54 protein-coding genes, 14 tRNA genes and 11 pseudogenes are annotated in these 57201 nt (G+C 43.9%); 37 read left to right on the top strand and 42 right to left on the bottom strand.

The features are described from left to right. Positions 1–118: 118 nt before the first annotated feature. The 4 genes and pseudogenes from ACFE90_RS01910 to rpaB form a co-directional block, all read right to left on the bottom strand. Positions 119–256 carry a hypothetical protein gene (locus tag ACFE90_RS01910; RefSeq protein ID WP_375497209.1) on the bottom strand — a complete coding sequence of 46 codons (138 nt, stop codon included), beginning with the start codon at positions 254–256 and terminating at the stop codon, positions 119–121. Continuing rightward, positions 253–417: a glycosyltransferase gene (locus ACFE90_RS01905; RefSeq protein ID WP_375497207.1), complete on the bottom strand. Its 165-nt coding sequence runs from the start codon at positions 415–417 to the stop codon at positions 253–255. Before ACFE90_RS01905 ends, ACFE90_RS01910 begins: the two co-directional genes overlap by 4 nt. 389 nt (positions 418–806) lie before the next feature. Continuing rightward, entirely contained in the window at positions 807–1487 is a 681-nt protein-coding gene (locus tag ACFE90_RS01900) for an SDR family oxidoreductase (RefSeq protein ID WP_375497205.1), read from the bottom strand. Positions 1488–1496: 9 nt separating this feature from the next. After that, positions 1497–2274: pseudogene (gene rpaB / locus ACFE90_RS01895) on the bottom strand (response regulator transcription factor RpaB). 273 nt (positions 2275–2547) lie between these two features. On the opposite strand from rpaB, the gene ACFE90_RS01890 reads away from it, so the two are divergent. Both ACFE90_RS01890 and ACFE90_RS01885 read left to right on the top strand, forming a co-directional pair. Continuing rightward, the gene (locus tag ACFE90_RS01890) at positions 2548–2853 is read left to right on the top strand and encodes a type I restriction enzyme endonuclease domain-containing protein (RefSeq protein ID WP_375497247.1); all 306 of its coding nucleotides are present in this window, start codon (positions 2548–2550) and stop codon (positions 2851–2853) included. 447 nt (positions 2854–3300) lie between these two features. After that, positions 3301–3945 (top strand): annotated as a pseudogene (locus ACFE90_RS01885) (IS1 family transposase); the annotation flags it as partial. Between the two features lie 361 nt (positions 3946–4306). Here the strand turns inward: ACFE90_RS01885 and ACFE90_RS01880 are convergent. Continuing rightward, positions 4307–5140 (bottom strand): DUF4394 domain-containing protein, encoded by an 834-nt coding sequence (locus tag ACFE90_RS01880; RefSeq protein WP_375497203.1) that lies wholly within the window; start codon positions 5138–5140, stop codon positions 4307–4309. Between the two features lie 832 nt (positions 5141–5972). On the opposite strand from ACFE90_RS01880, the gene ACFE90_RS01875 reads away from it, so the two are divergent. From ACFE90_RS01875 to ACFE90_RS01865, 3 genes and pseudogenes are all read left to right on the top strand, one after another. Next, positions 5973–6215 (top strand): hypothetical protein, encoded by a 243-nt coding sequence (locus tag ACFE90_RS01875; RefSeq protein WP_375497201.1) that lies wholly within the window; start codon positions 5973–5975, stop codon positions 6213–6215. 174 nt (positions 6216–6389) lie between these two features. Next, a pseudogene (locus tag ACFE90_RS01870) lies at positions 6390–7853 on the top strand (ISLre2 family transposase). Positions 7854–8019: 166 nt separating this feature from the next. After that, on the top strand, positions 8020–8181 hold the full coding sequence (locus ACFE90_RS01865) for a hypothetical protein (protein ID WP_375497199.1): 162 nt from the start codon (positions 8020–8022) through the stop codon (positions 8179–8181). A 45-nt stretch (positions 8182–8226) separates the two neighbouring features. Here ACFE90_RS01865 and ACFE90_RS01860 read toward each other — a convergent pair whose 3' ends face one another. Further along, positions 8227–8865: a hypothetical protein gene (locus tag ACFE90_RS01860; RefSeq protein WP_375497197.1), complete on the bottom strand. Its 639-nt coding sequence runs from the start codon at positions 8863–8865 to the stop codon at positions 8227–8229. A 74-nt stretch (positions 8866–8939) separates the two neighbouring features. After that, positions 8940–9491, bottom strand: a pseudogene (locus tag ACFE90_RS01855) (ISAs1 family transposase); the annotation flags it as partial. A gap of 523 nt (positions 9492–10014) precedes the next feature. On the opposite strand from ACFE90_RS01855, the gene ACFE90_RS01850 reads away from it, so the two are divergent. Both ACFE90_RS01850 and ACFE90_RS01845 read left to right on the top strand, forming a co-directional pair. Next, the gene (locus ACFE90_RS01850) at positions 10015–10263 is read left to right on the top strand and encodes a hypothetical protein (RefSeq protein WP_375497195.1); all 249 of its coding nucleotides are present in this window, start codon (positions 10015–10017) and stop codon (positions 10261–10263) included. A gap of 305 nt (positions 10264–10568) precedes the next feature. Continuing rightward, positions 10569–10802, top strand: coding sequence for an EF-hand domain-containing protein (locus tag ACFE90_RS01845; protein ID WP_375497193.1), 234 nt, complete (start codon positions 10569–10571; stop codon positions 10800–10802). A gap of 82 nt (positions 10803–10884) precedes the next feature. Here the strand turns inward: ACFE90_RS01845 and ACFE90_RS01840 are convergent, their stop codons facing one another. The 3 genes and pseudogenes from ACFE90_RS01840 to ACFE90_RS01830 form a co-directional block, all read right to left on the bottom strand. Continuing rightward, positions 10885–11067, bottom strand: a complete 183-nt coding sequence (locus ACFE90_RS01840) for a hypothetical protein (RefSeq protein WP_375497191.1) — start codon at positions 11065–11067, stop codon at positions 10885–10887. 305 nt (positions 11068–11372) lie between these two features. Beyond that, positions 11373–11684 (bottom strand): annotated as a pseudogene (locus ACFE90_RS01835) (DUF4351 domain-containing protein); the annotation flags it as partial. 237 nt (positions 11685–11921) lie between these two features. After that, positions 11922–14849 (bottom strand): HEAT repeat domain-containing protein, encoded by a 2928-nt coding sequence (locus ACFE90_RS01830; protein WP_375497245.1) that lies wholly within the window; start codon positions 14847–14849, stop codon positions 11922–11924. Positions 14850–15060: 211 nt separating this feature from the next. On the opposite strand from ACFE90_RS01830, the gene ACFE90_RS01825 reads away from it, so the two are divergent. From ACFE90_RS01825 to ACFE90_RS01810, 4 genes are all read left to right on the top strand, one after another. Beyond that, positions 15061–15423 (top strand): alr0857 family protein, encoded by a 363-nt coding sequence (locus tag ACFE90_RS01825; protein WP_375497189.1) that lies wholly within the window; start codon positions 15061–15063, stop codon positions 15421–15423. Between the two features lie 346 nt (positions 15424–15769). Continuing rightward, entirely contained in the window at positions 15770–17221 is a 1452-nt protein-coding gene (locus ACFE90_RS01820; RefSeq protein WP_375497187.1) for a hypothetical protein, read from the top strand. A gap of 29 nt (positions 17222–17250) precedes the next feature. Further along, on the top strand, positions 17251–18435 hold the full coding sequence (locus tag ACFE90_RS01815; RefSeq protein WP_375497185.1) for a hypothetical protein: 1185 nt from the start codon (positions 17251–17253) through the stop codon (positions 18433–18435). Between the two features lie 100 nt (positions 18436–18535). Continuing rightward, complete coding sequence (locus ACFE90_RS01810; RefSeq protein WP_375497183.1) at positions 18536–18748, top strand: hypothetical protein; 213 nt, start codon at positions 18536–18538, stop codon at positions 18746–18748. A gap of 113 nt (positions 18749–18861) precedes the next feature. Here the strand turns inward: ACFE90_RS01810 and ACFE90_RS01805 are convergent. After that, positions 18862–19185: pseudogene (locus tag ACFE90_RS01805) on the bottom strand (transposase); the annotation flags it as partial. A 275-nt stretch (positions 19186–19460) separates the two neighbouring features. Between ACFE90_RS01805 and ACFE90_RS01800 the strand changes: the two are divergent. The 3 genes from ACFE90_RS01800 (at position 19461) to ACFE90_RS01790 (ending at position 22638) form a co-directional block, all read left to right on the top strand. Continuing rightward, a complete protein-coding gene (locus tag ACFE90_RS01800) occupies positions 19461–20807 on the top strand; it encodes a glutamate-cysteine ligase family protein (RefSeq protein WP_375497181.1) in 1347 nt (448 codons plus the stop codon). An 817-nt stretch (positions 20808–21624) separates the two neighbouring features. Beyond that, positions 21625–22035, top strand: a complete 411-nt coding sequence (locus tag ACFE90_RS01795) for a hypothetical protein (RefSeq protein WP_375497179.1) — start codon at positions 21625–21627, stop codon at positions 22033–22035. Positions 22036–22224: 189 nt separating this feature from the next. After that, positions 22225–22638: an AAA family ATPase gene (locus ACFE90_RS01790; protein WP_375497177.1), complete on the top strand. Its 414-nt coding sequence runs from the start codon at positions 22225–22227 to the stop codon at positions 22636–22638. A gap of 585 nt (positions 22639–23223) precedes the next feature. Here ACFE90_RS01790 and ACFE90_RS01785 read toward each other — a convergent pair. The 23 genes and pseudogenes from ACFE90_RS01785 to ACFE90_RS01675 form a co-directional block, all read right to left on the bottom strand. Then, a pseudogene (locus ACFE90_RS01785) lies at positions 23224–24060 on the bottom strand (ISAs1 family transposase); the annotation flags it as partial. Positions 24061–24135: 75 nt separating this feature from the next. Then, positions 24136–24387: a hypothetical protein gene (locus tag ACFE90_RS01780; protein WP_375497175.1), complete on the bottom strand. Its 252-nt coding sequence runs from the start codon at positions 24385–24387 to the stop codon at positions 24136–24138. Positions 24388–24393: 6 nt separating this feature from the next. Beyond that, positions 24394–24999: a catalase gene (locus ACFE90_RS01775; protein WP_375497173.1), complete on the bottom strand. Its 606-nt coding sequence runs from the start codon at positions 24997–24999 to the stop codon at positions 24394–24396. Then, the gene (locus ACFE90_RS01770) at positions 24957–25130 is read right to left on the bottom strand and encodes a hypothetical protein (RefSeq protein ID WP_375497171.1); all 174 of its coding nucleotides are present in this window, start codon (positions 25128–25130) and stop codon (positions 24957–24959) included. Before ACFE90_RS01770 ends, ACFE90_RS01775 begins: the two co-directional genes overlap by 43 nt. Positions 25131–25232: 102 nt before the next feature. Next, positions 25233–26270 (bottom strand): methyltransferase, encoded by a 1038-nt coding sequence (locus ACFE90_RS01765; protein ID WP_375497169.1) that lies wholly within the window; start codon positions 26268–26270, stop codon positions 25233–25235. Between the two features lie 83 nt (positions 26271–26353). Further along, positions 26354–27277: an NADP-dependent oxidoreductase gene (locus ACFE90_RS01760; RefSeq protein ID WP_375497167.1), complete on the bottom strand. Its 924-nt coding sequence runs from the start codon at positions 27275–27277 to the stop codon at positions 26354–26356. Positions 27278–27454: 177 nt separating this feature from the next. Continuing rightward, a complete protein-coding gene (locus ACFE90_RS01755; RefSeq protein ID WP_375497243.1) occupies positions 27455–27760 on the bottom strand; it encodes an SDR family NAD(P)-dependent oxidoreductase in 306 nt (101 codons plus the stop codon). Between the two features lie 52 nt (positions 27761–27812). After that, a complete protein-coding gene (locus ACFE90_RS01750; RefSeq protein ID WP_375497165.1) occupies positions 27813–28832 on the bottom strand; it encodes an alpha/beta fold hydrolase in 1020 nt (339 codons plus the stop codon). Between the two features lie 30 nt (positions 28833–28862). Next, a complete protein-coding gene (locus tag ACFE90_RS01745; RefSeq protein WP_375497163.1) occupies positions 28863–29090 on the bottom strand; it encodes a hypothetical protein in 228 nt (75 codons plus the stop codon). A gap of 121 nt (positions 29091–29211) precedes the next feature. Beyond that, positions 29212–29679, bottom strand: coding sequence for a nuclear transport factor 2 family protein (locus tag ACFE90_RS01740; RefSeq protein ID WP_375497161.1), 468 nt, complete (start codon positions 29677–29679; stop codon positions 29212–29214). 65 nt (positions 29680–29744) lie between these two features. Further along, complete coding sequence (locus ACFE90_RS01735) at positions 29745–30524, bottom strand: SDR family NAD(P)-dependent oxidoreductase (protein WP_375497159.1); 780 nt, start codon at positions 30522–30524, stop codon at positions 29745–29747. Between the two features lie 162 nt (positions 30525–30686). Then, positions 30687–32207, bottom strand: coding sequence for an aldehyde dehydrogenase family protein (locus ACFE90_RS01730; protein ID WP_375497157.1), 1521 nt, complete (start codon positions 32205–32207; stop codon positions 30687–30689). 282 nt (positions 32208–32489) lie between these two features. After that, a complete protein-coding gene (locus ACFE90_RS01725) occupies positions 32490–33557 on the bottom strand; it encodes an SDR family oxidoreductase (RefSeq protein WP_375497155.1) in 1068 nt (355 codons plus the stop codon). Between the two features lie 98 nt (positions 33558–33655). Then, complete coding sequence (locus ACFE90_RS01720; RefSeq protein WP_375497153.1) at positions 33656–34714, bottom strand: alpha/beta fold hydrolase; 1059 nt, start codon at positions 34712–34714, stop codon at positions 33656–33658. Positions 34715–34769: 55 nt separating this feature from the next. Then, on the bottom strand, positions 34770–35186 hold the full coding sequence (locus tag ACFE90_RS01715) for an aldehyde dehydrogenase family protein (RefSeq protein ID WP_375497151.1): 417 nt from the start codon (positions 35184–35186) through the stop codon (positions 34770–34772). Between the two features lie 909 nt (positions 35187–36095). Next, the gene (locus ACFE90_RS01710; protein WP_375497149.1) at positions 36096–36521 is read right to left on the bottom strand and encodes an ester cyclase; all 426 of its coding nucleotides are present in this window, start codon (positions 36519–36521) and stop codon (positions 36096–36098) included. A 250-nt stretch (positions 36522–36771) separates the two neighbouring features. Next, positions 36772–36879: an SDR family NAD(P)-dependent oxidoreductase gene (locus ACFE90_RS01705; protein ID WP_375497147.1), complete on the bottom strand. Its 108-nt coding sequence runs from the start codon at positions 36877–36879 to the stop codon at positions 36772–36774. 192 nt (positions 36880–37071) lie between these two features. Further along, positions 37072–37644: a Crp/Fnr family transcriptional regulator gene (locus ACFE90_RS01700; protein WP_375497145.1), complete on the bottom strand. Its 573-nt coding sequence runs from the start codon at positions 37642–37644 to the stop codon at positions 37072–37074. A 425-nt stretch (positions 37645–38069) separates the two neighbouring features. Continuing rightward, positions 38070–38339: pseudogene (locus ACFE90_RS01695) on the bottom strand (transposase); the annotation flags it as partial. An 87-nt stretch (positions 38340–38426) separates the two neighbouring features. Further along, positions 38427–38594, bottom strand: a complete 168-nt coding sequence (locus ACFE90_RS01690) for a hypothetical protein (RefSeq protein WP_375497143.1) — start codon at positions 38592–38594, stop codon at positions 38427–38429. Positions 38595–38620: 26 nt separating this feature from the next. Beyond that, positions 38621–38779, bottom strand: a complete 159-nt coding sequence (locus ACFE90_RS01685) for a hypothetical protein (RefSeq protein ID WP_375497141.1) — start codon at positions 38777–38779, stop codon at positions 38621–38623. 341 nt (positions 38780–39120) lie between these two features. Further along, on the bottom strand, positions 39121–39723 hold the full coding sequence (locus tag ACFE90_RS01680; protein ID WP_375497139.1) for a hypothetical protein: 603 nt from the start codon (positions 39721–39723) through the stop codon (positions 39121–39123). A gap of 111 nt (positions 39724–39834) precedes the next feature. Beyond that, on the bottom strand, positions 39835–40170 hold the full coding sequence (locus ACFE90_RS01675; RefSeq protein WP_375497137.1) for a helix-turn-helix domain-containing protein: 336 nt from the start codon (positions 40168–40170) through the stop codon (positions 39835–39837). Positions 40171–40406: 236 nt separating this feature from the next. On the opposite strand from ACFE90_RS01675, the gene ACFE90_RS01670 reads away from it, so the two are divergent. Both ACFE90_RS01670 and ACFE90_RS01665 read left to right on the top strand, forming a co-directional pair. Further along, on the top strand, positions 40407–41444 hold the full coding sequence (locus tag ACFE90_RS01670; RefSeq protein WP_375497135.1) for a hypothetical protein: 1038 nt from the start codon (positions 40407–40409) through the stop codon (positions 41442–41444). A 57-nt stretch (positions 41445–41501) separates the two neighbouring features. Beyond that, positions 41502–41984: a hypothetical protein gene (locus ACFE90_RS01665; RefSeq protein ID WP_375497133.1), complete on the top strand. Its 483-nt coding sequence runs from the start codon at positions 41502–41504 to the stop codon at positions 41982–41984. Positions 41985–42172: 188 nt separating this feature from the next. On the opposite strand, the gene ACFE90_RS01660 is transcribed toward ACFE90_RS01665, so the two are convergent. Then, positions 42173–42412, bottom strand: a complete 240-nt coding sequence (locus tag ACFE90_RS01660; protein ID WP_375497131.1) for a hypothetical protein — start codon at positions 42410–42412, stop codon at positions 42173–42175. A gap of 17 nt (positions 42413–42429) precedes the next feature. Here ACFE90_RS01660 and ACFE90_RS01655 point away from each other — a divergent pair. The 17 genes and pseudogenes from ACFE90_RS01655 to ACFE90_RS01575 all read left to right on the top strand — a co-directional run. Continuing rightward, positions 42430–42900: pseudogene (locus tag ACFE90_RS01655) on the top strand (MT-A70 family methyltransferase); the annotation flags it as partial. A gap of 57 nt (positions 42901–42957) precedes the next feature. Beyond that, a pseudogene (locus ACFE90_RS01650) lies at positions 42958–43165 on the top strand (hypothetical protein); the annotation flags it as partial. A gap of 199 nt (positions 43166–43364) precedes the next feature. Further along, a tRNA-Asp gene (locus tag ACFE90_RS01645) sits at positions 43365–43438 on the top strand. Between the two features lie 3 nt (positions 43439–43441). Next, positions 43442–43518, top strand: a tRNA-Glu gene (locus ACFE90_RS01640). A 5-nt stretch (positions 43519–43523) separates the two neighbouring features. Continuing rightward, positions 43524–43600, top strand: a tRNA-Ile gene (locus tag ACFE90_RS01635). Positions 43601–43700: 100 nt separating this feature from the next. Next, positions 43701–43768 (top strand) — tRNA-Lys (locus ACFE90_RS01630). A gap of 118 nt (positions 43769–43886) precedes the next feature. Then, positions 43887–43970: transfer RNA gene (locus tag ACFE90_RS01625), tRNA-OTHER, on the top strand. Positions 43971–43974: 4 nt separating this feature from the next. Continuing rightward, a tRNA-Ser gene (locus ACFE90_RS01620) sits at positions 43975–44059 on the top strand. A 6-nt stretch (positions 44060–44065) separates the two neighbouring features. Then, positions 44066–44139: transfer RNA gene (locus ACFE90_RS01615), tRNA-Arg, on the top strand. 129 nt (positions 44140–44268) lie between these two features. Continuing rightward, a tRNA-Leu gene (locus tag ACFE90_RS01610) sits at positions 44269–44342 on the top strand. 20 nt (positions 44343–44362) lie between these two features. Beyond that, positions 44363–44440, top strand: a tRNA-Leu gene (locus tag ACFE90_RS01605). A gap of 4 nt (positions 44441–44444) precedes the next feature. Continuing rightward, positions 44445–44516 (top strand) — tRNA-Lys (locus ACFE90_RS01600). Positions 44517–44525: 9 nt separating this feature from the next. Continuing rightward, a tRNA-Lys gene (locus ACFE90_RS01595) sits at positions 44526–44600 on the top strand. 6 nt (positions 44601–44606) lie between these two features. Next, a tRNA-Leu gene (locus ACFE90_RS01590) sits at positions 44607–44680 on the top strand. Positions 44681–44776: 96 nt separating this feature from the next. Next, positions 44777–44849, top strand: a tRNA-Thr gene (locus ACFE90_RS01585). An 8-nt stretch (positions 44850–44857) separates the two neighbouring features. Further along, positions 44858–44948, top strand: a tRNA-Gly gene (locus ACFE90_RS01580). 342 nt (positions 44949–45290) lie between these two features. After that, positions 45291–46244, top strand: coding sequence for a ParB/RepB/Spo0J family partition protein (locus ACFE90_RS01575; RefSeq protein WP_375497241.1), 954 nt, complete (start codon positions 45291–45293; stop codon positions 46242–46244). Between the two features lie 107 nt (positions 46245–46351). On the opposite strand, the gene ACFE90_RS01570 is transcribed toward ACFE90_RS01575, so the two are convergent. Further along, on the bottom strand, positions 46352–47155 hold the full coding sequence (locus tag ACFE90_RS01570; protein ID WP_375497129.1) for an aldo/keto reductase: 804 nt from the start codon (positions 47153–47155) through the stop codon (positions 46352–46354). Positions 47156–47381: 226 nt separating this feature from the next. Here ACFE90_RS01570 and ACFE90_RS01565 point away from each other — a divergent pair, with 226 nt between their 5' ends. From ACFE90_RS01565 to ACFE90_RS01555, 3 genes and pseudogenes are all read left to right on the top strand, one after another. Continuing rightward, the gene (locus tag ACFE90_RS01565) at positions 47382–48371 is read left to right on the top strand and encodes a pentapeptide repeat-containing protein (RefSeq protein ID WP_375497127.1); all 990 of its coding nucleotides are present in this window, start codon (positions 47382–47384) and stop codon (positions 48369–48371) included. 66 nt (positions 48372–48437) lie between these two features. After that, on the top strand, positions 48438–48695 hold the full coding sequence (locus ACFE90_RS01560) for a hypothetical protein (protein WP_375497125.1): 258 nt from the start codon (positions 48438–48440) through the stop codon (positions 48693–48695). Between the two features lie 203 nt (positions 48696–48898). Next, positions 48899–49300 (top strand): annotated as a pseudogene (locus ACFE90_RS01555) (transposase); the annotation flags it as partial. 131 nt (positions 49301–49431) lie between these two features. Here the strand turns inward: ACFE90_RS01555 and ACFE90_RS01550 are convergent. From ACFE90_RS01550 to ACFE90_RS01525, 6 genes are all read right to left on the bottom strand, one after another. Further along, complete coding sequence (locus tag ACFE90_RS01550) at positions 49432–49584, bottom strand: hypothetical protein (RefSeq protein ID WP_375497123.1); 153 nt, start codon at positions 49582–49584, stop codon at positions 49432–49434. Between the two features lie 42 nt (positions 49585–49626). Continuing rightward, entirely contained in the window at positions 49627–50610 is a 984-nt protein-coding gene (locus tag ACFE90_RS01545; RefSeq protein WP_375497121.1) for an aldo/keto reductase family protein, read from the bottom strand. 225 nt (positions 50611–50835) lie between these two features. Then, on the bottom strand, positions 50836–53604 hold the full coding sequence (locus ACFE90_RS01540) for a TIGR02921 family PEP-CTERM protein (RefSeq protein WP_375497119.1): 2769 nt from the start codon (positions 53602–53604) through the stop codon (positions 50836–50838). A gap of 427 nt (positions 53605–54031) precedes the next feature. Next, on the bottom strand, positions 54032–55357 hold the full coding sequence (gene gntT / locus ACFE90_RS01535; RefSeq protein WP_375497117.1) for a guanitoxin biosynthesis MATE family efflux transporter GntT: 1326 nt from the start codon (positions 55355–55357) through the stop codon (positions 54032–54034). Positions 55358–55478: 121 nt separating this feature from the next. Further along, positions 55479–56120 carry a glutathione S-transferase family protein gene (locus ACFE90_RS01530; protein ID WP_375497115.1) on the bottom strand — a complete coding sequence of 214 codons (642 nt, stop codon included), beginning with the start codon at positions 56118–56120 and terminating at the stop codon, positions 55479–55481. Positions 56121–56278: 158 nt separating this feature from the next. Then, complete coding sequence (locus ACFE90_RS01525) at positions 56279–56458, bottom strand: hypothetical protein (protein ID WP_375497113.1); 180 nt, start codon at positions 56456–56458, stop codon at positions 56279–56281. A 211-nt stretch (positions 56459–56669) separates the two neighbouring features. Between ACFE90_RS01525 and ACFE90_RS01520 the strand changes: the two genes are divergently transcribed. Beyond that, positions 56670–57149 (top strand): hypothetical protein, encoded by a 480-nt coding sequence (locus ACFE90_RS01520; protein ID WP_375497111.1) that lies wholly within the window; start codon positions 56670–56672, stop codon positions 57147–57149. Positions 57150–57201 lie beyond the last annotated feature (52 nt).

The following is a 57201-nucleotide window of genomic DNA, read 5'->3' as shown; positions in this document are numbered from 1 at the left end:
TAACGGCTGATGAAGGTTGATAGTGTTTCTTTCATCTTCCGTGACTGGGGTGCTTGTTCTTACAGGTATCCCTTTATTTTTTGCTCAGTCTCTCACTTCGCGATCGCTCACCTTTAGTCTAAAGTCCAGGTAAAAGCTTATCTCCTTCTTCTTTTTTCAACTTTTCTCCCGCAATCAATCGCTCAAGGAGTTTGGATTGCAAAAACTCTTGCATATTTCCAGCGATCGCTGCAAACTTTAAATCGAATTTCCTCACAAATGGTTCAAAGTTCTCATCAGGGCCAGCGTTACTTCATGCCCCGCACGTTTCAATCCAATAGCCAAAGCGCAGTATGGTTGCAAGTCTCCTCTTGAACCTACTGTTAGGATTGTAATCTTCAGTTTTCGGCTTGGTGCTATCGGTAGACTTTGGCTCAAATCTTTTTCCTGCTGAAAACGTAAGGATTAAAAAATTGTACTAATTTCTTGTGCCTCTGGGCGATAAGCTAATACAGTTGAGATCAGCCTGTTTTTTCGTAACTGTTCCCTTGCCTTCACAGAGGAACTTTCTTAACTCAACCACATTGAGCCAATTGCGTAGGCGCAGCCCGTCGTAGACATCGCTATTGCATTGGTTAATATACAGTCAAGAAAATGCAGATTGCGGAAGGCAGATTGAAGATTGACTGCACCTACGAGGGATGCAGCTTGAGGATTTGAGATTGTAGATTTGAGATTTATTCCGCTTAACACCGGGCAGGGCTTGTACCAAATTCAATCTGCAATCTCCAATCTTCTTAGTCAAAACAATTCACGCATGATCAATCTCATGAAATAGTTAAGGGAATTCCGTTATCTTTGGGTTTTAAATTGAGAATAAACGGAACAGCTTTCAATACCCAATCGGACACTGGTGTATAATTAGCAGCTTCTTCTCCAAAACTAATAGAAAGCATATCTGTATGAATAATACCTGGATTGAGGGGTATGGCTGCCATACCAGTTGGCAATTCTTGTGCCAAAGAACGAGTTAATCCTTCTATTGCCCACTTAGATGCACAATATGGTGCAACTTGGGCCCAAGTCGAACGTCCCCAGCCAGAACTAAAGTTAACAATAATACCCCGTTTGTTTTTCACCATTGCTGGTACGAAATGGCGAATTATATTCGCTACTCCTTTAATATTGATATCTATAAGATCCGAAAATTCTTCAGATGGTATTTCCCACAAAGGTGCTGGATAATTAGTAATTGCCGCATTATTAATTACTATATCTGGCGGTGAATATTTTTGAAGTACGTCTTGGGCCCATTTTTTTACAAGGTGTTCATTTGCTACATCTACGGATGTGAAGTCGTTGGGCGCACTAAATGAATGGCGTATTTTATCGATTGCATCTGATGAACGGGCGCAACCAATAACAGTATGCCCCTGTTGAATAAAACCCTTGGTCATCGCATAACCTAGACCTTTACTTATGCCTGTAATTAAGATGAGCTTACTCATATTTGTCTGCTATTCCTGTTCTGAATCAATAATTCGTGGGAAAAAATAACCACTACCTCTTGCTGTGATAATGAATTCTGGGTCGTTGGGGTCGGATTCTACCTTTGTCCGCAACCGTGAGATATGCACATCTACCACACGGGTGTCTGTATTCATCTCTGGTACAAAACCCCACAATTGCTGTAATATTTCAACCCTTGAAAAAATCTTTCCCGAATGATTAACTAACAACTCTAATAAGCTAAACTCCACACCTGTCAACCGAATACGCTGCTCATTTTTATGAATTTGCCGCTTACTTGTATCGATTTTCAGGTCGCCTGCATGAATTATAAGAGAGTTAGGAATAGTATTGATACTGGTTTTGTGGGAGCGCCGTTTTATTTAATACACAGGCAATTCGAGCTTCTAATTCCTTGGGTGAGAAAGGTTTTGTCATGTAGTCATCAGCACCGAGTTCCAGCCCAGTGATTCGGTCTGCTACATCTGCCAAGGCTGTTAGCATGATAATTGGTACGTCTGATTGTTTCCGTAATTCTTGACAGACACCGTAGCCATCTAGCTTTGGCATCATTACATCTAGAACTATCAAATCAGGGGTCAACAGGCGAAAAGCTGACAAAGCTTCTTCACCATCACTAGCTGTAACTACACTGTAGCCAATCATCTCAAGACGCGTCTGTAAAATTCGGCGGATGCTGGCTTCGTCATCTACTACTAAGATTGTGCCTTTATCACCTGATAAGTTTCTCAACGCTGTTCCTCCACAGCGAGAACTCTCAACCATCCATTATCTGCTTATTAGGAGTCATTTCCAATTCGCAATTCGCAATTAATAATATCCCACGCATAAATGCGTTCCGTTGAATATTGATACTACGTTTTGTTTCTTTTCATAATTGAAATTAGGGGCTTTGACTCCAAGGTGAATCAATTATCAATTACGTCCGCAATTGCGAATTGCGTTAGCGCAGCGTTAGCGACGTTCGCGTAGCGTCTCCGTCAGGAGAAGGAGCGTCACTGCGAATTGCGAATTGTTCGGTCATGAGGTAATGTCACGATTGACTGGACTGTAAAAGAGAGTGTCAAAGCGAATCTGCGGAGATTAGTCAAGCGCCTGCTGCGGAAATATGGGTATCCACCAGAAAAACAAGAGAAGGCGATGGTAACAGTGTTGCAACAAGCAGAATTGTTGTGTAGAGATTGGGCTGCACGAGGTTTGATGGCGATCGCGCTTTTGGTTGCTCCTTGCCAGATAGCCCTTAATGCAAATAAACCCAAGCTTTATTCCCGTCAACGGGAATCAGTATCTTCGCAGGAATGTTGTCGATCAAAGCCGTCTAAATTTCAGTATGAATTTTTATGAATTTCATTACATACTGAAATTAACGACTAGGGTATGTGTAAACAAGCATCTGTGTGGGTGTCCCCTAAAATCTGGGAAGTAAATGAGGCGCGGATGTTATTGGTTCAGAGTAATTGATCGTTAGGGCAATCACACTTGAGGTACTGGTAATCTTAGTTGAAAATTTGTTTAAATTAGAACTCCCAAAACGGAAGTCCTAACGAACAGTAGCAGCCAATGTTGCTGGCACTGTTTCCATTCAGTTTTAATATCCTCATTTTGAGGATTCTTGCATCATAGCAGAATAGAGTGAGATTTAGGTTTCACTCTCCTAACGGGGATTATGTGTGCAGTTTCATTTGCAATTATTGTGGATTATCAGTTCATTTGATTACTCATCAATTGTGTTCCATTTGATGCCAGAAAAGCGTTTGGAATTTACTTTGGTATATTTTTCCGTGTGGCGACATATGTGTCAACTGTAAACGCCAGTGAGAGCGAATCTTATGATCAAAAAGGATACACGGAAGATATTAAAAGTGAATGCCTAGAAATGTATGTCAATGGTTCTGGGTTCCGAGCGATAGAAAGAGTTAAAAAAGTACATCATACTACTGTTATCAATTGGGTGAGGCAAGTTGCTAGCACGTTACCAGATACACCTTATATAAGTTAAATACCGGAAGTAACGCTTATTTGATGAACCAGAAACTTTTCTTGGCTCAAAAAAAACAAAATTTGGCTTTGGACAGCTTTCAATCACAGCGTTCCGGGAATTATAGCTTGGGTTTTAGGCGACAGAAGTTCAGAAACATTTAAACATTTGTGGTTGATAATAAGATGTTGGCAGTCTTATTTTTATGTCACCGATGGTTATCCTGTTTATCCTTGTTTTATCAGCAATGAAGATCACATCGTTAGTAAAACATCCTCTGACAAGAGTGGAGGGGGAGAATAGTCATTTAAGACATTATCTTGCTCGACTACATCGTAAAAGTTTTTGTTACTCGTGCATCCGAGGAAATGCTTAAACATTCAATTCGTTTAGTAATATATTATTATCTCCAGTATGGTTCAGTGGCGCTGCGGGCGCTATGCGCCCGCTTTTCTTGAGGCGATCGCTTGATTCATATTTTGGTTCAGCAACGCCGTCAAAATTGAAACCACATTAAGGTTCTTGTCCAATTTTGGTGATCTGGGTTGGGGCAAGGCAGAAGGCAGAGGGCAGAGGGCAGAAGGCAGAGGGCAGAGGGCAGAAGGAAGAAAGAATGAAAATGCCTAAAATGATTACGGTACAAGGGTTACAAAACTCCTGCCTTCTGCCTTAAAACCCTTTTTTGTGTTGATCACCAAAATCTGACAAGAACCTTAATGTGGTTTCAAAATCGCCTTGTTTGTAGTTTGAAGCGTTTCTGTCTGCAGTTCCTTACATATACCTACCGCTTGACTACTGGTCAAGCGGTTCTATAAGTGACTAGCAAGTTGCACCTTTCGTTATTTTACTTTTCTTTATAAATCGGCCCTTAATGGCTGAACCAGTAAGTAAAATCCCTCCTGCCACTACACCTAGAACTGATCCAGGTTCCGGAACTGCGGTAGCTTCTGATGATGCTCCAACGATAGTACCAGTAAGACTCGTGACATTCCTGTCGAAAGTCCCTAATCCAGTGGTTTTATCGATGGTTATCTGTTTTCCGTCTGCAGTAAAACCATACAGCGTGTTGCCCTGCTCGATTAAGCCAAACACGTTTTTGAAGCCAATGTTCCCAATCTGGCTAGCTGTACCATTTAGAGCTATTGAGAATAAGGTGCTATCGGTAGGGGTAAATGATGTCGCAAAAAATGCATTAGTGCCAGGATCGAAGACAATGTCACCAGCAGTACTGAAGTTAGGTATGTTAGCTACTAATGTGGCAGCACCAGTAGAGGTATTAATGTTATAAAAACCCCCTGCAAAAGTAGTACCGTAAAGTTGATTGTTAGTGGGATTAAAATCTAGACCAGCCACATTTTGAACGCCTAAATTGCCTATTAGCGTTAAAGTGTTTGAATCTAAATTAACCCTGTATGACTGATCGGGGTCACCATTAATGTTAACGCTGTCTCCAAACAGCTCGTTGGTGTTAGAGAAACCTATATCACCCCAATTAACACCATTAGTGAACACAGGTGTAAAGCTGCCAGTTGAAGTATCAATGGTTCCAACTTTTCCATCGCCAGTAGCAAGAAAAGAAGCAGCTCTCGCATTACCTGATGTTACCAAGGTAACCACCGCTGCACCAATTATAGCTGTCACTAACTTTTTCATTGTGTAGCTCCTGTAATCTATGATTTTAGGTCAATATTTAAAGACATCAATCCTAAAGCCTTCTACAAAACAAATCCTATAGCAGAATGGTAACGATTCACATCTCCCCCTTTTGACAAGCCTCTTAAAAAGCAGCAGGGATGGGTGGCGGCGAAATACCCTTACTCCGGATTTCTCACAATATTTTAGAAAAAGGGGGTCAAAAACTGCCAAAATGTATGTTGCAAAACAATTCCAGCAGCTTTGTTGTATGACCCAAAATAAGAACCATTGTATACCAGAAGAGTTCGTATTTGACTGGAGTTTAGACTAAAGTAAGCAAAAATAGCTCAACATTTAAACCAATTGATTCCATGTTGAACAATGAAATGAAACCGGAGCAATCAAAGTAATTAAAAGCCGTTAAGCAGTATTTTTAGATACTTTCTTAAGCTTGGTAAAGGCTTTTTTCACAATGGGATAACGAGTCCGTGGCGCTCTGGGTCTACCAGAAGTCCAACCAGGGGACTTTCCTCGCTTGTTTGGGGCTAGGTGCAGGTGTTCCAATCCGAGCCAAAACGGCTGCAAAGGCTCAACGGGATGCAGACCAGCTGGGGCGACCAGATTGGAGCAGAAATTGAAGCCATACTTAACCAAAGGCGACAAGTTAAACCCAGCAGTGCCGGGGTGGATGATGGGGTTCCTAGTTGCTTGGGCTGAATGGCCATTGATGGATACTGGCGAGACAATATCAGTGCAGATCCCATTTATCCCGGAGTACGCCACCACCTCAATAAACGACGAGATTGTAACGACCTCTACGCTCGGTTAGTCTGCCCCCTCCAAGCAGCAGTTGCAATTAAGCGAGTCTGTTACCTCGCTAACCTTATCAGAACAGCTTAAACAGTCAAATGTAAAAGTAGACCTTTATATCTGCAACTCCTTCTTAAATGTTGGCAAAATAACTGAGGTTTGGCAAACCTGCTTTACTGTTGACTGGAACGGTGAAATTAAGTGCTACTTCTGGGAACGAGATGATCAAGTTATTGGTGAGTTAGCGATGGCTGCGCCCGCCGAAGGCATCGCTAAAAACTAGCTTCAGTATAATACAAATATTTATAACAATTAAAACGGTATTAACACTGATAAAATTTGATTTTTCTTCTCAGATATAAATATAATTTGTTGTTTTTGCCAAAAAAAAAGGTAGGATTCCCGAATAGTAAAGGTTTTGATATCTGACATCAAAACAGGGAGTGCCTACGCGCTTATGAAAAATTATATATATTCTACTTTCGATTTAAGCAAATCATTAAAAAACTTTCAAGAAAAAGTTACGAAACTTTTAGAACTAACAAATATCTCAGAATGGGATGGACGCGTTTTCAGAGAGCGTGAGAAAAAAATTAGAGAATCTGCTTTAATAATGGCTGGAGAATGTACAGCTTTGCTGCTCCACAATCTGTCAAAATCTCAAGAATTTTTGGATAAAGCAGAGCAGCAAACACGGGGATGGTGGCAAACAACTACACAAAAGCATGGTTGTAAAAAACGACAAATATTAACAGTTGGGAATATCGAAGTAAGTTTAAAACTCCCGTATGTGGTTGAACGTCAAACTCAATCAAAGAAAAATTAAAAATCTTTACATTAAGGATTTTGCCCATTTTTAAGATATTTGGGAATGTCTGAGGGTTTAACCCCTGGAGTTTTATCGACAATTGCCCAATATGGTGCAATTGCTGGCTCGTTTGAGGCAGCACGGACAACATTAATTGATTGGGGCATAAATCTCAGCTTAAAACGCATAGAACGGCTAACATATTACTTTGGTAAAATTGGTATAAATTTACGTGAATCGAAAATAACAAGTTTAGAGCTTGGTAGTTTACCTATGAGTAACATTCTTAAAGGCCAGCGTGTTGTTATTGCTGTAGATGGCGGTCGTACACGGATTCGGATTAATAAAAAAGGCAGGCGTAAGGCTAAGACTAATCGTGTAGGCTTTACAGGAGAATGGATTGAGCCAAAAGTATTAACAATTTATGTAGTGAATGAACAAAGTGAAAAAATCAGGAATGGAGAGGTTTCAATTACCAATGATGGAACTTATCAAGGATATCAAGGATTTTTGCAGATATTAGAGATGTACTTGGTTAATTTAGGTATTAGTCAGGCGAAACAGGTTTTATTAATTGCGGATAGAGCAGAATGGATCTGGATACATGTTCCCCCTTTACTCAAAAAGTTAAAATGCCCACCTGAAACTTATCAATTATTAGACTTTTTTCACGCTACATCACATTTACAAGATTTTGCTGATGCTGCTTTTAGCACAAATAATGAGCGTCAACAATGGTTTCAAAAAGCTCGTAAAAGTTTAAAAAAAGGTCAGGCACTAGATTTAATGAGAAATATGGGTGAAGTTATTTTTGAGGCAAACGGAGAGCGCCTTAAAATTTTGGTACGAGAACGAAATTATATTTTAAAAGTTTACAGACGCAGGCTTTTAAGATATAACGAAGTTGCATCCCGAAAATTACCTCTTGGTAGTGGTGCTGTTGAAAGTTTGATTTGTCAAGTCGTTAATTTACGTATGAAAGGTAATAGTAAGTTTTAGCTTCAAGATAACGCAGAAATTATGTTACATCAACGCTCGCAATGGATAGCTAAAAGTTGGGATAATTTTTCTGATGCTATCTTTAATTCGTTTATCAAACCCCAAACTGCCTGATAAATTTTATACTTTAATTAAGTATTTAATTAATTTTCTGCCATAATTGATACCAAGTCTTAAAGGCTTATTGCAGATATATTTGGAAATAATCGTCAAATAATTTACTAGTAATCTTTTTGAGATATCTCATCAAGATGATTTCTCGTGCAATTACGTGTATTAATTGCAAATAAAATTACCTCATACAGAAATGAAAGTTTTAGCGATCGCATTTTTTTACCCGACCTCACAAAATCGCGTTGCTCCCCTTGGAATTATCATCAGCTCCCTAAAGTTTTCGCTGGCAATGGCTGGGGAATTAAAGTTAGTACCGAATCCCAGTTAGACAAAGCATTACAAACAGCTCAACAAAACCGTGACCAACTTGCTTTTATTGAGGTTGTAATGGATAAAATGGACAGCCCAAAGGTTCTGTTATGACATCATCTGAATCATTTAAACCCGTAATCTTGTTATCAAGGTTATTAAGGAAAGTCACCGTATTCTTGATGCTTAGGCTAGTATCTGTGGAGCTGGCATCTAAGACATTAAAGCTGTCGGTGATACTAGTTTGTCCACTAAACAGGATATTGCCAACAGCTGGTCTTGCTCCAGAAGCTTTCAGGTTCTGCAAGTTTTCTAAGTTGAAGTTTTGCAGGATGACTTTGGTATCAGGCGCACCTTCATCAAAGTTTTCAAAGGTGATTTCCAGATTACTGCCATTCTGGGTTAGCAACAGATTTCGAGCAGAGAACAAGTCGTCATTGGACTCGAATTTTAGAGTGTCCACTTCGGCAATTACTGCGGAAGTCGGGTTTGTTCCTTTACCGACGCTACGAAAATCAGTGATGGTACCACTAACATTGCCATAATATATATAAACAAATACATCATTTCCCCCACCACCAGTCACGGAGTCGTCCCCCCCGTTCCCTGTGATGGTATCGTTACCTGCAAGACCCTTAATTGTATCCGCCTCGTAACTACCTACTAGCGTATCGTTCCCCTTGGTTCCAATTATATTTGCCATAACTTTTACCTACCTAAATTGATTTTTGGCGTTGCTGATTAAATGTATGAATCTGGGTGCAGAGACTAGCAATTACTAGTCTGCGTACCTATTGCATTAATTGTAATGATGCATCCTGCTAGATCGAGCAGTTCTAATAGAGCGGGAATTGCCGTAATTTCATTGGATTTATCAGCCACTTTGACTTGCCCCAAGACAAGACGATGCTCACTCGCCCATGCGCTGACTAAATGCAAGGCTGACTTGTTGTGTTCTCTGTCATAGGAACCTTTAAGCGTCTTGCCATCGATGGGAATAACTTGCGCCTCAACTGTTTCAACTATTGACTGTACCCACCTCTGAAAACAACGCTCAAATGCTTTGGGGTCAATACGTTCAAATACTCGTCTAAAAATATTCGGACAAGGAATGCCATTAGCTAGAGCTAAAAATTGTACTAACCAATCATATTTGCTCAAACCATAGTTTTCCATGTCCTCCCATCCCTTACCCCCTGCGATCGCTGATAAAATGCCGATAGCGCAGCGTTAGCGAGTCCGCCAGCGTCTGATTAAAATATCTGTTAACAGGTGGGCCCGGGTGCGTTGCGAGCGAGGGTCTTCTATTTCACTAAAATAGCTTTGCATCAGTTGTGTTAATTCCGTGACGCTGAGCACGTTAAACTTTGAATCAGTTTTATGCTTTGAACGAGCAGAGTTTAACCTTGATGACATGAGACAGCCCCCACTCATGATTGAACGCTTTGCTCATTAGCGTACTACCTAAACATTTCATGCTCAAATTAGATACATTGCCCTATACTTTAGCAAAATATTCTGTATCCTGAAGCACAAAACTAGATGCGCTTACCCTGTTGAAGCTGAAGGCGAACAAATATCAATAGTCGAAATTAAAGGCCCGATCAGTAGGTTAGAAAATGCCGAAAATTGCCTTGATGTTGATTATAATGAAGTTTCTCATACCTGCGTTTATTACTTTTCTGGGCAAGTTAATGAGATTCTAAATCAAATTTTTACCTAAAGATAAATCAGGTTTTTCGATTCTTGTTAATTTGTTTAACCATCTTAATCCTTCGTTATAAGATTTGAACTGTTTTTCACTAATACGAAACTCTAACCTATCAACAATATTCTTGATCTGGCGGGGCATTTGATTTCTTATATCTCCCCAACGCCGTGTTTTTCTACTGAGTCAAGGCGACCACTCTTAGATGGTCAGTGGGTTCGATATTATCATCGGCTCAATACTGAAGATGTAGAGTTTGTCCAGAAGATACTGAAGTATCGGCAACGGGAGGAGAAGGAACTCAAGCGGCAAGAGTCACTTGAGCCAGATGCGGCATATAAGGCTAGGATGCAAGCTCAGTATGGTGTTGAGCAGAGGGAAAAATTAGTATAAGTATTTCCTCTGCACCCATGCACCCCTGCTCCCATGCCTTCTTTATCGCCGTCCACACCCCCCATTATTGTCTAAGCCATGACTGAAGATTGGCTGTATATCTGACTACGTTAGAAAAAAGGCGCGTCCATATCGATTTATTTTCATCGTCAGACTGTAAACCCTGTAACCCACAGCCTACACCCAATCTAAGCCTTAGCGATCGCCGTTTCTACGTCTAAAGACACAAGTTTATTTAATTTTGAGAGATTAATCAGAGATTAATGAGATATTAAGTTGAAAAGCGGTTCTTCAGATAGAAACTTATGACAACCGAGCAAGAGCTTCAATCTCTTTTTAATACCTTAGATAGTGATCAAGACGGCAAAATCTCCATTAATGATCTTTTTTTAAGTCCTGGTCTAAGTGTAATCATCTCATCAGAAACAAATATTACTACTCCCCAGGAATTAATAGTAAATTATGATTCAGACTTTGACGGTAGTATTACCTTTGAAGAGTTAAAGTCAGCAGTTGAGAAAGCAAGTAATTTAACCTAGCAGTCAAAAAACCCAATACCAAATATCAATACCTAAAATCCCTCTAAGCGCCCACGCTTAGAGGGATTTGCAATTTTCATGGTCATTGGTGACTTGCTAACCCAAAAGAAAAGTCTCCCAAGTTGGTGAGGCTGTTGGCGTTGCTGATGGTGAGCCTTACTGGAATGGGTATCTGGGGCAGTGGCAGGTTTGGGTTAACTTTGGGAGCGGGTGTACGTTTGTGGTGTGCGATTGGTTGGTGGCGGTGTAGGTTAAAGTAGTTCACTGTTCCATCAAAACCATTACTGTGAGTCGGTTATTTTGCACTTTCCCAGTTTGGAGCAAATAATCTCTATTGCCTTGCCCTTGAAAAAACAATTTTGTGTTCGTTCTTTTCTGAATCGCTTAAAGTGACAAGTTTTGTTCTGCTCATTTTTTCCATCTCAGAGACAGTATTCTCAAAGAAATACGATTTATGTCCACAGTCGCAATAAAATGATCATGGAAACACTTCTATTGCCATTTTAAAAGCCTCGATTTACACCCCCAAATACTACCATGCTCTATGGAATGGATATCTGGGTCATGTTGTTATCCGGCTTGCTGATTTAACCAAGCTTCTAAATCCGCCACAACAGAAAAATCTAATAACGCCTCTCCTAAAGTAGACAATTGCTCAATAGATAATCCTCGAACTCGTTCAATCAACGATGCATCAATTTCAGCAAGACGACGATTTAGTTGACGTATAATTAAATCCTGTTATCCTTCTTGTTTGGTTTTTTCACGCTCTTGCTGATAAAGTGGTTCTAATAGTATAATTAACTCCCTATCATCCGATTCTAAATTTTGATTGATTCTTAAATTCTGGCGCAGATTATAAACTAATTCTAGCGTCGCTTTAGCGACACCGAATAGTCTCCCGTAGGCATTACTCAAAAGCTGTGCAAGAACTGGTTGATTTTCATCTAGACTTTTTTGTGTTTGGAGATAATCCATAAAATATTGGGCGTTGCATATTTGCGGGATGATTTAGGTAACTTCTAAAATCTCCCCCTGCTTCTTCTGCCTCCCCTGCCTCAAGAGCTTGCCCCAATTCATCTTATCGAGCAAGAACCTTCCTTTGTAAATTAGTTCAGTCTATGATGGTATCGTGTCAATTTGGCTATGCCAAGCTTGATAAAATGCTTCATAAGTTATATTTTCGGCACAGTACCAGATCAAATTGTAATAGTCTCGATGGGATTCCAACTCATCTTCCTGTACGGTATCTGCAAAACGATCTTTAAGGTAAAGAATTACTTTTGGCAACTGTTCATCAATTAGGATTTCTTTTAAATTATCTACTGTACGTTTGCGTAAGGGTATACTTTGGGTTGATTTAACTAATTGCAGTAAGGTGGTAAATGCCAGAGTATTTCTTGGGTCAAATTTGGCTAATTTATAAGCTATGCGTCTTTTAGTGTCTTCATCCTCACATGAGGAGATGCCACGGATTAAGGCTGTGATTTTTTCAGGTAAAAGGGACAAAGGTAATTTATTTTTTTGTGTTCGTTTACTCTGCAATTTATTTGTAATTTCCTGACCAAGTAGAGTTGCTAAATTCTCGCTTGCTTGGCGACGCACAGATGAATCTGTTGCTGCTGTGGTAATTTTTTCTAACGTAGAAATAGCGAGTACATTTCTGAAATCAATCTTGCCTAAACTATAAGCAGCCTTGCGGCAGGTAGCTTCATTGTTAGTGGTATCAACAATTTGCATCAATGCAGTAATCGCTATTTGATTTCCAGCATCAACTCTGCCCAGACTATAAGCAGCTTGCCAACGAATAGTTTCATGACGAGCTATTTTAACCAGATTTTCCAGAGAGGAGATCGCAATCTTATTCCCAGGGTCAAAAGTCTTACCTAAACTATAGGCTGCATTCCAACTATCAAAATCATTTTGACAGTCAGTGATAAATTGTTCTAAGGTGGCGATCGCTATAGTACGATCTGTTTTTAGCAACGCTATCCGCGCACCCTCAACAATTGGTGATTGATATCTACACCATTTTTGCTTTTCTGGATGAAAGTAGCCAAAACGCCACTTGATTAACTGTCGCATAATTTCATCAGCTTGTGGGAAACTAGCAAATTCAGCAATTCCCTGTGCTGCTAAAAAATAGGCTTGATAATTATAAAATCTCCCGCATCCATCCTGAAATTGAGTGAGTGCTTGAATAAACTGCTCTTTCTCTATTTGTGTTATATCATCCCGACCCAGCCATAGTAATATTACCTCCCGCCACTGCGGTGCAAAAATCCGGTAACTATTTTCATGGGTAGGTAAATCATTGCCCCTATCTTGGGATATAAAAAAGTGCCAATCTGTAATAGATTGAGCTGCAAAATATTCCTGAAATGTCGGATGATAAAAAGCATAAACTTTTTCCCCTAAAGTTTCCGAAATTCCCACCTGATTCAACCAACCCAATTGGAGTGCTAATTGGAATAAACCATCATCAGGACTACCTAAAACTTGATACACGAAACGATGTCTCAGACGGAACTTTGTTTGTTCTTGAGCAATAGCTACAATTGCTAATTTTCCCAACGCTTGATTTAACTGCTGTCTCTGGGTAGAAGTCGTAGGAAAATGGTCTTGTTTCCATTCATAAATTGCTTCAACAAACTGCTGATAAAGCATCGCTTTACTGTTAGGTAATTCCCCTTGAGTTATTCCCCAGAGCCGACATAATAAAGCCAAGCGTAAAGGATTTTTTACCGTATCTTTGATGCGTCGCTTTTCTGGTTGGTTTAATTCATGTCGTAGCTTTTTTGCTAAAGCTGGGTTGTGCCCAAACCACTGGAAAATAAATTGCCCTACCCGGTCTTGCGTGTGATCTTCACCGTAAGTAAAATGTAAGTTGCAGTAAGTTTCAAAATTTTCTAAAGCATTTTTCCCTGCATCCCAAACATTTAACCTAGAGGTAAGAATAATTGCTGCATCACCTACCCAACCTTTGAGACAATTGGCAATTTTCGCTAAAGCACTAGTAGATTCAATTGCCATTTCATCGACTGCATCTAGTAGTAACCAAACTTTTCCTTGGTTAAACTGTTCGCAGAATGCGTCTTCGATTTCTGGCGGAACCCTGAGTTTACGAATAGCTGAAGGTAGCCAGTCTTGAATTAGATACTGTTCTAAGGTTTTACCTTGTAAATCTGCTAGGGAAATCCAAATAGGTAAATCTGCGGTATTTTCCAACAGCCAAACAGCGATTCTCTGCAATAATGTAGTCTTACCTGCGCCTGGTTCACCGACAATCGCAATTCGTTTACTTTGCCTTTGTCCTAGCACCTGTTGAAAAAATTCATTATGGTCAAAGGTTTGGATAATATCCACATCCTCTGGTTCATACAAACGCGAACCTTCTTGAGGAGTTACATCATCACGATGACGTAAACGCTGTTTTCGCTGCACTAAGCCTAAAGGTACGTAAACCTGATTCAGTTCAAAAGTGACACCATCGCCACTGGTGATGGGATTTGTTGTCAGCCGATGATTAAGATTAGCGCGACATAGTTCTTGCCAATTGGGGTATGGAGTAGCATAAGACTCAGAAGAAATTATACTTGGTCTACCTTGTTCTTTACTTGTGGCCATTACTGCCTTAGACTTTTGTTTATGGCGATTTTCCCACTCCCAATCAAATTTTTGAATATTGGCTGCTGTATCTTGGCGTTTGCACCAGAGATTTAAGGTAAAGTGCCAAGTTTCTGAACCGCCGCGAGAAGGACGATTATCTTCTAAAATTTCTAAGAAATCTGCAAACCGTTTTAAACCTTCTTTGATTTGTTCCGATGTTAATTGGCTTGATGTTAACCCTGTTAAAGCCTGTAAAAATCTCACTTTAGTTCTGACGACTAGGCGAGTTTCACTTTGCCAGCGAGTTTGAATCTCAGGACGCAAGGCATCTAAAGCTGTTTCATCGCATTCTAATGCATCGTTAGCATAGGTTAATAGCACCTGTAATAAATGCCGCGATCGCTTTTTTGCTTCTGAACCATAACTCGCTCTTGCCATTGTTGTAATTGCCTGAACAAAGTTCGGGGATTCCCCCAAGTTTAACAACTTCCCCTAACGATCTAAAGTCGATTTTACAAGCATTCCCGATTGTAAATCCACAGTTAGCTTAGGGGAAATTCTTTGGAATATTCTGATTTTATAGATTCAATCAACCAAAACACATAGCTGGGTGCTGAATCTATATTTATTTAGATATTCCTTAACCTATATGTTAAAACTGACGTACACCGAAAATAGCTTTAGTTTAGATTATCTCAACATACCTTTAGAAAATTGGGTAAATAAAAGAGTGAGTTTGGCCATAAGCACTAGTACACATTTCTATGTAGAACCTAGCACGGCTGCTTTTCTATTACCTATCGAATCATCAGATGTTTTAGAAAAGCTGGCTCAAGAAAATTTGATAGAGTTATGCCCAAGTGATAGTTCATACATGGAAGTCACTCTCAAAGGTGTTTGGATAACATCAACTCCCAACAGTGAAACAGGTGTTTTGCTTGCCGCTTTAAGTCTATCTGCGGAATTATCACTTCAGCAATTATCCCAAAGCCAACAACTTTGTCACGCTTAAATCAGTAATTTAGTCTTGCTGTTCGCGGGACTCTGGTACGACTTCCGAACCCGGTTTCTAACACTGTCTTAGTTAGTCGTGCCGCCTTTCCCCGAACAGCACCCCCAAGGGGGCAGAGGAGCAGGGGAGGTAGAGGAAGAATTTTATAAGTCACTAAATCATCCTTTAATTCACCAAGGCCCACAATAATTCAAAATTTTTTTAGCTTCAGTCTTACTGTTCGCGGGACTTTGGTATGACTTCCTCTCCAACCTGTTAAGTTGTCTAACCAAGTCGTACCGTTCTTTCCCCGAACTCAAAATTACTTTTAACTCTTTCTCTTTTTGCCTCTGCGTGAGTAAATTATATGACTAATAATTATACCAACCGTGTCGAACAAGTAGCGCGAGAAGACTTGGTAATGTTTATCAATGCTTGTCTCGCCTGCACTGGACAAAAAGAATTTTATGATGATGCTTTTGGTCAATGTGTATCAATTGACTTTTTACATGATTACATTCTTGGTAATTACCGCTTACTTTATGCTCGAAGTTTAGCAGCAGGTATCAACCATTTCAACCAAGCCCAAATTATCTTAAAATTACTAGCAACAGGAAAAGACACGCTCTTAGAACATCGCCAGGAAGAAGGCGCACTGATTGCTCATGCATTGAATGCTTTACCGCCACAACGAGCTTGGGGAGTTTTACAACAGTTAAAACAACGCAGGATCAATAATAGACGTAGTAGAGCGATCGCTCGTGATTATTTAAGTATGCGGCGCGATATGAGTTTTGATGCTGTCAAGTATCGCACTAAAGTACGAGCGATCGCCACCCACGCACATCTGAAACTGCACGGCGAATTGGGTACTTTCCTCTTCCGTAATTGGAAACAAAATTTTTATTCAACTGGGCTATTTGAACAGTTTCGCCAAGCACATTACAGCGCCGAAGCTATTTATAATTTACCTTTCACCATTGCCGAAGGATTTGCAGTTAAACACAAAGTCCCCCGTGATGTGTTTTTATCTCGAATTCAACCACAAATGACTTTAGGCGAAAAGTTGCGTTTACAAGGTGCGGCAGAGCGTACAGACATTGATATAAATGTAGATTTGGGTCGTCTTCCCTTAACCAAGCTGGCGTTGTATATTCTGTCCTTACCTTGGGAAACACGACAACAAGAACGAGATATTTTACACCAAGCCTTAGAGCGATCAGCACGTTTGGCGTTAAAAAAAGCACCTCTAGAATTAGGAAAGGTTGCAACCGTCTTAGATTGTAGTTACTCTAGTTCTGGCTCTAGTGAAAAACGCCGCCGTCCTTTGGGCGTAGCTATGGCTGCCCACTACCTATTAAAAGCCGCAGCTAGAGAATACCAAGCTTTCTGGACAATACCCGTAGAAGATTCATTACAAGTAAATGCCCGTGGACAGACTGACTTAGCAACACCATTGTTAACAGCTTTGACATCAGGAGCCGAGTTAGTAGTAATTATCTCCGATGGTTGCGAAAACGATCCACCCAATGGAGCAGCCGAAGCCCTGCGCGTCTACCGTACTAAGCTAGACCCCAGTTGGCAAACTTCTATTATTCATTGCAACCCTGTATTCAATTCTGACGACTTTTCCTTACGCACCCTCAGCCCATTTGCCCCCACTGTCGGGCTAAGAGATGCAGAAGATTTACCAACTATGCTCAACTTTGCTCGTTTTGCTGAAGGTTCTGCACCCTTATCAGAACTAGAAACATATTTAGCGCAACGAGTACAGCAGTTTTTAACAGCATCTTCTTTAATATCGAGCAACAGTTCCTAACCCAAAAACCGAGATTAATAAAAATTGCTATGGCAAAAACAAAAAGCTTATTAACAGATATATCTTTAAAAGGATTGCAGATTGCACCTTCCCAAATATGTGGTGCAATACGTATTGTGCCATTACTGCGGCAACAAGTGCAGGGTGATTTGCGCTTGCTACGTCGTTCTTACGATGAAGATATTGCGGTTGTTTCCTTAGAGGGTAAAATAACCGAACCAGGCATGAAATATTTTTCTTACGTGCCTCATGGCTTAGTCATGTCTTGGAGTGATGATGGTAGTCCAGTAGCCAGCTTTGGCGGACAGATGCTTAAGTCTGATGGCAAAAGTTTTAACTCTTGTTGTGCAAAAGTGCGGTTAATGCACCGTATGGCCAAGCGAGAATCAAAAAATCAACTGCGATTTTTACCTTTGCACCTAGCAATGGAAGGTTTTTTATCACTGTTTTTCTCAGGGCCAGATATTGCTTGGAGTGAATATTCAAAATATGCCCTGTCTCACGGACTTGGTTCACGTTACGAATCATCTTTCAGCGGACGTTACATTGCAGGGTTGGAAGACGCTTTGCGGGTGTTTGAGATTCACGAAAGACAAGTTGGCGTATTAGTATTTGTCGCTGAAGCTTTAGCATCTGCTTTTGTTGTTCCTACTCCAGAGGATTACCGCGCTTTGCACACCAGCCTTTTAGAAGACTTTTACGGTGAACTAATTTATCAGTACAGCTTCATGTATGATACGACATGCCCAATGGCTGTAGCTGTGGATGATGCTCAAATTAATAGTTTGGCAGATTTAAAAAGAGCGATCACTCTTATGCGATCGGATTGGGCTTCATTTCAAGGATTCATGGCCCAAGGATTATTACAGTGCCAATTGCAATCCCAGAAAATTTATACTGCTGGACCATTCCAAATGCAACGGTTCATCACTAACCTGCAACCCAAAGAAGAAAACCATATTGGCGAGGCGATCGTACGAGATAACGGAGAATTAGAGTATCTCAAAACTTACCGTTTATCAGCTGCCCAAACCCGTCGAGTATACTTACTCAGTCAGCTAGCCAACTATAACTGGAATATTGATGCTACAGCCAAAGCTTTAGGACATACTCGTGATGAACTAGTTTCTCGCCTCGAAGCTTCCGGCTTTGGCTATCTGCTGAATCAACAAGTACGTGATGCAGCGCGAAAAAAAGTGAAAAAATTTCTTTGACAGGTGTAAGTTTTTGGCTTTTTCTCCCAAAAATATTGATTTAGGGTGTACGGGTATAAAGGTGTAAAGGTTTTAGCGTTGTAACAATAGGAAACTTCAAATGAGAATTTTTGTTCCAGGTCGTCTTTGTTTGTTCGTCGTAGACAAGCTAATGGTGTTTCCATTGTTGTTGAAACTGATGTTAGCGCTCTTCCATCACTCTAAGCAGAGGAAAATAGAAAATCCTCATATTCATAGCAGTCTGGAACAGCGCCGCGCATTCGATTCATCAATGCAATTAGTGTTAAAAAACCAAGTGACAAATGTGAAATAGGAAAAACCTTGAGCCAGGGTTTGATTAGATTAAAAAATTGGTAAGGTTGGATAATCAGGCGTAGATTGTTGAGTATATTCTTCCAATCCAAACCAAAGTCCCACCAATCAGCACAACACACTCAGGAAGTTGCGTTCGGCGAAGCCGTGTCGAAGACTCTCGCTTTCACCATACAGACTATCTGCTAGTACCAGCTTGAAGTTAAACCCCATGACTCGGAGTTTTCTAATCATAGAAGCAGCGATTTCTGGTTTAGTCTGGTAGACATCTAGTTCTAGTAATCTTTGTAATGGTTTATAAATTTCAAACGTTAAGGGAAATGTCATACCCTCGAATAGACCATAAGCTGTAACGGCTACTATTCCGTTCTCTATTTTTCCAAAATTGCCAATATATTGCCGTTTGACATAATCTGTTGTACTCCCCTTCTTTGGGTCTATTGATTAGCGTTGCGGCGTGATGCTGGAGTTTGAGGATGTTAACCCGAACAAATTTGCTCAATTGGTGAAAGATGCCTCACAGTAGACTGAATGGATGGCGTGAGAAAGTTGGGTTTATTTCACATTATCCAGGTTAGACAACAAAATCCCTAACAATCTGATACTACGATTTTCCAAGTCAATTGACTCAAATAGGTTTTGTCTTCGGGTAACTTTATCCTTTAAGCTACATATATTAAGACTGTGGCGAGATTACCCTTGTGGAGGTCTAGATGGCGATAGTCAAGCGTCGGATCGGTCTGGAGCAAGAATTTTTTCTGGTAGATGAAGCTGGTAACTTGAGCGATCGCGCGGATGAGTTTTTAACAAGTTGCCAATTAATGGCTCAAGCACAAGGTTTAAACCCAAATTACTTTGTGGCAGAGTTCGTCAAAAGCATGGTAGAAATTAACACACCTCCTGCTGACACTGCCAAAGAACTAGGAAGAGTTTATCTTACAAATCTCAAATTAGCACTCTGTGCAGCGCAACAGATTGGTTTACGCCTTTATCCTCTATCTAGCTATCCTTTGCATACTATGCCAGTTATGCGGGATCACCCTAATTACCATGTCCAGGCGCGGACTGTAGGCTATGAACAATTTTTACATGCCGGAAAATGTACAGGTACACATCTGCATTTAGAAGTTCCACCTGGGGTAATTGACCCTCGTGTTGCAGTATCCTACAACTCAACATTGGCACAGCGAGAAGAACTATTAAATATCTTTAATTTAGCTACAGCTTGTGACTCTGCACTGATTTCCCTGACGCGGGCGTGTCCCTTTTATGAGGGACAAGCGATTGGTTTAGCCGCACACACAGTTCGTTATCGAGGTAGCGAAATCTTTGGCTGGGAAGGGGTTTACACTCATTTACAGCCTGTTGGCTCCCTTATGCCTTATGCCGAAAGTGTAGAAGGTTTAGTTGAACAGCAATTTGCTCGTTACTATGCTTGGTTACAAGCAATGGAAAAAGCCTCAATTGAACCGAACCTGTTATTAGAAGTAGGAGGGAGCTTACTCAAATCAGCTTGGAATCCAGTTAGACTCAACAAACTCGGCACTGTGGAAATAAGATGTATAGATAGTAACTATCCATCTGTAATTTTAACTGTAATTACACTACTAGAGAATGCAGCCAAGCGAGTTAGACAAGAGAATTTAACAGTTAGACCAGCTAAAGGAATGCAGATATTTGAATTAGTAGGCAACCACCTTTATGTACCGGATTTTGAATATCTTAATGGTGAATTGCTCTTAACCTCAGCTACAGAGGGAGTTAAAAACCTCAAAGTTAGAGCTTATGTCGATTCCATTTTGCAGTTTGCCAGCGCTGTTGGTGGCGAAGGAGCAAATTTTCTAACAAAACTCAGCAGAAACCTCGATCGGTATCAGACGATAGAAGCCAGCATCTTGCAAGAGTTTACCCCAACAACTGCTCAACTTTCATTAGATGCCGGTTTGCGTTTAGTGCGCTCAAGTTGTGACAAGCTAGAAGCACAGGTTTCATCGATAGACATAGAAAATCCCCTCGCAGCCTTGGATACTGATGAAGGATTGTTGCTGAACCAGCATTAATCGAATCTCAAATCTAGTCTGCACAGCTCTCCCGAGGCTGCTGGCATGGCTCTTGGGGAGCCGTTTTGTCACGGATACCTGGGCCACTGGCCTGACTTTTCACGGCATGTGGAAAAGGCCATTTTGAGGGTTTTCCAAGCCCTGATTTTTCCGTTAGCTATTTTCATTAACTTAAAGCTATTGACAATTAGGCTGTGGAAAAAGTCACGTTTTTTCGGGGCTTGAAGACTTCCCGTGAAAAGTCAGAGCCACTGGCAGGTTTGGGTTAATAATGATAGCGGGTATACGTCTGTGGTGTGCGTAACGAAGGTGGCGGTTTAGGTCAATTTCTAGACTGTTATCTCCCTTGGTTGTAGGAGAAGTAGCACGAAGGTACTTGAGAATCATCAAAATCCCAGATATAAAATCGCATTGCTTTTTAGATAAACGTCTATAGTTATGCCCGGATTTCTCACAAAGATTTAAACGACAGCCCAAAACGTTTATGTCACTTAGACTTGAGATAAAATACGCCGTTCACATACTGCTGTAATTCGTGCAATATCTAAAATGCTCAAAGTCTAAGCTCGATAAAGGTTTGGGTAATAGCGATCGCACTGCTTGTGAGAAATGCGGGTTATGCTCTGTTTTTAAACTCAACTGTAAGAATTGCATTTCATGACAGCTTATCTTCGCCAGTTAACAACAGTTTCAATCACTGATACACAGTACCATGACAGTATAATAAACAGTTATTCCACGTTTTTTCTATTCACCATGACCTCAATTCCGGCTTGAAATTGAGCAGGCAGATTGTGTTTTAACTATCGGTGCTTTGATGACTGATTTCAACACAGGCAAGTTTTCTGCCAAACTTGATCCCAGCCAAACTATTGAAGTGCATGGGCAGTACGTAAAAGTTAAACATGCTTTATACAACAATGTCGCTATGGCAGATGTGCTTTCTGCTTTAAGCCAACGGTTGCAGCACCGTGATCCTCAAACGCTTTACTTCAAATCAGCAACAGAGAATTTAGATGCTGGTTTTATAGAGCCAATCGAAGGCGGCTCTTCGGCAGCGATTACGCAGCAGCATTTTTGGCACAGATTTGCTCATTTTCTCCAAGAAGATGATATTATCGTTGATGAGACTGGAACTTGTTTATTTGGCGCTTCTATCGTTCCTTTACCAAAAGGAGCTACTTTTGTTGGGCAAGTACTTTGGGGATCGATTGGTTACTCTGTGTGATGCTGGAGTTTGAGGACATCGACCCGTCAAAGTTTGCTCAACTGGTGACAGATGTCACGGAATGGACTGAGTGGATGGCGTGAGAAAGTTGGGCAAGGATCGAGACTGTGTTGTTCCGTCAAAATTGGAGATATCCAAGCCTTGAGTTCTGACTGTGCTTGAGTTTCAAACCCTTAAATGATTCTACTTATGTCGATCATCGCAGTTATAAACCAAAAAGGAGGAGCAGGTAAGTCAACAATTTCTGTGCATCTTGCGCGATGGCTACAAAAACAAGGTAAATCTGTGCTACTTGTAGATGCTGATGCTCAATGTTCATCTTCTAAGTGGCTAAAACGATTAGAACAGGTTATTCCTTGCCAGATTATTCAAGTGCCCGATGCACTATTGGATGAGTTACCTAAGCTGAATGAATTATATACATGGGTTATTGCTGATGGGCCTGCCGCCCTCTCTGAAACAACCAGAGCATTGGTTTTAACTGCTGATTTAGCAATTATTCCATGCCAACCTGCTGGTATTGACCTAATGAAGTCTACCGAGCGATCGCCCAAGCCACCTAAGCAAGAGTCAAAACCCAACGACCAAAGCCCTTCTTCTTGACCAAGTTGCTTATAAACCAGTAGAGAAACAGCAGCCAACCTCTGAGCCTGACATTACTCCCAGTGATGATCTGCCGTCAGTTGAGCAGCCAGCCCAAGCAGAGGTGATACCTCCTTTAAGGTCAAAGCCGAACGCTGCTGAAAAACCGCAACATTTAGAGAAAAGTAAAGCAGAACGTACCTCTCCTGACAAGAGAAAATCCAAATCACCGCAACAGTCCAAGCAGCAGGGCCAATTGACAAAGGGAGATGATGAACAAGAGTTACCGCAAAAACGCTGTCAACATATCCAGTTTTTGGATTGTAACTTCTCAGTGGGGCGTGTCATATTCGAGTGCTACCACTGCCAACAGGGAATAAGAGCGCGAATATACTGTAGAGCCTGTGATGGGAGAATACTTTGACCGTCCTTCACTGATCCAGGTGAAAGTCCAATGTCCTAATTGTGAGCAGACTGCGATCAGATTAACAACGGGGGAAGTGCTTTCAACAACAGCGATTCCTTCATCTTGGCAGCAATGATCGCACACACCCTCTTCAAGAGTGATTGGTAAGAGATATTAACGACAGGGTAAGAGCATCTCAACTAGGCTTGACATAAGGGCTGAGAAGAATCTAATGTAGAGTCAATGAAACAAGAACTGAGAACTCGAATCATATAATCGTTATCCATACCAGTCCGTTTCATTTTTTGTCGGAGACTACGTTTATAAGTTTGTTCACGATTGAGAGCATTGAGAGCAATGCGTCGTAAAAGAGCAAAATTCCGGGGACTGTGAAAAGAGCGAATGCGACAAGAATCCTCAGCAAAAGTACAATCCAGAGTTCAGTGAGCTTGGTTTTCAATACCCCAATGTTTGCGGATAGCTCGGCCTAAAAGTTGAGCATCGCTGTGTAAAGAAGCCAGATAAAATTGAATCTCACGAGTAGTTTTGTTCCAAAGACGACGCTCCGGAACAACCATAACAATGCTTTGGAGTCCAGCCCAGATTTTGGGTTGGTAAATTTCACCAAGAGCAGAAACTGGCACAGACCAAGCTTGACGAATTTCCGTGCGGTGATGTCCTTTTTCAATGCGGTGGTCGTAACTGACATCAATGCCTTGAAAATCCTGTGCAGCTGCTGTTTCAAACCATTGTTCTACTTGATGGTAGAGAGTCGGATGATTTGCCTTGAGTGCCAGAACATAATCTGCTTTTTTGTGGATAATCTTGTTGGCAATCTCGGTTTGAGTTCCCATTGCATCAATAGTGATGATAGAGCCTGTGATATCCAGTAACTCTAATAATGCCGGAATTGCTGTAATCTGATTAGATTTATCTTCCACTTTCATCTGTGCCAAGACCAAATTTTGTTCACTTGCCCAGGCACTAATTACGTGCAATGCGGATTTACCTTGATTTCGGTCATGCTCTGATGTCAAGTGCATTTTTTATTTGGTTTCGGTTGCTTATCTTTGTTCTTTTGTCAAGTTGCTATTATACCAAATTAGATGAGCTTACCCTGGTAGTTGTGGCTCTTCGACTCGACGGTGGATATAATTCCGGCGTGCTTTTGCGATCTCCTGATAGATTTTCTTTCGAGCCAGGTTGACACTACCCAGAGGTTCATGTTCAGGAAGCGTATGCCAAGGCATAAACGACAGTCCCTCATCTAGCCGCTTCCGCTCCTCGAAGTCAAATTTCTGAGCTGGAATTTTTAGAGTTGCCAGTTTGATAAAGGGTGAGTCTTGCTCTTTCCACTCTTGCATTGGATTTTAGATCGGAGTTTTTTCATCATCAACGTAGAGTTGCACCAAGAAATCAAAAACGGCATCGTTGTTGTCTTCCGACAAATATTGAACCGCTGCCTCACGTAGATAGTTTTCTGAAGTGGGAGTTGAACCGGGCGTATCTGAGGCATGAGGTTTTACAGAAAACTTGATCATCTGAGTGCCAAGCTGATAAGGGGTCATGCTCCAGTATTGAATGAGCAGTGGATTAGTAACCTGTTTGCTCGTAATTGCTTTGAGAATTTTGAATGTAGGTTCTAGCGATCGCAATTCTTCTTCGGTTGCTTGACCGATGCCTGCTTTCGTCAGGGTGGCAAAGCCTTGAGGATCTCGCACTATGAAAACCGGATGGTTGACTAGCAGAAAGTCTTGGGTTTCCTGCTCAATGTCCAACACTGTTTCACCCTGCACCTGCAAGAGTTTGATCGTCATCCCGCGTGCATCAGGTTCAAGGTCTGAGGAGAGCTTGCCGCGCTTCTGTACGGGAGCAGCACTAGAGAATCGCACCCAAACTGGATAAGTCTTGGACTGAGCAAAGACACCAACCTTCAGCAATTCAGGAATGTTGTCCTCAACGCTAAATTCCCCCAAACTAACCCGTGGCTCTTAGCATGGTCGTTTCGTAGGTCTGGTCCATTCTGGGCTTGACGGTTAAGATCAATGTCTAAGATAGTCTCGGTTGCTGCTTCTTCGGCAGCATTAGGCGAATTCGATTGACTCATGACTGATTCTGGTAAATTTTGCGATTTTGATCGAGACCGGGGTTCTGAAGATTGTCGTGAACGGCAGCAATCAGTTCCTTCGGTTATGCAGTGCTCAACCGACTAAACTCGTATGCCCTCAATTACGCTTATACCTGCTCGTGTGGGGTAGATTTTGTTTAAATGGAAGCCGCAAGCCTCAAACAGTGATCGATACTCAACCTCTGTCCGTTCACTGGCTCCTGGAAACAGTACCATCATCGTCAGGTCAAAAAGCTTGCTAAAAGAGGATTCATTGCCTGGCGGAATAACCTCTTCAATCACCAAAAGCTTGTCATTTTCTACCATGGCACGGTGACAGTTCTTGAGAATAGCTCGCGCACTTTCATCTTCCCAATTGTGGACGATGTGCTTGAGCATATAGGCATCGCCAGCACTTGGCACAGAATCAAAGAAATCTCCCGCTATAAGGGAGCAGCGGTTCTCGACTCCCTCCGCGTCGATGAAATTCTTCGCACCAACAATGACATTCGGTAGATCGAAGAGAATGCCTTGCATCGTTGGGTTGGCTTTGAGGATAGAGGCAATCAGACTCCCTTGCCCACCGCCAATGTCAACCAGCTTGTGTATTCCTGAGAAATCATAGCTTGTAACAATCTCGAAGTCTTCGGTTGACGAATAATTCGTCATCGCCTCGTTAAAAGTCTTTCCTTGTTCGGGTTTTTGGGCATGATACTGGAACAGCGGCATTTTATATATATGCTCAAAAGCGCTACCTCCAGTCCGCAGGCTGTAAAGAATATCTCCCCAAGCTTGGTATTCCTCCTCACCGAGTATAGTCACTACAGCGCGCATCGAGCCGGTAATATCAGTCTGCAAACAAGCTGCCAGAGGCGTGAGGGTGAAATAACCCGGCTCTGTCTCACTGAATACCCCCACACTTGCTAGACCACGCAGCAGCCGATAAAGGGGCCGTGCTTTTACGGCTGTTGCTGTTGCTAGTTCATCGTAACTCTTGGAACCATCTTTCAATAAGTCAGCGATCCCAAGTTTAGCTGCGGCATAGAGTGATTGCGAAACCCAATAGCCAGTAGCCATTTGCATTATTGCTACCTGTGGCGGCACGCTCTGCGAGGTTTGTTGGTTTTTTGGCTGAAGCATACAAGCTGTATAATTTTTTCAGTGAATGGGACAATTACGACGACTTATCCTTTGGGCAACGAAACCCGACTCAACGCGCTTCCTTAAGCACTCATTTGCAGCACGATTTTGCCCCGAACATGCCCCTTCTGACTGAGTTCCTGAGCCTGACGGGCTTGAGACAGGGGAAAGATCTGAGCGATATCGGTCTTTACCTGCCCGGAATCGAATAAATTTGCAATCTGCTCCAACAGCGAGGCAGAGGGTTCCATAATCATCATCTCGGCGCGAACACCTTGTTTTTGAGCTTTTTGAGTGTCAGCGGGAGCAGCGGTTGAAACGAGAATGCCACCCGGCTTTAGCACTGCATAAGACCGCGCTTGAGTGTCGCCACCTAACAGATCCAGAACGACATCCACATTCTGCGCCGCTTGTTCAAACGGGGTGGCGTGATAGTCAATTACTTGATCCGCACCGAGCGATCGCACAAAATCTACATTCGCGGCTGAGGCTGTGCCGATCACGTGCGCCCCTTTCCACTTGGCAAACTGCACAGCGAACATACCGACTCCACCCAATGCCGCATGAATCAAAACGGTCTGACCTGGTTTGAAATCTGCATGATCAAACAGGGCTTGATACGCAGTCATGGCGACCATTGGCACTGATGCCGCCTGTACAAAATCGAGCGTTTCAGGTTTGAGCGCGATCGTGTCGGGTGAAGCGGTCGCGAACTCAGCATACGCTCCCATCTTGAGTTCGCCATACACAGATTGACCGACTTGAAACGCTTTGACATTCGTGCCGATCGCTTCCACAGTGTCCGCAACATCCATACCGGGCGTATATGGCAGTGGCATCGGCAAAAACTCCTTCACGGAGCCTGATCGGATTTTCCAATCGAATGGATTGACCCCGGCGGCTTGAACTCGGAGCAGGACTTCATTCGGTTGAGGTTCGGGCTGTGCAACCGTTTCTACTTGCAGCACATCTGACTCGCCATATTGATGAACGCGAATTGCTTGCATGATGTTCCTCTTAGAGTTCTATAGTATTCTGCTGGCTGTTTCTTGATCGGTGATTTGCGACAGCTACGTTGCGATTAGCTAAGCTTGACGATCAGGAGCCGAAGTCAGCAGCCACTCGTTCGGGAAGCGGACTCAGGTTCAAAGAGAACAGCTTATTCGCGTTTTCACGACCGACCTTCAGTTTCGTAGCGTTGTCAAGCTGCATATCGTCAAACCAGCGCCCCGCCATGTCCATCTGCTCGTAAGGGTAGTCTGCGGAAAACAGGACTCGCTCCGAACATCGGCAGTTTTACTAACACCGTAGTGGATCATTTCTGGAGGAACATTGAACGCCGCCGTCGACCCCAAGATGATAAATCGACCCCAGCCAGCTTGCTTCATGCCTGGCAAGTATGCTCGTGCGAGGCGCACCGCAGCCATAACGTTGATTTCCCAGTGCATCTCCCAAAGAGCGTCATCACTCTCGAAGAAGTCGGCGCCGATGAGCAGACAGAATTACACCTGTGGGCGAGCGTTAGTTCGTCCGACTTACCAATCACCTGTCGAGGAACGGCCGAAGTTCCGCGTTGACTTGGGCGCTGCACTCTTCAAGCAACCAGTGGCCGCAGCTCTCGAGAATCTTGGTGTGCAGGAGAGACTTGTCTTTAATGAAGCGGGCTTCCACTTGTTTCGGCAGGACATCGTTAACGCCTTTGGACCCGCTGACGATCAGGGTCGGAATGTTGAGCAACTTGCCTGCGCGAAGGAGAGCTTCGTTTTGCGTTACGTCCTGCGGGTGGGCCGCGTAGTAGCCGCTGAATGCCGCATGGAGGTTTGGCAAGCGGGAGTATGGCTCGATCAGCTCATCCATTAACTCGTCCGTGAACACCTCCTTCTTTCCGGCATAGTCGTTAATGAAGTAATTGAAGAACAGCTTCGGGTCGTTGGCGATGAGCCTCTCCGCGATGTCGCCGAAAGCGAAGAAGCCGAAATGCCAGCCGAGGCCGGGTCCGTTGGCGGTCAGACCGGAATAGGTGAACATCGCCCGGTCGGGAATGGGCGAGTCCATGAAAGAGACCTTACGAATGAAGCCTTGGTTGCGAGCGACCAGCGGGTATGAAGCCGATATGCAGAGGTCGTGGCATACATAGATAATCGGCTCGGTCGTAAGCTTCTTGATGCCTGCGAGCAGCACTGACGATACCTCTTCGGAGCTGTAGCCCTTGCTGGACGGACCCGACTGCCCCAGACCCGGCATGTCGATCGCGATCACTCGGTGCCGTGAGGCGAACTCCTTCATGGCGGGCTCCCACATCTTCCACGTAGACCCGAAGCCGTGGACGAAGACGATGGGACTCCCCCTGCCGCCCGCTACGTAGTGAAGACGTGTTCCGTCCGCGTCCACGAAGCCGCTCGTGAAGTCGGCCGGCACGGCGTACTGACCCCGCTTCTGCGTCCTGACGCGTTCTAGTGCGGCCTTGGAGACCGCTGGCGGCGTGGTGATCGAACGCTCTTGCTCTTGCTGGGCATCAACCGATGTCGTGACTGTCAGCGTTCCAAACATCAGTGCCAACATACATAATTTCGTCCGCATCGCTTCCTCCTGTTAGTTTATGATGGTGCTAACGTTCACGTAAGGTTGATTTGCCAGCGCTTCCTTGAGTTTGTCGCGTTCGAGCAGGTTGACCGCAACGGGAAGGATTCTTTGCTCCATCGGTGGGTTACGGGCTAACCCGTACACCGTCCAATCGCTCGTCCTGGTTAGATGGTTGGCAAGGTTTTTGCCGATAATGCCTGTCGAATTTACAACAAGCGCAATCTGTCTAATACTCATCTGGATTACCCTTAATCTATAACTGCTAGGTCTAAAGCGAATTGCTTCATAGGTGATAAAGATACCCCAATAGAGCATCATCTTCTCAATGAAGGTCTTGGCTTAGCGTTGCAAAGTTTCCTTAGACCTCGACCTCCCCACCTGCGGGATTACTCTGGAACTTCCAGGTACCACCTGAGCGGAAGGTAGAACCTGTGCCAAAGGTGTCCTCCAGGTACTGCATGTAAGTGACCAAGCCATTATTGACCTTCGCAAAGAAGACAAAGGGAGAGGTAAACTTTTTATCGAGTTTCACCGAGTGGGTGGTGAAGGTGCCGAAGAGCGCTACGTTCTCGCCTTCGCCAAAGGCATGATGCACCTCTAAGTCTTCGATCATCCAAAAGGTGTTGAGTTCTTGGAAAACTTTGAGGACGCTGGCTGGACCCCCATTTTTATGCGTGCCCGCCCAAGGCATGAGCTTTTTCAGGTCGGGATTATCAAAGGTGAGCGATACGTAGGTGGCATCGGGGGAAACGAGCCGATTGACAACCTCGGGTTTGGTGGCACCTTTGAGGAGTTCCTGCACGATTTCAACGTTAATGTTTGACATGGGTGTGTTCCTTTTTAATTGGTTTGTGAGGGTAAGGGTTCTTCAACGGGTCAGTGCCCGATGAGTTACATCAAGGTGTCGATCGCTCCGCCATCAACGCGCAGAGCCGCACCAGTGGTTGCGGAAGCTTGGTCAGAGGCGAGATAGACCACGATGTTCGCCACCTCTTCGACCGAGGCGATGCGGCGAATAATTGAACTCGGCTCACGCTGCTTCACAAAGTCGGTAGCCACTTCCTCAAACGGCTTGTTGGAACCTGCGGCGGATTTTTCTAGCATCGTTTTCAATCCCTCAGAGAGAGTCGGCCCAGGAAGCACAGAGTTCACGGTGACGCCAGTGCCCGCCATCCGTTTCGCAAGACCACGCGCCAGCGCTACATCAGCAGTCTTACTAACGCCGTAGTGGATCATTTCTGCAGGAACGTTAAACGCCGCCGACGACCCCAGGATGACAAACCGACCCCAGCCAGCTTGCTTCATGCCTGGCAAGTATGCCCGCGCGAGGCGCACCGCAGCCATAACGTTGATTTCCCAATGCAGCTGCCAAAGAGCGTCATCGCTCTCGAAGAAGTCGGCTGGTTTGTACACGCCGAGGCAGTTGATGAAGATATCGGCTGAGGGTTCGGCGGCGACAAGCGCCGCACACCCTTCCGCCGTACCGAGATCGGCAACGGCACCCCGGACATTTCCAGACAGTCGCGCTACCGTGCCGTCGGTCTGATTAGGATTGCGCCCATTGATCACTACGGTGGCCCCTGCTTCGGCAAGTCCTTGTGCGATGGCAAATCCGATGCCGCTAGTCGAGCCAGTGACAATCGCAGTCTTTCCTGAAAGATCGATTTTCATGGTGATATGGTAAGAGTGCTCTAGTCTTTGATCGTGACGGTGGTAACGGTCTAGCCTGTGGCTTAGCCAATCGCTCTAGCACGCGACGTGCTTATATTCCTTCTTCGCTACCGCCGTCAGATCATTCGCGTATCCGAGGAGATGAGCCGATTTCAAGCTCGACTATTCAACAGAAACGCCAGTACCGGAGAGCGTGCCTGAGTTGAAGGCAATGTGTTTGTACTCTAGGAATTCATCAATCGCTGTCAGACCATTCAATCTGCCGTTGCCGCTACTCTTGAATCCGCCTTCTTCAAACTCGTCCCAAACGACCGCCCAATCGTTAATCCAGATCGTGCCTGCATCGACCTCGCGAGCGACGCGTAATGGACGGTCAACATCGCGAGTCCAAATGCTTGCAGCCAAGCCATACTCGCTATCGTTCGCCAACTGCACCGCTTCTGCCTCAGTATCGAAGATCTGCATGGTAAGAACTGGACCGAAGACTTCTTCCTGGACAATCGTCATTTTCGGATCGCTCACTTCCAGCAGGGTCGGACGATAAAATGCGCCCCTAGCTAGTGGACCTTCAGTAATTGGACCTCCGCGAACAAGCACCTTTGCACCCGCTGCGATCGCTTCCTCTACCATCTTGTCAACACGGGAGACATTCGACTTATCGATCAGAGGTCCCATATCGCTAGATAGATCAGATGCAGGTCCTGTTTTGACGTTCTCTAGTCGCTGTTTGATTAGCGTCCGAAATCGATCGGCAACAGCACGCTGCACTAGCAGGCGAGAACCCGTCATACAGAACTGACCCGCGAAGGTTGTGAGTGCCTTCTCAACTTTGGGTGCAGCCGCTTCAAGATCAGCATCATCAAAGATGATCGTCGGGGTCTTACCACCGAGTTCAGTTTGAAATAGCTTGAGCGTCGCCGCCCCGGTTGCAGAAATTGCTTTTCCGGTCTTTGTGCTTCCCGTAAAGCTAATCACTCGAACATCCTTTGACTCCATCAGAAAAGATGATCCGCCTCTGCCTCTGCTTTCACTAAAGACATTAATCACGCCCTTCGGTAAATCCGCAGCTTCAGCAAGGGTTTTACTAAACAGATAGTTGATCTGTGCTGTATTACCCGGCAATTTAATAACAGTTGTAACACCAGCAGCAAGAGCAGGTGCCAGAGATCGCACAGTCAGGACAAGCGGCGAGTTAAACGGTGCGACGATTCCAGCAACTCCGATCGGAGATCGAGTCACGACCGAAAGATGACCAGGTTGGACTTCCATCGCCCGTCCATAATTCGTTAGCACAACAGATGCCCAGTATCGAAATTTGCTGGGAATCAGATCAACTTCAAATGCTGCTTCGTCATGGACTTTACCGTTTTCGAGCGAGAGAATAGCGATCAGGTCATCTCTCCTGGCTTCAAAGCGATCGGCAATTTGATTCAGCACTCGCGCACGAAGTGCCCGATTTTCCTTCCAGTCTAACTCTCGAAACGCCCGCACCGCAGCATTAATCCCCTGAACTGCCTCGTCACGCCCACCATCTGCATAAGTTCCAATCACCTTGCCTGTAGCTGGATCAATGCTATCAGTATGCTTTTTTGAATCAATCCACTCGCCGTCAATCCAGTTCAGTGCAGGTGTTCCTAGTTCAATGTTTGGTGCTGAGGATTTTTTATCTGTCGTTACTGCCATAGTAGCCGCTCCTTACTTTTTTTCATAACTAAGTTTCTACTTAGAGTCGAAGCTCAACGTACTCTTGTTCGATTAGTGTAATTTCAACCATGTTTTGACCACAGTACATATGACATGCTTGAAAATCACTTAGGACAAGATATCCTTGAAAATTATAAGCTGAGTTGAAAATGCTCAAACTTAAGTACTGCAATCAATCCAGATTATATAGTTTGTATGTATTGATGGGTGAAGGTAACGACAAAAATGTAGTACATAATTTTGTTGTAGTTGGCACTGCTTTCAAGGAATAATATTCTCGCGGCGCAATCTTTCGAAGAGATCGAGGAAGGACTGCAGTGTTTGTTGATAATCGAGAAATCCCAGCTCCCGGCTCTTTGACATATCGCTGAGACATTCAATTTCCCGACCCAAATCTGCATCAGTATGCCACCAAGAAGCAAGTTCGGTCAGCGCATACGGTTTGAGACTGTGTTTAGCAACGATCCTCTCCCACACTGATCCAGCGTCTCGCATCCGCTCAGCCAAAGGAGTTGCGTACCCAGGGTACGGGGCAGACTCGATCCCAAAGAATGCTACCAGTTGTGGCCACAGCCAGCGCCAGCGGAAGACATCCCCATTGACGATGTTAAAAGCCTGGTTGGCAGCTCTTGGCGTAGTTGCAGCCCACTCGATATGTCGTGCGAGTAGACGTGCGTCGGTGACATCGACCAAGCCGTTATACTGCTGAGGTGAACCGGGGAAAACAAAGGGGTGTCCGGTTTCGCGGCAGATAGTCGCGTACACGGAGAGTGTAACGCCCATGTTCATCGCGTTGCCGAGTGCGTGACCAATCATCGTTGATGGTCTGTGAACACTCCACGAGAAGCCTCGCTGTACGGCTTTCTGGAACAGAATGTCTTCCTGTACGTAGTAAAAGTTTAAACCGGGGACGCGGGGTTGTTCCTCCCGGAACGGCGTGTCTAAACTAGTTTGTCCAAAGGCATCGAACGAGCCTAGATAATTTTTTGTGCCAGTTGCCAGCGCAACGTGAGTCAGCCTTGGTGCCGCATCTAGCGCGTCTAGCAGGTTACGAAGCATCGCACCGTTGACATCGCAGTTCTCTTGCTCAGTCGCTTGGCGGGACCAAGTACAGAAAAAAACGTGCGTCACATCGATTTTTGCCAGCGCTTCCTTCAGTTTGTCGAGCTCGAGCAGGTTGACCGCAACGGGAAGGATTCTTTGCTCCATCGATGGGTTACGGGCTAACCCGTATACCGTCCAATCGCTCGTCCTGGTCAGGTGGTTGGCAAGGTTTTTGCCGACAATGCCTGTCGAACCTACAACAAGCGCAATCTGTCTAGTACTCATCTGGATTGCCCTTAATCTATAACTGCTAGGTTCAAAGCGAATTGCTTCATAGGTGACAAAGATACCCCAATAGAGCATCTTCTCAACGTCACGATAGCTTAGAGGAGGCGCTCTCCTGCGATCCGTCCCACCGCGTCCGTTCCTGTATCGAAGAACTTGACCAACTGCTGAGTCACAAACTCGGGTTGCTCCATGACGATGAAGTGGCCGCTCCGCTCAACCTTCACGAGCGTGAAGTTGGTGGCGCACTTCCGCACGATCTGGAGCCAGTTATAACCGGTAAACTCGGCACCCAATCCCAGCACAGGCATCGTCAGCTTCGAGTAGGACTTCTGGTCGTTGATGTCCCTGGGCCAGTCCTGATACCAAGCGTGGCCTGCTCGGATACCGTTCGGATTAGAGTAGGCATCCCCGTAAACTGCGAGATCAATCGGTTCGATCTTGGAATTGTCCTCGAGCATGTAGTTGAACAGCCAAGCGATGTATTCGCGCATGCCGTTGCCAGCGAGCAGCTTCTCATCGAGTCCTCGAACCTGGTGGAATGCGAACCACCACGGATATGGCGGGTGCTCGGCATCGATCTTGTCACCGAACTGTCCCTCTCGCGGAAGCATTCTGAAGTCGTACCAACTCTCGTCGGGATGGGGTACGTCGAGCAGCGCGAGCTTTGTCGTCGCTTCGGGGTGGTTGGCGGCGAAGCTGAACGCGACCATCGCTCCGATGTCGTGACCGACCATATTGACTTTCTGGAACCCCAGTTGGCGGGTCAGATGAAAGATGTCCTCGGCCATCGTCTTCTTGTCATACCCGCTCGCAGGGGCCTCCGAGCTGCCCATGCCACGGATGTCAACGACCACTACCTTGAAGCTGCGTGCCAGGACGGGCATAATCTTCCGGTAGCCCCACCAGGTTTCCGGGTGGCCCGGGATTAGCATGAGCGGAGCGCCGCTACCACCGATGACGTAGTGCAGCCTGACACCGTTTACGTCCGCGAATCGGCTCTCGAAGCCGGGGACACGCTTGACCAGCGCGGCATCTGACGTGTCGAAGCAGCCCTGAGCGACTGGTCGGAGCGGCACCGCGACTTGCTGCGCGTTGCGACCGATATCCCCAGATCCACCCGTGACGATCGCGCTCCTGCTTACTTTTTCTGTCATTTGATACTCCTTTCTTTCGTCTTTAAAGCTTTGTGCAGCACGCAGAGGTCGCCAATTATTTTTTTGAGTGCAATTGGAGTACCACAGATGCCCAGTAGCGAAACTTGCAGGAAATTATGTCAACTTCAAACGCTGCTTCGGCATAAACTTTGCCGTTTTCGAGTGAGAGAATCCCGATCAGATCCTCTCGCCGTGCTTCAAAGCGGTCTGCTATCTGATTCAAAACTCGCGCACGCAGAGCGCGATTGTCTTTCCAGTCTAATTTCCGAAAAGCCTGCACCGCCGCATTGGTCGCTTGAACCGCCTCTTCGCGCCCGCCATCCGCGTAAATGCCAATGACCTCACCCGTCGCTGGGTTTATGCTATTGGTATGCTTCTTTGAATCAACCCACTTGCCATTAATCCAGTTTAATGCTGGCTTCTGCGGGTCAATGCTCATTGCTGAGTCTTTCTTGTCTGTCGTTGCTGTCATAGTAGCTGCTCCTTACTTTTCCTCTTGGTGACTTGACCTCTTGTACAAATACGAAATAAGACCATTTCTTAAAAGATGAAAGTGTCTAAAAGACTATACAAATCAGGCAATTCTGATTGCGAAGAAACGTTTAGGCAATAGGTCTACTGATTCCCTAAAGTGTAAGATCAGGTAGTCTTGGACGCGATGGAGACCCGGATGCAAATGGGTGCGCTATTCTACGCGAAAGGTGTGCTTTGCTGCCGCGATAGTCGCCTTTTTCTAGATCACCGTTCGCATAGGTGCTGATGACTTCGTAGGTCACTGAGTTGCTTGAGTCTCGGATATCGGAGCCGTCGAGCCACTCCCCAGCAATTCAATAAGTGCGTGTAGCATTTTTTCGTCATTAATGTTAAGAAACCTCATTCAGCCTTGATTAAGATATACAAGAACTTGAGCCTGTTGCATATGATTTGAATCATGTGACTGGCATACGGAGAGTAATTTGTCCTCTGGCACGGGTGATAGTTGTACAGTGACAAATTAAATGGCGTTGAGACAAATTGGTGTCATCAAGTTAAGCTTTACTCACTTTAGGCTTGCAACAATTTGTGATGATATAGTTTGCAAGTTCTTTGTGCTAGTTCTTACGCTTAACGCTCTTTGAGTTCAAGCTTCACACCCTCGATGACATTAATTTGGCACTGCGACAAATAAAAAGTCACTGTACACAACCTCTCGTACTCAATTAACTATCTCAATATGGTCGCTGTGCAAGCGGATTGTTAGATCGCCGTAGCTTAGAGCAGGCGATCCATGTAATTGCGTCTTGCCAATGAAGTATCGCCATTATGCGTTTGAGGCTACTTCTCTAAACTTTGCACTGTCTCATCTCGCGACATGACTACGCTTCGGGCTTGATTCCGCTCTTCACCTACTAATGGCAGTCGGGTCCACGCCAATCTGCTGCAGAATACCGAGCTGGTCGGAGCTGCCCCACCGCTCGACAACCTGACCGTTCTGGAAGCGGGATATCTGCACGCCACGGGCACTGACTCGCCGTCCTGTTGCTGGGACCCCAAGGAAGTCGCCCTGGTGCGTACCGGTGACAGTGTAGGCGATCGCCACATTTTCTTCATCAGTAACCATGTGATCCACGGTTACATTTAGATCCGGGAACGCAGTACGGAACGCTTGAAAGAATTGGATAAAGCCCTCTGGACCCGGACCCTGATCGGGTGCTGGGTCGTGATCGATAACATTAGGTGCCCACAGTTCGTGGAATACATTGAGATTCCCGTTATTGACGGCCTCCCCGAGTCGCTGGGATGTGGCAATGTTGTCCTGCTGACTCATGACTATCTCCTAATTAATTGAAGCTCTACCACCAACCCTTAGGGTATGGAGGCAGATTCTTAAGAACATTACTGCTCCTACCGTCCATATTCAGGCTTATACAGCCTTAGATTTGGATTTCCAGGCTCCCCACCCAACGGCAGCGATATTTCCTTGCAGTCTGTTGCTTCAGACTTGGGCATAACTTTCACGGGAACCCCGTGTAGACCAGTTAGACAACCAGCGTGCTTATTCTTACATGAACAACATCTCAAGCAAACATCCTAGCACCGTAGCGAGAGAAGCGACCTGCTGTCGCTTTGCCAATGCCTGATCCGGCACCCGTTACGATCGCCACCTTGCCTGCAAACTTTGTCATAGTGACACCTTCCACCTTAACTACTAAAGTACTTATTTAAGACTAAATCTTTGCCTTCACTCCTTACATTTTCTTTTCGATGACTGAATCCCTCTTGGGGTTAAGGGCCGACATGGCTGTGTTGACACGAAACCTGAGAGTGCAGCTTGGTTAATATATACAAGCATTTTTGCCTGTTGCATATGATTTGAATCATGTGGCTGGCGTACAAAGAGTAATTTGTCCTCTGGCACGGGTGATAGTACCTTCGTTTTCTAGTTTGGTCAGCGTTCGATACAAAACTTCAGGACTCAAACCTATTTCGCTAGCAACGTTCTTGAGCGGTTGGTCAAAGTTCACAGTTGTTTCGCCAAGCGGCGCGGTAACGAGCAGGTATTGCAGCACGCGTTCGCGAGCAGAGCGAATGCTGCGCAGTTCCAGGCGAACTTTAAGCAACTGACTTTTTCTGGCAAGCCGCTCCATCAAGTCAAAGGTCAAGTCTGGGTGGTCGCGAAGCACTGTGAGTAAGAGCTGCTTGGGATACACAATTACACGCGATGGCATCTCGGCTATAGCATCGCAACTGTAGACTTCAGAAAACAGGTCTGACTCGGCAAAGCTTTCACCCGCTCGCACCACCTGAAAGACAACTATTTCTCCTTCTCTGGTGTAACGAACAAGCCTAAGCCGACCAATATTAGCAGCGAAGACAGCTAGTGCCTGGTCTCTTTGGTGAAAAAGTACCTGCCCAGTTGCAAGGTTCTGGTAGGTTATAGCAGCGCGCAAATTAGGTGGGAGAGTGTCAGGGTTTGAGAGATCGATCTACTTACTCCTCCAAGTATTTCTTCTAAGTAATGCAAAACTATTTGGCTGTATGAGACTTATCAAAGTAGAATCTGTCGTAACTGGCCATTCAGACTAGCAACTAGAGTGTTCACAAGACGAGCCAGCCCTCCTGTGTTGTTACTTATAGAGGACACCTCCCTGCATAAATTGTTGTCAAATTGACTGTTAATTGACGGCCTGGCAGCAGTCAATTCTGCCCGTTATGAATGAGCATGACAAGGAGATAGGTATGACTTTATGACTTCAGTCATACCTATCTCCTTGTCTAGTTAGCTGATAATGCTGTCTTCATTCCATCCTATTTATTTTTAGTTTGTTGAACAAGTATTATTTTGTTGATGTAATGTTTCCTTTTATAGCGGTTCTCAGTTGGGTGAAATATAGTAACAGCAGTGAGTGAACCATCCAATAATGTCTTGTTGAGTGACTGCATCTAGGGCATTTGAGATGGCTTGATCTAATTCTTGATATGTTCTAGCTGCTTGGGAACGTAAAAACTCCTTCACTTTCGACCAGCAATTTTCAATTGGTGAGTAATCTGGAGAATAAGGAGATAAATAAACTAACTTAGCGCCAACAGCCTCAATCGCTTCACGGATACCAGTAACTTTATGAGAACTGAAATTGTCCATAACGACAGTTGCGCCTGGCCAAAGATTCGGAACCGAATGGCACTAAGAAAAGCTCTAAGCTATGCTGGATAGGCGCTACAGATTTTAAAGCTATTGAACAGTGAATGAAGGTCTTGGGATGGAATAGGTGATTGTCCTTGATGCAATACCTGCGATCGCTCCTAAGTAATCCCCAACTTCATAGAGAGTGGCGGAGATTTCGCAAGGGGTATTTTCGATGTCTGCGGTAGTTTCCGTATCTATTATTAATAGTTTCATGTTTTGTTCCTGTTGAAATCTGCTGGTTAAAATTTGTCCCGGTGAATACTGAAACTTGCTGCGACTAAAGAACTCCCTAAGAAAGCAGAAAAACTTACCAGCATTGCACCCAAGCAAATATTTTTCTGCTGCTGCCAACCAGAGATGATTATGTTAGGGTTAGCATTTGTCTCGATAATCTCCATACAAGAGCACCCCATTGCTCCAACTCCTGAAAAGCCAGTTAAGAGCAGAGAGACAATTGCAGTTGTTTCTATGGTGCGGTCTTGGTTCTCAATTCTCGTCGGTAGTATCAACCATCTCAATGAGGAGCAATCGCCTTTTCTCACTTCCAGAACGAGGAATTTCTTACACCTCTGTAGCGTGCATCTGCTGGAGGTAGCACAAAATTCTCTTGGCAGTCATAGAAACCCGGATCTGAAAGTGTGATGTTACTTGCTGGACTATGTGTAATGATTATTTGTAATTGCATATAGGTGGCGATTGCAGTTGCTTGGTGTGCAATCGCCTTTCTCACTTCAGCAACTTACGCCGCGACTGCCGTTCTGACTCCCAACGACGCAATCACATCTTTTGCACTGCTAGCAACCCGATTCACCCCGTACTGTCTTGGTCTTGCGTACCAGCTTTCTTGATTGCACCCGACGAAGCCGACAAAACGCCCGTCTTGGTAAAGTTTAGTGCTGAAAGATAACCAGTTAATCTCACCGTGGTACAGACCAAAAACAGTGCAGGCTTCTTCTAATTCATCGCTCAGGCGTTCGTTCCTTTCCCGTGGTGTTTCTGGTAGAGTCGCTTTTACTTCTGCAACTCTTGTAGCGAACCAGTTGCGATCAAAGGGTAGCCGTCCGCCACCGACTAATTGTACCCATACTGTAATCCCGCCTTCTATCCAGATGGTACGGACTGATTCGGGTTGGACTTCGATAATCTCGCTAATGATGCGACGGTCACGAGATGTCAGGGGGTCTTGGGTTGGGGCTACAGCTTCAGCTTGGGATTCAAGGTGGCTGTCGAGTTCTGCTTGGGCTAGTGCTTGCTCATCTTTGAAGGGAACTTCTGTAACTGTTGTTGGTGTGTTGTAGTTGAAGCTAGAAGCCGTTTGCTGTGTGTAAACTGATTGAGTCATAATATAGATAGATTCCTGCAAAGGGTCAAAGGGCGATCGCACAAGTTTCGTAGGCTGTGGCGGTCGTCTTTTGTTTTCATATCTCTACAGTAACAACTCAGGGTACAAAAATTAACTAGAAGTACAAATATTTTTGGAAACTTCAACACGTAAGTCAGACATAATCTCAATCAGTTCTACACCAAGAGTTTTGGCGATTGCTGTAATAATTTTGGTTGAAACAGAAGCTGCTTCGCCATTTTCCAGTTTTCTGATGTATTCTTGAGAGCATTCGACCTTTTGGCTCAAAAGTGCATCTGCAATTTCACGCCTAGACTTCTTGCCACGCAATAATCTTAGGCTGTTTCCACATTCTTTATTCCACGCAAGCATAACAACCCAGTCTAGGGGAACCATAATTACCTCCTTTGTATTTTTTATTTTTATATTTGCACTTTCAGTTGTCATGTGGCAAGATGTTTTTGTACTGTGAGTTCAATCAACCAGTTCAGTTATACAATAATTCATAGACGGCATGAGTATTCCAGCCGTCAAATTGTTTTGTGAACTTATTTTAAGGAGGTTATGGCAAAAAATAATTACGCTTTTCCAAAGGCAATAAAAAGTGATTGCTGAGAACACAGCAGTTCTCATTTGCATTAACCAGTATTTCCCGTGTGTATACAGCACATACAGGTAAAATCATGCTGACACTAAACCGTTCCAAAACAACATCAGCACTCGATTACAACATTCTCAATACCAGCATCCAAGATACCTTTACTGCCATCAATCGATTCGAGTGGCAGGCAATAGAAGAACTACGGGTGATGCGGCATAACGGCTATTACTCTGATGCTGGTTATGCCAGTTTTGAGGATTATTGCGAGAACGAGTTAACCAAACACGGTGGTTATCGTCGAGTTAGAGATTTGCTTTCTGCAAAGAAAGTAGTTGATACTCTGCCAGAAGAACTAAGAGAGAAGATCACTAAACCATCCCAGACACGATCCTTACTCCGACTAGTCAAAACTCCTGAAAAGCTGAACGAAGCCGTTGCGATCGCAGCCAAAGAAAAACCCTTCCCTACTGCGTCCGACTTCGCTAAAGCAGTCCAACAAGTCGCACCGACAACTAAACGCGCCACAAAGAAGCAAGAAAGTCAAACGCAATTGTGTAATTCTGTGACTGTTTCTTCCATTTCGCACCCTCGCTATGGCGAATCAGGAGTGATTGAGGCAGACGCACCAAATCGCTGGCAACAGATTGTTACCTTTGGTGATGGTGAGAGGTTGTTGATCAACAATGCTGATTTGGATGCCCCAAGCGTTCCATTACCCAGAGAGCGGAACTATCCACCAGAATACACCGAAGCGATCGCAGCACTCAAAGAACAACACCAGCAAGAGTTAGAGAGACTTTCCCAGGAATTGAGGATTGGTTTGCAAACAGAAGCCACAACCAGAGCCGAAGCCCAGGTACAAGAACAAATCCAATCTCTGCAACAACTATTCAAGCAACAGAAAGAAGAAAATGTTCAGTTACAGCAGCGCCTCTTGGAGATGGAAGGATTACAGAAACTGGAGATTGAGAATCAGCAACTCCAGCAGCGCATTCAGGAACTAGAACGCACCGTACAACAGCATCCGCTTCAGCAGTGGGGAAATACCATGACCCAGCAAGCGACCAAAGCTTTGAACAAGCAGGTGAAACAGGCGTTAGAGAAAACTATTGATTTGTGATCGCTAGCCCAGGAACCACCAAAGGAAAATGCCCAAGAATGTCTGCGGCTCATGGGCATGGCTTTGAAAAACTTAGCCAGTGCCATGAACAATATTCAGGCATTGGAGGCAGCAGCCCTAATTTTAGGTAGTGAACCTACACCAATTGCGATCGCATATCGAGCCAAACAATTGGAAATGTTGCCCCAAGCGGTTAGCGATATTCGACAGGTACTTGCAAAACTTGGATGTACTTGGCAGGAGTTTTGGGCAGTGGCTCAAGAGTACGAGGTAATTAAGTCGGATTACTGGGCAGAACTTACTACCCAGGAAACAGAGTTAATTAAAACTCTCAAAAACTCATCCACTGAACCTCGGACAATTGGCATTGGTTCTATTGTTGCTCATGCTGACCCATACCGGACTCTGTATTTGCAGAGGGGCGAAGTTATAGAAGAGCAAGGGGGCAAAGTAGTTGTCGCCTGGGATCACTGGCGCAATGAGTTGAAAAAGACTCAAAGCTATTCCAGGGAAGAGTTGCGATTCTGGCAACCTCAATAAACTTCCAGTATTTTGGTGATTCTTTAGACAACTAAATACAAGTACTAAGCCCCGCAATCGCAGCGAGGGAAATTTCCGTGCGTCAACATAAATAGGAGATTGTAAAATGACCGCAACTATTACAAGACCCAAGCTCAAAAAGGCTGCTGCCACTAAACCACAGTCACCGTATAAGCGGCTTCATGTGATTATCCCTCTTCTGTCACTCTCCGAAAACTTTTGCCATTTCTGAATTCTAGAGCTTTTGTATAGCCTGCGATCGCGCGATTATTTTCTAATAACAAATACAAGACCGATTTTTTTCTAATAGTATAGCTTGTATTGATTGCCTCATAAGGTTTATAGCGATCGCCTTCCCGGAGAGTGACAGAAGAGGGGTAAATATCTTTCAGGTTGACTTTGAATCTATCAGTGCAACGATTGTCCAACGACCACAGGAGGTAGCATGAGACTCACAACTCTACAAGGCCAGTACCAGTGCATTGTTATAGATCCTCCCTGGTTCTACAGACTTCGTTCTAAAGACAAAACTCACCGCAACCGCATCCCCTATCAACCAATGCGGACTGAGGAAATTCTGGCTCTGCCCATTCCCGAATTATGCGGGAGCAATGGCTGTATCCTCTGGCTATGGTTCACGAACAACCACATGATCGAAGCGGCTCAATGCTTGCAAACATGGGGATTTGAACTCAAGACTATTTTGACTTGGGAAAAAGTCACCAAAGCTGGTACTAAAACACATCTAGGTGTCGGTCATTGGTTGCGGAATTCGACTGAACACTGTGCAATGGCTGTTCGTGGAAATGTGAAAGCTTTTGCTGGACGGACACTCACAAACCAGTCAAGCATTTTACACTTACCCCGCCGTGAGCATTCACGTAAGCCCGAACAGTTTTTTGAACTTGTAGAAAAGCTGTGTCCTGATATGACCAAGCTGGAGATGTTCGCACGTTCGTCTAGAGTTGGCTGGGTTGTAACAGCGTGTGAGAAGTGTAATTCAATCAAGAGCGATGTCTGACGACAAGCCGCTAGCCTTCGGCAACGCTCCGCGAACGCATCTACGCTTACTACATGAAGCTGGAATGGTACTCAAAAGCAAGCCCAAAGCTCCAATTCACCCAGCAGTTGCATTTGCCGAACAGTTTTGGAACACACAACGCCTAAGTGATAACGAGTAATTTACTTCAAACCTAGTCACAGAGGGCAATACCGCGATTACATAATGCTACCCTCTCAGTTCTTTGAAAAAGTTTGTAGTATGCCCTTGACACCTTATAATACATTATGTATTATATATGTAGTAAAGCACTACAGCCTCTCAAAAAGGCATAGCGCAAACACTTCTGAACCATGAAAACTTAATAGGATGCCACATTTGGGGTGTAGCTCAGTTGGTTAAGAGTGCCTGTCTGTCGAACAGGAAGCCGCGAGTTCAAGTCTCGTCATCCCCGTGTAGCCTTGTAGACAAATAGACAAGTCGTTCTGATTCTCAGTCAGAGAGAAGCGGGTGCAACTCCCGTCGAGGCTTCCAAACGTCGCAGTGTAGCGATTTATGGCAAAGCCCCAAGCTCATAACTTGGTCAATGTGGGTTCAAACCCCATCACTGCTACCAATGCACAGATGGTGTAACGGCAGCACTTCTAGTCTCCAAAACCTTTAGTCAGGGTTCAAATCCAAGTCTTTGGCGTTGCCGTGTCCCGATCGAAAAAGCTTACATACTCGCCTAATGGTAAGGCAACTGTCTCTTAAACAGTCTATGCAGGTTCAATTCCTGTGTGTGAATCAACAGCTTTTTCAACTTACATGGCATACATGGTGCAGAAACGAAGTGGCCGAGCGGCACGTCAAAAAAGCGTGTAATTAGCGGGTTAAAGTCCCGTCTGCACTACCAAATTCATGGGTCGGCTCGCCTACTAGTGTGGGCAACGGTCTAGTAAAACCGCCGCGAAAGAGTGTTGCTGGTTCAATTCCAGCTCGGCCCATTCTGGAGAGATTGCTATCGGCAGGGCAAGCTGTTTGCTAAACAGTCGTGGATGTAAGTCCACTGTGGGTTCAACTCCCTCTCTCTCCGCCTTATGAGAACGTGGTGTAACTGGATAACACATCGGTCTACGAAACTGAAAAGTGAAGGTTCAAGTCCTTCCGTTCTCGCCTTACCCCCTAGTAGCTCAGTTGGTAGTAGCGCCTGTCTGTTCGCGTAGCGTCTCCGATAGAAGAAGAACAGGAGGTCATCCGTACCCTTCGGGAAGCAAGCTACAAATCCTACCATCCCGACCATTTGCCCTTGTGACGAAACTGGCAAACGTGCTGGTCTTAGAAACCAGATTTTGTGGGTTCAACTCCCACCAAGGGTACTGGGCATTTGCCCAACCATACTCCCGTGGCGAAATTGGTAAACGCTTCCGTTTGAGGAACGGAATTTTTGCAGGTTCAATTCCTGTCGGGAGTACCAATTTGGGTCGTTGGCAGAGCGGATATGCAGCTGCCTTTTAAGCAGACTTATCCAGGTTCAACCCCTGGGCGACCCATCAACTCTTGGGCGTTTGGCAGAACGGTTATGCTCCTGACTCTTAATCAGGCTGACACAGGTTCGACCCCTGTAGCGCCCACCAAAACTTACCCCTGTAACCCAATTGGAAGAGGTGCCAAACCTAAAATTTGGAAGTTGCTAGTTCAAATCCAGTCAGGGGTATTGGTGAATATGCGGGGATGGAGCAACGGTGGCTCGTGGGGCTGCATAATCAGAGCATCGGCAGGTTCAACTCCTGCCCCCGTTACCAAAATTAGTGCTGGTGTAGCTCAATTGGCAGAGCAACTGACTTGTAATCAGTAGGTTGCAGGTTCAATTCCTGTTACCAGCTTAACTAACGCGGTCATGGTGTAGCGGTAAACACCCCTGGCTTCCAACCAGGAGACACGAGTACCCTGCGGGAAACAAGCTACGAGTCTCGTTGATCGCTCTGGGCAACTAGTCTTGAAAACTAGAGCAGGGTAACACTTGGAGGTTCAATTCCTCCATCTTCCGCCTTCCACCTGAAGCCGACTCATTGAGGCGCTGTGCTGATAACACAGATTATTGAGGGGCAGTACCTCTAAGAGTGGATTCTCCCTGCTCCAGCGTAGACCGCCGCAGGCATCGTCCAAGCACTTAACTAACAATTTTCTTAGAGGAAAGGCTATCCAGTATTGCACTGCGATCGCACAAAAACGACAAGGGAAGTGCGATCGCCTTTTGTCGTGTCTTCTGACCAAGAAGCTTGACAACTACCTTGCAGAACTTACAACCTTAATTTGTGACAACAGTGAGCAAAAAAGAACAACCTTATACCAGCCAATTAAAAGGTGTAGCCGCCCTACTCGGCGAAAGCTTTAACCAAACCCAAAGTACTGCTAATTCACCAACTACTGTTGCCATCAACTTAATCAAGCTGCCTGCCTCACAACCCCGCCGCTACTTCGACACTCAAAAGCTGGAAGAACTATCACGCTCAATCAAAGAGCTAGGTATCCTCGAACCTCTGTTGGTGCGACCCCTACCGGGTGAAGGGTATGAACTTGTGGCAAAAGAACGCCGTTTAAGGGCTGCTCAACTTGCTCTCATAACCGAAGTCCCTGTGGTTATCCGCGAAATGGATGATGTCACCACCTCTAAGGTGCAGCTTGTTGAAAATCTCCAGCGCGAAGACCTAAATCCTGTAGAAGAAACCGAGGGAATACTTGAACTTTTGAGCATTGAACTCAGTGTTACCAGAAACGAGGTTATCTCCGTCCTCAACTCTGCTGCCAATGCCAAAAAGCGAAACTTGGATTTGACGGAAAACGTTTTCCGTCAGATGGAAACTATTGAATCTATCCTCTTAGCCATCGGTAAATTCAGCGCTGAAAGTTTTCGCGTCAGCCGCATTCCTTTGCTCAATCTCCCTGCTGATGTGCTAGAGGTACTGCGTTCTGGTCAAATCGAATACACTAAAGCACGAGCGATCACCCGAATTCAAGATGAAAAAACAAGAATTCAACTCTTAGAAGATGTGATCGCCTACAATCTCTCACTGAGCGAAATCAAGCGTAAGATTCAAGAAATTGAGTCTGCTGCTCAATCAGAGTCATCAGAGCAAACAGAACCAGCATCCATAAAAGAGCGTGTTGATGATACTTTTCAACGCTTCAAAAAAGCGAAAGTATGGGATGATCCGAAGAAAAAATCCAAAGTAGAGAAGTTGTTAGCTCAGTTGGAAGCATTGATGAAAACTGAATAGAAAATTGTGATGCTCACAAAGGAGTCGCCTGATGGTGATTACCTTGTCCTGTCAAAGACGCTGCGCGATCGCAACCAGCAGTCTTTGGATACACTTTCAACCCGTCCTCAAACCCACTGAGTATCAAACGCATCTTGCCCAGTTCCATAAATCAAGTCGCCATATTCCTGCCAATGGGCTACTTCTTGCTTTGAAATTTGAGGTGAGTTTAATACAGAAAGATTTTCTTCTAATTGCTGCCTAGTTTGGGGTGCGGTGAGTGCCAGACGTATTGCCGGATGACTTAGCACATAGCGGTAACAGTCTGCTGCCGTAGGTGGTTGAAGCTGCCAGTTGTGATGACCTTTGAGTAACGTTCCCCAGCGCGTGCAAGTAAATGCCACCACGGGAATACCAGCTTTTTGAGCAGCAGGCAAAACATCTTCTTCAGCCTTGCGATGTGCCATATTGTAACGGTGCATCAACACATCACACTGATGACCTTCTATCATTTCTAAAGCAATAACTCGATTGTGTGTGGTAACTCCCACGTAGCGCACAACTCCAGAGTCCTTCCACAAACGAAGTTCATCAAGCAACACCTGAACCTGGGTCATGTCGTCAGCAGGCGAAACATATTCAATAAAAAATATATCCACCTGCTCAACATCTAGGCGACGGCGCACAGAGTTGAGGTAAAGGCGTAAAGATTGTATATCTCGGTTTTCACTCCCCGTTGCCACCAAGACCTGCTCACGGTTTGTTAGCAACAGAGATTTTAAGCCACTCAAAAAGTTTTCAGATTCTAAATTGTAAAAGAAAAAGTAATTGATTCCCGCCTCAAATGTCAATAAAACAGTTGCAGCATCCATCGATTGCCCTGCCAAACCGAGAATACTTGCTGGTTGTCCTTGTAGTGTTGATAATTCCACGGTCAACTATCCGACTTCTTACTTTCAGTGTATTACGCCAGTACGATGCTAGTGAGGACATCATCAATGAATGTTAATTTTTGGGCGATCTCTTCTTCAAGCTTTCGCGTTGAGCGTCTCGTAGAGAGGAAATGTGAGATATGTCTGGGGCGATCGCTTCATTAAAAGATGTTCAAAAGAGTCAAGTGCGTTGACGTAGCGTTGCTGTAGTAAAGTATTTCTTATTATGAGTGTTTTTACTCGTATTATAGAAGCCATGTTAAACATTGAACAATTACGAGAGAGCTTTGCCAGAGTTTACGAGGGGCCGGATAATCTACAGCATGAGTGCGACATGATAAAGGAAGCTGAACAGTTAAATATTCCGTTAGATACTTATCGCCGCTTGTATGTTTTTAAAACAGATGAACCTGTTGCCCCTTACCCCAAATCTGATAGTTGGAAAAAAATAGCATCAGTATGGACAAAATGGTTCATGTCTTTACCCTTGAAGAATAAAATATTTCTTCTCCGCAAGGGAATATTTTGGCTGTTACAAAAGGGTATTTTGTTGAGTGCTGTTTTTGCTATCGGACACTATATCTGGACTATCCCAGAAAGACACAAACAAGCTCTTGAACAAAAAAAACAAGCACACTACCAAGCTTGGCTAATTATTAATTCTGCCCAACAAAATCAAACTGCTAGTGGAGGAAGAAAGGAAGCTCTCGAAGATTTAAGTAAAGATGATGTTAGTTTAGAAGGGGTAAATGCTAGTGGGTTAAGTGCCAACAATAAAACATATTTAAGATTTATCCAACTTCAAGGTGCTAATCTCCAATATGCTAAATTGCAATATACCGACTTGACGGGCGCTAATTTCCAAAATACATATTTTTTTAAAGCTAATTTTCAAGGTTCCCGTATGCCTGGAGCCAACTTCTCTAAAGCTGATCTCAAAAACGCTAACCTTACAAAAACTGATATAGGTTTATTATCTTTATTATCTAAAGATGGTAATAAAAACCTTATTAGCGCTAACTTTCAAGATGCTAATCTTCAAGATGCTAATCTTCAAGATGCGGATCTTCAAGGGGCTAATCTTCAAGATGCGGATCTCATTAGAACAGACCTTCGTGGAAGCAAAAATATAAGCACAGAGCAAGTTAAATCTGCAAAAAACTGGCAGCAAGCATACTACTCTCCAGAGTTTCGTAAGCAATTAGGTTTGCCTTGAAGACATTCGGAAGTTGTACAATGTGCTTTAAAATCAATACAAAAATAGTGATTGAAGGATATAAAAATGGTTAACCAACAGGATCAAACATTAGGAAGACAACTTGAACGCCACTTGGATGATATTATCAAAGACTTTAATCAGGTATTAGAAAAATATGGGTTTCCAAAAACTAGAGTAGTTAGTTTTACAGTTAAACAATTGAATTCGTTGAGTGCGCCGTCTTCACACCATAATCCTAGTACAGAGGCTTCACCAGATGCTTCAGATAATCTAGATGATCCCATCACAACATGTGACGCCAAGGGTCATTGTCAGCCCTAACTGTAGCGGCTTGTAAACAAGGTGAAGGTGTCCTTTTTCCTACAAAAGTGTTAAACAGCATAAGTTTAATTTCCCCCACTTGCTTTGGAACCAGTGCCGAGCAACGAAGTTACTCGGCATTGGCTATTGGGACTTAAACAAAATTTAAGAGTAAAAAAGAGTATAATGCTATGTCAGTATAGGTTTCACGTTGAAAAAAGCTGATGAAAGAAACCACCCCCGCAGCAATGCCGCCATGCTTTGAAAGATGGTGTCAAAGGTTTGATGATGTGTTTACTCATAAAGCTCAAAAAAGGGAGTTTAGACACTATGTAGGGGGATTATTGGGTGAAAGTGAGAGAAAAAACCTGTCTGAAATGGCTTCTAATGCTGTAGGAGTAACTTACCACCGATTACACCACTTTTTAACTGAAGCACCTTGGTCTAGTAGCCAGGTGAATGAGCGTCGGTTAGAGATGATGAATAAGTGTAGCCAGACAAGAATCAGTTGAGGGTTTAGCTTAATCATTGACGATTCTGGTCATAGGAAGAGTGGAAATTTTACACAAGGAGTGGTTCGTCAATATATCGGAGAAATTGGCAAAACAGATAATGGGATAGTAGTGGATTGCCTTGCTGCATCTAAATTTCTCAATTGCGTTAACGCAGCGTAAAGCCTTCTCTTCGAGAGGCAACGCCTTCGGCATAGCAACTCTTAGAGACGCTACCGCGAACGCTTAGAGCGAGTCCGCGAGCGTCATTGCGACTTGCGAATTGGTATTAGTCCGGGGAACAGAGCATACAATTTGACCGAGAGCCAAGTTGGAAACGGCACAATGACTTCCGTAGCACCCCGGCATAATCCAGCGATCGTGGCACGAGCAACCTTTTCTGCGCTGGCAGAAATCAACAGCAGCGAATCACCAATACCGAACCAAGCAAATTCTTTACGTCAAACACCAACAGTGAGGCGATCGCTGATTTCCATTTCCAGAACTTCTTCAACGTGTTGAATTGTTGCTCTCGACAGTTGCTTACCTGATGCACTAACGTTTTCTTGTACCTGTGCTGGTTTGCTTGCGCCGATGATAACGCTACTAATTTCGGGATTGCGTAAGCACCAGGTAAGCGCTAATTGGCTCAGGCTCAAACCTTCTTGCTCGGCGATGGGCAACAGTCGCTGCACCTTGAGTAACTGCTGCTGATCCAGTTCCCCATTGTTTAAAAACATATTTTGTTTCGGGTCACTTGCCCGTGAACCTTGGGGTAAGGATTGACCGGGTTTGTATTTACCAGTCAGCAGACCTTGCGCTAAGGGTGAGTAATTGATTATGCCAATCCCTTCTCGGCGGCACACGGGTAACACTTCTTTTTCGATCGTGCGATCAAGCATGTTGTAGCGAGGCTGATCGGATGCGATCGGTGCGAGATTTGCCAACCGGGTTAGGTCGGTCGCATGGGCGAGTTGTCCGGCACTCCATTCAGAAACCCCGTAATAAAGAATTTTTCCCTGTTTCACCAGATGATCAAATGCCATCAAAGTTTCAGCCAGGGGTACAGTCTGGTCATAACGATGTGCCTGGTAGAGGTCAATGTAGTCCAGTCCCAATCGCTTCAGACTGGCATCACATTGCTCCAGAATATGTTTGCGTGATAGTCCGCGATCGTTGGGCCCATTGCCCATTGGGAAATAAACTTTGGTTGCTAGAACATAGGATTCACGCGGGTACTGGCGCAGCACGTTACCCACAATTTTTTCAGCTTCTCCTCCGGCATAAACATTTGCTGTGTCAAAAAAGTTGATTCCCAAATTATAGGCTTGCTCAATACATTGACGGGCAGTGTCTTCTGCCGTTGCGCCACCATAGGTAAGCCATGACCCTAAACAAATTTCCGAGACACGAATGCCGTGTTTACCTAACTGCCGATATTCCATAAGTCATCTCCTTTTTGCGAAACCTTCATTGTCAAAACCAATGCTAAAATTCCTACTTAAAACAAGATGCAATCGAGCGATCGCACCCTGATTAATTCTTTAAACCCACTTTAGAAAACGTTGATGGCTAGATTCTCTTTCATCAGGAAGAGAACCTAGCCATCAATAGGTGTACTTATCCAGTGAGATGATTTCGTTGTCTAATCGAGAACGGTGAGTAATTAATTAACGCCGACGCTTGACAAGGATGAATAGGGCAATCGCACTCACACCTAAAAGCCATCCCCCTGACGCTTCAGGTACGCTAACTTTCAAGGGATTATGGGGTTTAGAAAGATTTTCCTTACCATTCTCAACTTTACGGTCAAAGCGATCGCTTTGGGCTTCTGTTTCTTTGAGTAACTGTCTTTGTTCATCGTTGACTAATACCAACATTGAAGAATAAGGGCTGACAATCTTGTACTTTTTAGCTACGGCATGAATCGTATCTAAACTTTTGAGATTGTCTAACTTAATTTTTTTACTCAACCCTAAAATTAATTGTCTGGCTGCTAATGGCAATAAATCATCTTGTTGGTTGCTAGTTGCAATTGCTGTGTCTAATGTTTGCAGATACCAAGCATAACCATTAACAACACTCACAACAGAGTCATTTAAAACTGATTTGGTAGCAATTCGTTGCAGCACTTCAGAAATATCAACACCAACTCCACCACCACTATCTTGTAATGATTTAATGATGCCATCGTTATAAGCCCCAGGTAATCCACCTAAATGTACCATCCACAAAGGTGCAGGCGTATCGGGAACGGTTTTATTGTTCTTCGACAATTCATAGCTACCTTCATCACTCAATAGTAAAACGACATCATAAGCTGTATCTCCACGCAAATTATTAAACTGTGTCAGCATTTCTTGGGGTTGAATTGTGCCGTAAAAGGCGACTTTTTCCGGTTGAAATTGCTGGAGATCATCTAACCGTTTTGGTGCAGCGCCTGGAGAAACACTAAGATATAAATCTGCATCGTTGTTTGTCAAATCATTATCTGCAAAGCCGTGTTTTTTCAACCATGATAATGTTTGCAACAATTCTTTAATATGTTCCCTCATGCTGCGAGAAGTATCGAGAACTACCGCAACTTTTTGGTGTTTGGGTAAGGTGTAATCTTGACGAAATAGGGGTTTAGCTAATATTTTGTAGCCTTCCTCTAAATTTACTTCATGTAATACCGACTGAATTTTTCCACTCGCGGGGATGAATTCTTCTAACCAAGCATCGTCTTTCAAACCGATTTCTTTGCCGTTGCGGATACGCTTGGTTTGATTAGTCCAGAATATATTACGTCTTTCCCCTAAATCGGGCATTTTCCAACCCAAGTCTTGTCCCAGCACTTTGTAAGTTAACCATAGGTGCATTTCTGTGGGGAGTGGTGGTTGCCCTACTATTTGTTGTACATTCTTAGGAGGAATAGGAAAAGCCCGTAAGCGATAATGTCTCGGCCCTACTTGTTCCAACAAAGCGGGATCTATAGGCCGTGAACGTCTAACTTGAGAATTATAAACTTTTTGGGCAGCACCACGAGGAGAGACAACAAAACGGAAACGTTGGTCTAATTTATTACTATCTCCCAAGTATAAGCCAGTAATTACAGCGCTTTCTGGCAAAGAAAAGGAGTAAAAAACTTCCTGAACTTCTCGTGTTTGGTTTTTATAAACTTCATACAATTCCACATCAGCCCAATCACCATGTTCTTTAACTGTGACTTGTTGTGATACTAATAAAACTTTTTTTTCGTTGATATTTAATAAACCTGCTTTAACTTCTTGTTCGTTAAAAGTAGATTGTACTGCGTGACTAACTGCTGTTTTTTCTGCTTTTTGTAGAGGTGTATCAAAAAAATCGGCGTAAAGTTTCTCTGCCTTGGCAGGATCTTTGTCAGAACCATTATATAAAAATGGCGACATCAGAAAGTTATAAGTTGCTTGCAATCCATCAGCAGCCGATTTATCTAAGCCTAATACATGCTCATACATAGCACTGATGTGGTTATTTTCTTGCTTGCTACTAAGGTAGCGGTAAGAAGATAAATAAGCGTTAACTAATCCTATGCGGATTTGTTCTGACTTGGCTACGAGTGTTTGGCGATCGCTATCATTTTTAGGTGCATTAGCTAAGAGTGAAAAAGCTAATACTTGGGGTTGTTGTTGTAAAGATACAAAAGTAACTGCAAACGCCACAACAACTGCACCAGCACCAGCAAATGTTTTATTCTTACCATGTTCTGAAGCAAAAGCTCTTAAAATTTTTGCTCCCGAATGTACATACATTGCTGTTAACGCCGATGGCATTGCAATAAACAATGTGGCACTAAAACCAAGAATAGCTAGCCAAGTGAGAATCAGGAATAAACCCCCCACAAAAGCTGAGTGATATAGTATATCCCATAATGGTTGTACCCATGCAAATTTGATGAATGCTTGCAACAGAAATACTGCTAAAGGCAAGGCATAAAATAACAATACCGCACCAGCATAAATGCCAAATACCAGCATTAATGTATGGGCTAACATTTGTACCCATTGCAAACTACTTTTGCGCCGGGAAGCATAACCCCAAAATAATTCTCCAGTAAAAGCAGCTATACATACGCCCGTTGTTATCAGAATTTGGCTACTAGCTGATGTCAGTTCTCGAATCACAAATAACCGCAACAAACACAACACAAATAGTGGTGCTTCTACACCATAAAATAGGCGAATTAGTTGTAAAGGTTGTTTAACAAACCTCCAGCCACCAATAATACTACAAATTGTGGGAATGGCAATTAAAGTAACTAGAGTCAAGGAAAATTCAGTTGGAATATCACCTGTTAAGGTTGCCTGAAATAATGGCACACCTACGTATGGCAATATCCCCACGTAAACTAACATTAAAAATGTCAAGTTCCAAAGCCAAAAAATTGCGTAAAAACTTATATTCCAAAACCATTTCACACCTTTACTCCTCTTAAAGTTGATGTTCCTGCACCCATACCCCAGTCTTAATAGTTCATAGTTTCTTATTTTAAGTTTTCCCTCAACACTGGCTTTTCTAACAATTTGCTTAGATAATGAAATCTTGGCACAAGGTTTAACACCAAATATGCCACTCATCACTCCAATAGCCCACATCAGCAGGGTTTTTGGCAATCTTAGGATTCGATTGTTGCTGCGATGGACTATGCTCCGCTTTTAGAGCGATCGCTGCCTATCCCCAGATTTCCTTACCCAGCACCCCATTACCAGCAACCATATTCTGTGCATCTAATGTCTACGACGGCCTACGTCTACGCCCCAATCTTTGTCAATAAACAACGCTTATTTCTAATATTCTTAATTTTCTCCAAACCTAACCTGCAACCTTACCCCCAACACCCTACCCTCACTGTGTTTTACAAAATGATTTTGGTACGCACAATGCCAAAGTTATTGTTCTTGCTGCCATAAATAAAGACATTGATAACCATAGTAAATGACTATTATGGAAATACCAAGCTGTAATTGCTGATGGAATAAAACCAATTACAGTGGCTATAAGCATAGCTTGCCGAAGTATATGACCTTGAGTCAACCCTAAAAAATAACCATCTAACGCATAAGCAACTGAGCCAAAACCTAAAACTGGTAACAACCAAGGAATATAAGAGCGTAAATTATTGATAATTTCAGTATGATTAGTCAGCAATCTTAACAATGATTCTGGGGCAAAAATAAATGCAGTAGCAAACATTAATCCTATAATTAAGCTACTGACTACAGAAGTTTGCAACAGTTGTTTTAAAGAAGTAATATTTCCACTACCTTGAAAAATTCCAGCCAAGCTCTCAGTAGCGAATGCCAAGCCATCAATGAAATATGCTGCCAAGCTCACCACTTGCATCAGGAGGGTATTTGCCGCCAGAATTTCAGTTCCTAACATAGAACTGAGGTTGCTAAACATCGCCATTGTCGAAATTAAAGCAAAAGTCCGAATAATAATTTCTCCATTCAGCATTAAAGCTGATTTTAAAGCAGACAGGTCAAATAGTTCCCCAATTAAAGCTTGTATTTGTTTAAATGAAATTGTTTGACAATATAGCAAAATACCTACCATTAGCATGAGATACTGACTAGTGGCTGTCGCTAACCCAGCTCCTCTACTTGACCATCCCCACTGAACAATAAATAGATAATCAAGTAGTACATTTGCACAATTGCTAATAGCTGAAAGCAACAACACTTTACTACTTTGTGCTTGTCCAAGAAACCAACCAATCAAAACAAAGTTAATCAGTGTTGCAGGGGCACCCCATACTAAAGCATTATAGAAATCAACTCCAGAACTTTTAACTTCTGGTGTAGCACTTAGAATCGCAAACCCTAATATTTGTAAAGGTTGTTGAAATATCAGGATGGCGAGTCCTAATATCAGTGCTAAAATTCCATGCTGTAAACCAATCAGTACTGCCGATTGCTTATCTTTACGCCCGATGGCCTGTGCAACCATTCCAGTTGTACCCATGCGTAAGAAACCGAATGTCCAATAAATATAATTGAATAAAATTGTTGCTAGTGCCACACCTGCTAAATGACGAATCTCCGTTAAATGCCCTAAAAACATTACATCTATTAATCCTGCCAACGGAACCATTAGATTTGAAAGAACATTTACAGATGCAAGTTTTAGAAAATGGCGAATGAATGCTGAACGTTGAGCAAAGATAGACAAAATTACTAAATCCCTTGATCCCTGCTAGAAATTGTAATTTAGAAATAACAACACTAACTATCAATTTCCTAATCAACCTCCGAAAATTCTCTTTTGCTCTCGAGGGCAAGCTAGAGCAGTTCTACATTGTAGCTATCTTGGCATAAAAATCTTCATCAGCACGTATAAAAGCAGGCCGCTGCATTAAGCCATTGATATATTTGCTAAGGGGATCATCATCTAAGAGCATTCCTAACTTTTTAGCCCAGAGCAAAACTCCTCCGGTGATAATATCAGCAGCCGTTAGCCTATTAGCTACTAAATAATTTCTGCCAACCAATACTTCTCTTAGAGGTTCAGCAACTCTGTCAAACCATTGTTGGGATTCTTGTTTTGAAGTTTCCAACCTTACAAAACCCGGCAGCAGTTTTTCTGGCAGATTTGGCAAAACATTAAACATGTAATGCTCAACAGGTGGTTCTAGGGTAACTGCGGCATAAAAGAGCCACTGATGATAATAAGCACGCTCAGGGCTATCTGGGAGTGGAGCAAATCCTAGACTGATATATTTGTCTGCAAGATAAGCACAAATTGCAGCAGACTCAAAAATTGTGACTGATCCATCTACCAAAACTGGTACTTTCCTGTGTGGATGTAGTTCTTTATATTCTGGTTGTTTGGTAATGCTCATATTGACTCGAACTAAGTCATAAGCAATTCCCATTTCTTCTAAAAGCCACCTTGGGCGTACCGCTCTTGTTGTGGGGATGTAATATAGCTTCATTGCTTCTCTTATTTTTTCTTAGTACGATTTTTCCGAGGAGATTGGGACTGCATTTTTTTACTCGGTATCTAGCAGCCCATTGTCCCACAATGCGATCGCAAGGACAAACCTATCAAATCGCTTATCGGTTACATAAAGGCGATCGCCTATGCGGGTTTTCAAATGAAGTAAAGGTACACTTTGAGGATTTCCTGTGTAGGCGATCGCTTTTTCAGTAGCCCAAGCCGCAACGCAATCTCTGGCAAATATACAACCGCAGTTAACAACTTGTGCTGCACTTGTGAGGAATTAGTTGCTCCAGGAACTTTGCAAGCTTTGTAAATCAGGAGCGCAATCACGACGACTTTTTGTCAAAGATGGAGCGCCAGCACTGGTAGGTTTTTTTTATGTATATTCAGTAGCACTGAAGTTACTCTGATTCCGGGCGGCATCAAGAGAAATTTATGCCGAAGATTGCGGCATCACAATATTTTTTATTATAAGTTCACCTATTGATGAATTGGTGTTTATTCCTGATGAAAGAGAACTTAAGCATCAACGTCTTCTAAAGTGGTATTAAAAAATAAACTACGATGCGATCGCCATCACTTAATCGCAACCTGTTTTGAACGGCAGCCCATGTTGGGGAGACATATTCGGACACTCAACAAGAATGTTCTGTCTAACCAATCTGATTGCAATAAAATGTTGGAAAGTGGAGTGCTAGAATTTCCTACCGTATTTCACAACTTTGTGGCTCTTATGCAAAAGCTAGGAGTGGAACTAGAACCCATCCGTGTCGGTTCGGCTTTATTCCCCAAAGATGGCAATCCCTTTTTCTCGAAGGTCACGATTGAGAACAACTATACAGGCATTCAACGCCTCATTGAATATCTGCGCTTCAATACCCTCCATGCCCGTTCCCTTAAATTATGGCTAAAAACGCGATTTGCCCAAATGGAAGATTTTTACGATCAGCCACTGTCTCAATATGTGAACAACCAAAGTATAAGCAATACCTGGCTAAAGTTGCTAACGATGTATAGCTAGGGAGCAACGCGATTTGGTGAGGTAGGATCAAAAACCAGCGATCGCTAACAAC

The organism is uncultured Nostoc sp., assembly GCF_964245445.1.
Classification (GTDB): Bacteria; Cyanobacteriota; Cyanobacteriia; order Cyanobacteriales; family Nostocaceae; genus Nostoc.
The sequence above is the reverse complement of the archived record's forward strand: the minus strand, read 5'-3'. Positions and strand labels throughout refer to the sequence as shown.

Excerpts from the sequence above, each read along its gene's own strand:
- ACFE90_RS01900 (WP_375497205.1), bottom strand. The coding sequence starts at position 1,487 with ATGAGTAAGCTCATCTTAATTACAGGCATAAGTAAAGGTCTAGGTTAT.
- ACFE90_RS01880 (WP_375497203.1), bottom strand. The coding sequence starts at position 5,140 with ATGAAAAAGTTAGTGACAGCTATAATTGGTGCAGCGGTGGTTACCTTG.
- ACFE90_RS01860 (WP_375497197.1), bottom strand. The coding sequence starts at position 8,865 with ATGGCAAATATAATTGGAACCAAGGGGAACGATACGCTAGTAGGTAGT.
- ACFE90_RS01845 (WP_375497193.1), top strand. The coding sequence starts at position 10,569 with ATGACAACCGAGCAAGAGCTTCAATCTCTTTTTAATACCTTAGATAGT.
- ACFE90_RS01830 (WP_375497245.1), bottom strand. The coding sequence starts at position 14,849 with ATGGCAAGAGCGAGTTATGGTTCAGAAGCAAAAAAGCGATCGCGGCAT.
- ACFE90_RS01825 (WP_375497189.1), top strand. The coding sequence starts at position 15,061 with ATGTTAAAACTGACGTACACCGAAAATAGCTTTAGTTTAGATTATCTC.
- ACFE90_RS01820 (WP_375497187.1), top strand. The coding sequence starts at position 15,770 with ATGACTAATAATTATACCAACCGTGTCGAACAAGTAGCGCGAGAAGAC.
- ACFE90_RS01815 (WP_375497185.1), top strand. The coding sequence starts at position 17,251 with ATGGCAAAAACAAAAAGCTTATTAACAGATATATCTTTAAAAGGATTG.
- ACFE90_RS01810 (WP_375497183.1), top strand. The coding sequence starts at position 18,536 with ATGAGAATTTTTGTTCCAGGTCGTCTTTGTTTGTTCGTCGTAGACAAG.
- ACFE90_RS01800 (WP_375497181.1), top strand. The coding sequence starts at position 19,461 with ATGGCGATAGTCAAGCGTCGGATCGGTCTGGAGCAAGAATTTTTTCTG.
- ACFE90_RS01795 (WP_375497179.1), top strand. The coding sequence starts at position 21,625 with ATGACTGATTTCAACACAGGCAAGTTTTCTGCCAAACTTGATCCCAGC.
- ACFE90_RS01790 (WP_375497177.1), top strand. The coding sequence starts at position 22,225 with ATGTCGATCATCGCAGTTATAAACCAAAAAGGAGGAGCAGGTAAGTCA.
- ACFE90_RS01780 (WP_375497175.1), bottom strand. The coding sequence starts at position 24,387 with ATGCAAGAGTGGAAAGAGCAAGACTCACCCTTTATCAAACTGGCAACT.
- ACFE90_RS01770 (WP_375497171.1), bottom strand. The coding sequence starts at position 25,130 with ATGAGTCAATCGAATTCGCCTAATGCTGCCGAAGAAGCAGCAACCGAG.
- ACFE90_RS01765 (WP_375497169.1), bottom strand. The coding sequence starts at position 26,270 with ATGCTTCAGCCAAAAAACCAACAAACCTCGCAGAGCGTGCCGCCACAG.
- ACFE90_RS01760 (WP_375497167.1), bottom strand. The coding sequence starts at position 27,277 with ATGCAAGCAATTCGCGTTCATCAATATGGCGAGTCAGATGTGCTGCAA.
- ACFE90_RS01750 (WP_375497165.1), bottom strand. The coding sequence starts at position 28,832 with ATGTTGGCACTGATGTTTGGAACGCTGACAGTCACGACATCGGTTGAT.
- ACFE90_RS01745 (WP_375497163.1), bottom strand. The coding sequence starts at position 29,090 with ATGAGTATTAGACAGATTGCGCTTGTTGTAAATTCGACAGGCATTATC.
- ACFE90_RS01740 (WP_375497161.1), bottom strand. The coding sequence starts at position 29,679 with ATGTCAAACATTAACGTTGAAATCGTGCAGGAACTCCTCAAAGGTGCC.
- ACFE90_RS01735 (WP_375497159.1), bottom strand. The coding sequence starts at position 30,524 with ATGAAAATCGATCTTTCAGGAAAGACTGCGATTGTCACTGGCTCGACT.
- ACFE90_RS01730 (WP_375497157.1), bottom strand. The coding sequence starts at position 32,207 with ATGGCAGTAACGACAGATAAAAAATCCTCAGCACCAAACATTGAACTA.
- ACFE90_RS01725 (WP_375497155.1), bottom strand. The coding sequence starts at position 33,557 with ATGAGTACTAGACAGATTGCGCTTGTTGTAGGTTCGACAGGCATTGTC.
- ACFE90_RS01720 (WP_375497153.1), bottom strand. The coding sequence starts at position 34,714 with ATGACAGAAAAAGTAAGCAGGAGCGCGATCGTCACGGGTGGATCTGGG.
- ACFE90_RS01715 (WP_375497151.1), bottom strand. The coding sequence starts at position 35,186 with ATGACAGCAACGACAGACAAGAAAGACTCAGCAATGAGCATTGACCCG.
- ACFE90_RS01710 (WP_375497149.1), bottom strand. The coding sequence starts at position 36,521 with ATGAGTCAGCAGGACAACATTGCCACATCCCAGCGACTCGGGGAGGCC.
- ACFE90_RS01705 (WP_375497147.1), bottom strand. The coding sequence starts at position 36,879 with ATGACAAAGTTTGCAGGCAAGGTGGCGATCGTAACGGGTGCCGGATCA.
- ACFE90_RS01690 (WP_375497143.1), bottom strand. The coding sequence starts at position 38,594 with ATGAAACTATTAATAATAGATACGGAAACTACCGCAGACATCGAAAAT.
- ACFE90_RS01685 (WP_375497141.1), bottom strand. The coding sequence starts at position 38,779 with ATGGAGATTATCGAGACAAATGCTAACCCTAACATAATCATCTCTGGT.
- ACFE90_RS01680 (WP_375497139.1), bottom strand. The coding sequence starts at position 39,723 with ATGACTCAATCAGTTTACACACAGCAAACGGCTTCTAGCTTCAACTAC.
- ACFE90_RS01675 (WP_375497137.1), bottom strand. The coding sequence starts at position 40,170 with ATGACAACTGAAAGTGCAAATATAAAAATAAAAAATACAAAGGAGGTA.
- ACFE90_RS01670 (WP_375497135.1), top strand. The coding sequence starts at position 40,407 with ATGCTGACACTAAACCGTTCCAAAACAACATCAGCACTCGATTACAAC.
- ACFE90_RS01665 (WP_375497133.1), top strand. The coding sequence starts at position 41,502 with ATGGCTTTGAAAAACTTAGCCAGTGCCATGAACAATATTCAGGCATTG.
- ACFE90_RS01565 (WP_375497127.1), top strand. The coding sequence starts at position 47,382 with ATGAGTGTTTTTACTCGTATTATAGAAGCCATGTTAAACATTGAACAA.
- ACFE90_RS01560 (WP_375497125.1), top strand. The coding sequence starts at position 48,438 with ATGGTTAACCAACAGGATCAAACATTAGGAAGACAACTTGAACGCCAC.
- ACFE90_RS01545 (WP_375497121.1), bottom strand. The coding sequence starts at position 50,610 with ATGGAATATCGGCAGTTAGGTAAACACGGCATTCGTGTCTCGGAAATT.
- ACFE90_RS01530 (WP_375497115.1), bottom strand. The coding sequence starts at position 56,120 with ATGAAGCTATATTACATCCCCACAACAAGAGCGGTACGCCCAAGGTGG.